This is a genomic window from Cribrihabitans marinus (assembly GCF_900109035.1).
Classification (GTDB): Bacteria; Pseudomonadota; Alphaproteobacteria; order Rhodobacterales; family Rhodobacteraceae; genus Cribrihabitans; species Cribrihabitans marinus.
Map to the genome: position 1 here is coordinate 332,028 of NZ_FNYD01000003.1, position 55,261 is coordinate 387,288.

The 55,261-nt window shown below is 61.7% G+C and carries 61 protein-coding genes (2 of these 61 only partly in view); 29 read left to right on the forward strand and 32 right to left on the reverse strand.

Annotated features, from left to right (window positions below; genetic code table 11):
• The 13 genes from BMX57_RS06560 to BMX57_RS06620 all read right to left on the reverse strand — a co-directional run.
• Positions 1–245: the 5' portion of a branched-chain amino acid ABC transporter permease gene (locus BMX57_RS06560; protein ID WP_092363926.1), read on the reverse strand. Its footprint begins 853 nt before the window's first position; the window shows 245 of its 1,098 coding nt (coding positions 1–245); the start codon lies at positions 243–245; the stop codon falls past the left edge of the window.
• A gap of 4 nt (positions 246–249) precedes the next feature.
• Entirely contained in the window at positions 250–1,125 is an 876-nt protein-coding gene (locus BMX57_RS06565) for a branched-chain amino acid ABC transporter permease (protein WP_092363929.1), read from the reverse strand.
• A 63-nt stretch (positions 1,126–1,188) separates the two neighbouring features.
• On the reverse strand, positions 1,189–2,220 hold the full coding sequence (locus tag BMX57_RS06570; protein WP_092363932.1) for an alcohol dehydrogenase catalytic domain-containing protein: 1,032 nt from the start codon (positions 2,218–2,220) through the stop codon (positions 1,189–1,191).
• A gap of 173 nt (positions 2,221–2,393) precedes the next feature.
• On the reverse strand, positions 2,394–3,215 hold the full coding sequence (locus BMX57_RS06575; RefSeq protein WP_092363935.1) for a hypothetical protein: 822 nt from the start codon (positions 3,213–3,215) through the stop codon (positions 2,394–2,396).
• Positions 3,216–3,440: 225 nt separating this feature from the next.
• Entirely contained in the window at positions 3,441–3,707 is a 267-nt protein-coding gene (locus tag BMX57_RS06580) for a hypothetical protein (RefSeq protein WP_092363938.1), read from the reverse strand.
• 66 nt (positions 3,708–3,773) lie between these two features.
• On the reverse strand, positions 3,774–4,487 hold the full coding sequence (locus tag BMX57_RS06585; protein ID WP_092363941.1) for a NapC/NirT family cytochrome c: 714 nt from the start codon (positions 4,485–4,487) through the stop codon (positions 3,774–3,776).
• 24 nt (positions 4,488–4,511) lie between these two features.
• Complete coding sequence (locus BMX57_RS06590) at positions 4,512–4,955, reverse strand: nitrate reductase cytochrome c-type subunit (RefSeq protein WP_092363944.1); 444 nt, start codon at positions 4,953–4,955, stop codon at positions 4,512–4,514.
• 22 nt (positions 4,956–4,977) lie between these two features.
• Positions 4,978–5,883, reverse strand: coding sequence for a quinol dehydrogenase ferredoxin subunit NapH (napH, locus tag BMX57_RS06595; RefSeq protein WP_092363947.1), 906 nt, complete (start codon positions 5,881–5,883; stop codon positions 4,978–4,980).
• On the reverse strand, positions 5,880–6,698 hold the full coding sequence (gene napG, locus BMX57_RS06600; protein WP_092363950.1) for a ferredoxin-type protein NapG: 819 nt from the start codon (positions 6,696–6,698) through the stop codon (positions 5,880–5,882). The genes napH and napG overlap by 4 nt, the downstream gene beginning before the upstream one ends.
• 23 nt (positions 6,699–6,721) lie before the next feature.
• Positions 6,722–9,214 carry a nitrate reductase catalytic subunit NapA gene (gene napA / locus BMX57_RS06605; protein WP_092363953.1) on the reverse strand — a complete coding sequence of 831 codons (2,493 nt, stop codon included), beginning with the start codon at positions 9,212–9,214 and terminating at the stop codon, positions 6,722–6,724.
• Positions 9,215–9,217: 3 nt separating this feature from the next.
• Complete coding sequence (locus BMX57_RS06610) at positions 9,218–9,490, reverse strand: chaperone NapD (RefSeq protein WP_092363956.1); 273 nt, start codon at positions 9,488–9,490, stop codon at positions 9,218–9,220.
• Positions 9,487–9,993 (reverse strand): ferredoxin-type protein NapF, encoded by a 507-nt coding sequence (gene napF / locus BMX57_RS06615; RefSeq protein ID WP_092363959.1) that lies wholly within the window; start codon positions 9,991–9,993, stop codon positions 9,487–9,489. The genes BMX57_RS06610 and napF overlap by 4 nt, the downstream gene beginning before the upstream one ends.
• Positions 9,994–10,413: 420 nt before the next feature.
• A complete protein-coding gene (locus BMX57_RS06620; RefSeq protein ID WP_092363962.1) occupies positions 10,414–11,055 on the reverse strand; it encodes a TetR/AcrR family transcriptional regulator in 642 nt (213 codons plus the stop codon).
• A gap of 264 nt (positions 11,056–11,319) precedes the next feature.
• On the opposite strand from BMX57_RS06620, the gene BMX57_RS06625 reads away from it, so the two are divergent.
• The 8 genes from BMX57_RS06625 to BMX57_RS06660 all read left to right on the forward strand — a co-directional run bounded on the left by BMX57_RS06625 (position 11,320) and on the right by BMX57_RS06660 (position 20,762).
• Positions 11,320–12,432 carry a sugar ABC transporter substrate-binding protein gene (locus tag BMX57_RS06625; RefSeq protein WP_092363965.1) on the forward strand — a complete coding sequence of 371 codons (1,113 nt, stop codon included), beginning with the start codon at positions 11,320–11,322 and terminating at the stop codon, positions 12,430–12,432.
• 99 nt (positions 12,433–12,531) lie between these two features.
• Positions 12,532–13,530: an ABC transporter permease gene (locus tag BMX57_RS06630; RefSeq protein WP_229724198.1), complete on the forward strand. Its 999-nt coding sequence runs from the start codon at positions 12,532–12,534 to the stop codon at positions 13,528–13,530.
• A gap of 10 nt (positions 13,531–13,540) precedes the next feature.
• Positions 13,541–15,046, forward strand: a complete 1,506-nt coding sequence (locus BMX57_RS06635) for a sugar ABC transporter ATP-binding protein (protein ID WP_092363968.1) — start codon at positions 13,541–13,543, stop codon at positions 15,044–15,046.
• Between the two features lie 12 nt (positions 15,047–15,058).
• Complete coding sequence (locus BMX57_RS06640; protein WP_092363971.1) at positions 15,059–16,000, forward strand: ABC transporter permease; 942 nt, start codon at positions 15,059–15,061, stop codon at positions 15,998–16,000.
• Positions 15,997–17,025 carry a zinc-dependent alcohol dehydrogenase gene (locus BMX57_RS06645; protein ID WP_092363973.1) on the forward strand — a complete coding sequence of 343 codons (1,029 nt, stop codon included), beginning with the start codon at positions 15,997–15,999 and terminating at the stop codon, positions 17,023–17,025. Before BMX57_RS06640 ends, BMX57_RS06645 begins: the two co-directional genes overlap by 4 nt.
• A 13-nt stretch (positions 17,026–17,038) precedes the next feature.
• Entirely contained in the window at positions 17,039–17,602 is a 564-nt protein-coding gene (locus tag BMX57_RS06650; protein ID WP_092363976.1) for a hypothetical protein, read from the forward strand.
• A 36-nt stretch (positions 17,603–17,638) separates the two neighbouring features.
• Complete coding sequence (locus BMX57_RS06655; RefSeq protein WP_092363979.1) at positions 17,639–19,141, forward strand: aldehyde dehydrogenase family protein; 1,503 nt, start codon at positions 17,639–17,641, stop codon at positions 19,139–19,141.
• Positions 19,142–19,151: 10 nt separating this feature from the next.
• Complete coding sequence (locus BMX57_RS06660) at positions 19,152–20,762, forward strand: GMC family oxidoreductase (protein ID WP_092364367.1); 1,611 nt, start codon at positions 19,152–19,154, stop codon at positions 20,760–20,762.
• Between the two features lie 52 nt (positions 20,763–20,814).
• On the opposite strand, the gene BMX57_RS06665 is transcribed toward BMX57_RS06660, so the two are convergent.
• Positions 20,815–21,633 carry an aldo/keto reductase gene (locus BMX57_RS06665; RefSeq protein ID WP_092363982.1) on the reverse strand — a complete coding sequence of 273 codons (819 nt, stop codon included), beginning with the start codon at positions 21,631–21,633 and terminating at the stop codon, positions 20,815–20,817.
• 122 nt (positions 21,634–21,755) lie between these two features.
• Between BMX57_RS06665 and BMX57_RS06670 the strand changes: the two genes are divergently transcribed.
• From BMX57_RS06670 to BMX57_RS06685, 4 genes are read left to right on the forward strand one after another with little or no spacing between them, the layout of a single operon-like run.
• Positions 21,756–23,336, forward strand: a complete 1,581-nt coding sequence (locus BMX57_RS06670; RefSeq protein WP_092363985.1) for an acyl CoA:acetate/3-ketoacid CoA transferase — start codon at positions 21,756–21,758, stop codon at positions 23,334–23,336.
• Positions 23,333–24,118 carry an enoyl-CoA hydratase/isomerase family protein gene (locus BMX57_RS06675; protein WP_092363988.1) on the forward strand — a complete coding sequence of 262 codons (786 nt, stop codon included), beginning with the start codon at positions 23,333–23,335 and terminating at the stop codon, positions 24,116–24,118. Before BMX57_RS06670 ends, BMX57_RS06675 begins: the two co-directional genes overlap by 4 nt.
• A gap of 2 nt (positions 24,119–24,120) precedes the next feature.
• Complete coding sequence (locus BMX57_RS06680) at positions 24,121–24,432, forward strand: Dabb family protein (RefSeq protein ID WP_092363991.1); 312 nt, start codon at positions 24,121–24,123, stop codon at positions 24,430–24,432.
• Positions 24,432–25,706 (forward strand): glycerate kinase type-2 family protein, encoded by a 1,275-nt coding sequence (locus BMX57_RS06685; RefSeq protein WP_092363994.1) that lies wholly within the window; start codon positions 24,432–24,434, stop codon positions 25,704–25,706. Before BMX57_RS06680 ends, BMX57_RS06685 begins: the two co-directional genes overlap by 1 nt.
• Here BMX57_RS06685 and BMX57_RS06690 read toward each other — a convergent pair.
• Together BMX57_RS06690 and BMX57_RS06695 are read right to left on the reverse strand one after the other, a co-directional pair.
• Positions 25,697–26,152 carry a MaoC family dehydratase gene (locus tag BMX57_RS06690; protein ID WP_229724197.1) on the reverse strand — a complete coding sequence of 152 codons (456 nt, stop codon included), beginning with the start codon at positions 26,150–26,152 and terminating at the stop codon, positions 25,697–25,699. The genes BMX57_RS06685 and BMX57_RS06690 overlap by 10 nt on opposite strands.
• Positions 26,149–27,162, reverse strand: a complete 1,014-nt coding sequence (locus BMX57_RS06695) for an aldo/keto reductase (RefSeq protein ID WP_092363997.1) — start codon at positions 27,160–27,162, stop codon at positions 26,149–26,151. Before BMX57_RS06695 ends, BMX57_RS06690 begins: the two co-directional genes overlap by 4 nt.
• 130 nt (positions 27,163–27,292) lie before the next feature.
• Here BMX57_RS06695 and BMX57_RS06700 point away from each other — a divergent pair, with 130 nt between their 5' ends.
• The 4 genes from BMX57_RS06700 to BMX57_RS06715 are packed head-to-tail and all read left to right on the forward strand — an operon-like array spanning position 27,293 to position 31,220.
• Entirely contained in the window at positions 27,293–28,438 is a 1,146-nt protein-coding gene (locus BMX57_RS06700) for an acyl-CoA dehydrogenase family protein (protein WP_092364000.1), read from the forward strand.
• Positions 28,435–29,205, forward strand: a complete 771-nt coding sequence (locus tag BMX57_RS06705) for a 3-ketoacyl-ACP reductase (protein WP_092364003.1) — start codon at positions 28,435–28,437, stop codon at positions 29,203–29,205. The genes BMX57_RS06700 and BMX57_RS06705 overlap by 4 nt, the downstream gene beginning before the upstream one ends.
• Before the next feature lie 21 nt (positions 29,206–29,226).
• Positions 29,227–30,378, forward strand: a complete 1,152-nt coding sequence (locus BMX57_RS06710) for a dihydrodipicolinate synthase family protein (protein WP_092364006.1) — start codon at positions 29,227–29,229, stop codon at positions 30,376–30,378.
• Complete coding sequence (locus tag BMX57_RS06715) at positions 30,378–31,220, forward strand: sugar phosphate isomerase/epimerase family protein (RefSeq protein WP_092364008.1); 843 nt, start codon at positions 30,378–30,380, stop codon at positions 31,218–31,220. The genes BMX57_RS06710 and BMX57_RS06715 overlap by 1 nt, the downstream gene beginning before the upstream one ends.
• A 102-nt stretch (positions 31,221–31,322) precedes the next feature.
• Here BMX57_RS06715 and BMX57_RS06720 read toward each other — a convergent pair whose 3' ends face one another.
• The gene (locus tag BMX57_RS06720; protein ID WP_092364011.1) at positions 31,323–33,368 is read right to left on the reverse strand and encodes an ASKHA domain-containing protein; all 2,046 of its coding nucleotides are present in this window, start codon (positions 33,366–33,368) and stop codon (positions 31,323–31,325) included.
• A 248-nt stretch (positions 33,369–33,616) separates the two neighbouring features.
• On the opposite strand from BMX57_RS06720, the gene guaB reads away from it, so the two are divergent.
• On the forward strand, positions 33,617–35,065 hold the full coding sequence (gene guaB / locus BMX57_RS06725; RefSeq protein WP_092364372.1) for an IMP dehydrogenase: 1,449 nt from the start codon (positions 33,617–33,619) through the stop codon (positions 35,063–35,065).
• A 692-nt stretch (positions 35,066–35,757) separates the two neighbouring features.
• Here guaB and BMX57_RS20310 read toward each other — a convergent pair.
• From BMX57_RS20310 to BMX57_RS20320, 11 genes are all read right to left on the reverse strand, one after another.
• Positions 35,758–36,027 (reverse strand): hypothetical protein, encoded by a 270-nt coding sequence (locus BMX57_RS20310; RefSeq protein WP_143057889.1) that lies wholly within the window; start codon positions 36,025–36,027, stop codon positions 35,758–35,760.
• Between the two features lie 58 nt (positions 36,028–36,085).
• Positions 36,086–36,679 carry a hypothetical protein gene (locus BMX57_RS06735; RefSeq protein WP_092364017.1) on the reverse strand — a complete coding sequence of 198 codons (594 nt, stop codon included), beginning with the start codon at positions 36,677–36,679 and terminating at the stop codon, positions 36,086–36,088.
• Positions 36,680–36,735: 56 nt separating this feature from the next.
• Positions 36,736–36,963 (reverse strand): hypothetical protein, encoded by a 228-nt coding sequence (locus BMX57_RS06740; protein ID WP_143057890.1) that lies wholly within the window; start codon positions 36,961–36,963, stop codon positions 36,736–36,738.
• Between the two features lie 121 nt (positions 36,964–37,084).
• Positions 37,085–37,942, reverse strand: coding sequence for a hypothetical protein (locus tag BMX57_RS06745; protein WP_092364022.1), 858 nt, complete (start codon positions 37,940–37,942; stop codon positions 37,085–37,087).
• The gene (locus BMX57_RS06750; protein WP_218142417.1) at positions 37,939–39,087 is read right to left on the reverse strand and encodes a DNA cytosine methyltransferase; all 1,149 of its coding nucleotides are present in this window, start codon (positions 39,085–39,087) and stop codon (positions 37,939–37,941) included. Before BMX57_RS06750 ends, BMX57_RS06745 begins: the two co-directional genes overlap by 4 nt.
• 219 nt (positions 39,088–39,306) lie before the next feature.
• A complete protein-coding gene (locus BMX57_RS06755; RefSeq protein ID WP_177175405.1) occupies positions 39,307–39,672 on the reverse strand; it encodes a single-stranded DNA-binding protein in 366 nt (121 codons plus the stop codon).
• A 19-nt stretch (positions 39,673–39,691) separates the two neighbouring features.
• On the reverse strand, positions 39,692–39,946 hold the full coding sequence (locus BMX57_RS06760; RefSeq protein WP_092364031.1) for an Acb2/Tad1 domain-containing protein: 255 nt from the start codon (positions 39,944–39,946) through the stop codon (positions 39,692–39,694).
• A 145-nt stretch (positions 39,947–40,091) separates the two neighbouring features.
• On the reverse strand, positions 40,092–40,718 hold the full coding sequence (locus BMX57_RS20315) for a hypothetical protein (protein ID WP_143057891.1): 627 nt from the start codon (positions 40,716–40,718) through the stop codon (positions 40,092–40,094).
• 5 nt (positions 40,719–40,723) lie between these two features.
• Positions 40,724–41,749 carry a PD-(D/E)XK nuclease-like domain-containing protein gene (locus BMX57_RS06770; RefSeq protein ID WP_092364037.1) on the reverse strand — a complete coding sequence of 342 codons (1,026 nt, stop codon included), beginning with the start codon at positions 41,747–41,749 and terminating at the stop codon, positions 40,724–40,726.
• Positions 41,746–41,985: a hypothetical protein gene (locus BMX57_RS06775; RefSeq protein WP_092364040.1), complete on the reverse strand. Its 240-nt coding sequence runs from the start codon at positions 41,983–41,985 to the stop codon at positions 41,746–41,748. Before BMX57_RS06775 ends, BMX57_RS06770 begins: the two co-directional genes overlap by 4 nt.
• A 63-nt stretch (positions 41,986–42,048) precedes the next feature.
• Positions 42,049–42,348, reverse strand: a complete 300-nt coding sequence (locus BMX57_RS20320) for a hypothetical protein (protein WP_143057892.1) — start codon at positions 42,346–42,348, stop codon at positions 42,049–42,051.
• 556 nt (positions 42,349–42,904) lie between these two features.
• On the opposite strand from BMX57_RS20320, the gene BMX57_RS20325 reads away from it, so the two are divergent.
• The 3 genes from BMX57_RS20325 to BMX57_RS20330 are packed head-to-tail and all read left to right on the forward strand — an operon-like array spanning position 42,905 to position 46,026.
• Entirely contained in the window at positions 42,905–44,161 is a 1,257-nt protein-coding gene (locus BMX57_RS20325; RefSeq protein ID WP_143057893.1) for a plasmid recombination protein, read from the forward strand.
• A gap of 15 nt (positions 44,162–44,176) precedes the next feature.
• Positions 44,177–45,646, forward strand: coding sequence for a DEAD/DEAH box helicase (locus tag BMX57_RS06790; protein ID WP_143057894.1), 1,470 nt, complete (start codon positions 44,177–44,179; stop codon positions 45,644–45,646).
• Positions 45,643–46,026, forward strand: a complete 384-nt coding sequence (locus BMX57_RS20330; RefSeq protein WP_143057895.1) for a VRR-NUC domain-containing protein — start codon at positions 45,643–45,645, stop codon at positions 46,024–46,026. The genes BMX57_RS06790 and BMX57_RS20330 overlap by 4 nt, the downstream gene beginning before the upstream one ends.
• Before the next feature lie 213 nt (positions 46,027–46,239).
• On the opposite strand, the gene BMX57_RS06800 is transcribed toward BMX57_RS20330, so the two are convergent.
• The 3 genes from BMX57_RS06800 to BMX57_RS06810 form a co-directional block, all read right to left on the reverse strand.
• Complete coding sequence (locus BMX57_RS06800) at positions 46,240–47,022, reverse strand: sigma-70 family RNA polymerase sigma factor (protein ID WP_092364055.1); 783 nt, start codon at positions 47,020–47,022, stop codon at positions 46,240–46,242.
• Positions 47,023–47,096: 74 nt separating this feature from the next.
• Positions 47,097–47,561: an HNH endonuclease signature motif containing protein gene (locus BMX57_RS06805; protein WP_092364057.1), complete on the reverse strand. Its 465-nt coding sequence runs from the start codon at positions 47,559–47,561 to the stop codon at positions 47,097–47,099.
• Positions 47,562–47,597: 36 nt separating this feature from the next.
• Entirely contained in the window at positions 47,598–47,906 is a 309-nt protein-coding gene (locus BMX57_RS06810) for a hypothetical protein (RefSeq protein WP_092364059.1), read from the reverse strand.
• A 170-nt stretch (positions 47,907–48,076) separates the two neighbouring features.
• Between BMX57_RS06810 and BMX57_RS06815 the strand changes: the two genes are divergently transcribed.
• Both BMX57_RS06815 and BMX57_RS06820 read left to right on the forward strand, forming a co-directional pair.
• Complete coding sequence (locus BMX57_RS06815) at positions 48,077–49,021, forward strand: HNH endonuclease (protein WP_229724207.1); 945 nt, start codon at positions 48,077–48,079, stop codon at positions 49,019–49,021.
• Positions 49,022–49,078: 57 nt separating this feature from the next.
• A complete protein-coding gene (locus tag BMX57_RS06820; protein ID WP_143057896.1) occupies positions 49,079–49,981 on the forward strand; it encodes a hypothetical protein in 903 nt (300 codons plus the stop codon).
• A 66-nt stretch (positions 49,982–50,047) separates the two neighbouring features.
• Here the strand turns inward: BMX57_RS06820 and BMX57_RS06825 are convergent, their stop codons facing one another.
• A complete protein-coding gene (locus BMX57_RS06825; protein WP_143057897.1) occupies positions 50,048–51,706 on the reverse strand; it encodes a primase-helicase family protein in 1,659 nt (552 codons plus the stop codon).
• A 558-nt stretch (positions 51,707–52,264) separates the two neighbouring features.
• Between BMX57_RS06825 and BMX57_RS06830 the strand changes: the two genes are divergently transcribed.
• From BMX57_RS06830 to BMX57_RS06840, 7 genes are all read left to right on the forward strand, one after another.
• The gene (locus BMX57_RS06830) at positions 52,265–52,603 is read left to right on the forward strand and encodes a hypothetical protein (protein WP_092364071.1); all 339 of its coding nucleotides are present in this window, start codon (positions 52,265–52,267) and stop codon (positions 52,601–52,603) included.
• Complete coding sequence (locus BMX57_RS20335; RefSeq protein WP_143057898.1) at positions 52,600–52,821, forward strand: hypothetical protein; 222 nt, start codon at positions 52,600–52,602, stop codon at positions 52,819–52,821. The genes BMX57_RS06830 and BMX57_RS20335 overlap by 4 nt, the downstream gene beginning before the upstream one ends.
• Positions 52,822–52,887: 66 nt before the next feature.
• A complete protein-coding gene (locus BMX57_RS20340) occupies positions 52,888–53,079 on the forward strand; it encodes a hypothetical protein (RefSeq protein ID WP_143057899.1) in 192 nt (63 codons plus the stop codon).
• Positions 53,080–53,184: 105 nt separating this feature from the next.
• Positions 53,185–53,661, forward strand: coding sequence for a hypothetical protein (locus BMX57_RS20345; protein WP_143057900.1), 477 nt, complete (start codon positions 53,185–53,187; stop codon positions 53,659–53,661).
• Entirely contained in the window at positions 53,661–53,837 is a 177-nt protein-coding gene (locus BMX57_RS20635; RefSeq protein WP_177175406.1) for a hypothetical protein, read from the forward strand. The genes BMX57_RS20345 and BMX57_RS20635 overlap by 1 nt, the downstream gene beginning before the upstream one ends.
• Positions 53,838–54,344: 507 nt before the next feature.
• Positions 54,345–54,707 carry an HNH endonuclease gene (locus tag BMX57_RS06835; protein ID WP_218142418.1) on the forward strand — a complete coding sequence of 121 codons (363 nt, stop codon included), beginning with the start codon at positions 54,345–54,347 and terminating at the stop codon, positions 54,705–54,707.
• Between the two features lie 154 nt (positions 54,708–54,861).
• Positions 54,862–55,261 carry the 5' portion of a phage terminase small subunit P27 family gene (locus BMX57_RS06840; RefSeq protein WP_092364077.1) on the forward strand. Its footprint extends 74 nt past the window's final position, so the window shows 400 of its 474 coding nt (coding positions 1–400); it begins with the start codon at positions 54,862–54,864; the stop codon falls past the right edge of the window.

Sequence of the window (55,261 nt, forward strand, 5' to 3'; positions counted from 1 at the left end):
CAGCCGCAGGCCAGGAACGCCGCGTGGCCCAGGCTGGCCTGCCCGGTATGGCCGGTCAGCACCATCAGGCCCAGCCCCGCGACGGCCCAGATCAGCACGTTGGTCAACTCGCCCAGATAGAAGGCGTCCAGCAGCCAGGGCGCCGCCACGGCCAGCGCCAGCAGGGCCAGGTAGAGGCCCAGTTGATACCGGTCCTTCCAGGGGCGGATGTCCTGCACGTAGTCGGTCTTGAAGACGATCCGCATGGGCTCAGACCTTCTTGCTGCGCATCTGGCTGAACAGCCCGTGCGGACGGAACACCAGCACTGCCATCAGAAGTGCATAGGGCACGACCTGGCTGTATCCCGCGGCGATGTAGCGGCTGGCGAAGGGTTCGATCACGCCCACGATCAGCCCGCCCAGCAGCGCGCCGGGCAGGCTGCCGAAGCCGCCGATCACGGCCGCGGCAAAGGCCTTGATCCCCATCAGCCCGGTGCTGGGATCGACCGCGCCCTTGGCCGCGAACAGGATGCCCGCGATGCAGGCCACGGCGCCGGCCAGCGCCCAGACCAGCCCCTGAACCCGGCGCACGGGGATGCCCATGTAGTAGGCGGCCAGCTGGTTCTGCGAGGCCGCCTGCATCGCCAGGCCCAGGCGCGTGCGACTGAAGAAGGCGAACAGGCTGCCGGTCAGCAGCAGCGTGACCACGATCACCGCCACGTCCTCCAGCCCCAGGACCAGCCCGGCAAGCGCCAGATCGCGACCGGCCAGCGGGTTCTGCAGGGTTTGCGGGTCATGGCCCCAGATCAGTCCGACGGCGAACCGGATCACGAAGCCCAGCGCGATGGTCAGGATCACCACGGCGGTCTGGCTCTGCCCGAACATCGGCCGGATCAGCAGCCGTTCCACCAGATAGCCGAACCCGGCCAGCAACGCGATCGAGACGGGCAGGGCGGCCCAGAAGGGCAGGCCCATATGCTCGGCATTGGTCAGCCCGATGGTGACGAAGGCGCCCAGCACCATGATGTCGCCCTGGGCGAAATTGACTGCCTCGGTCGCCTTGTAGATCAGCACGAAGCCCAGCGCGATCAGGCCGTAGACGCAGCCATTCGCCAGCCCGCTGATCAACAGCTGCAGAATCTCCAACACCGTCCTCCCTGTGGCGGCCGCTCTGCCCGCCGCCGCCACCCTCCCCGGTGGCCGCGCGCCCTAGCCCGGGACGATCATCACCTTTCCATCCGGTTTCTTCAACGATTCTGAAAGTTTGGCCACCACGTCCCGCAGCGGCAGCGTGTCGGACACGTCGGTGCGCCAGCGCCCGTCGGCAAAGCGAGCCTGCACCTCGCCCACGACGCGCATCTGCTCCTCCGGGGCTGTGTCCATCATCCAGCGGGTCAGCCAGAACCCCTCGATCCGCTTGCCCATGAAGATCAGCTGGCCGGTCTGGGTCAGTTCGGGATTCTCCGCGCCCAGCTTGCCATAGATGATCCAGCGCGCGCCGGAGGGCATGGCGGCAAAGACCTGCTCGGAAATCGGGTCCGCCACCGCATCGAGGAACACGCGCGGCTTGAGCGATCCGCACAGATCCGCCGCCTTGCGGGAAAACTGCGCATCGCCGGTCACCAGCACTTCATGCGCGCCAAGCGCCCGCAGCGGTTCGACCGCCTCCTCGCGTCGCACCATGGCAATCGGTTTCAGTTCAAGGTCGCGGCCCAGGCTGCACATCAGCTTGCCCAGCTGGCTGGTCGCGGCCGACAGGACGAATGCCTCGCCGGATTGGCGCGCGATGTCGACCATCGCCATCGCGGTCATCGGGTTGACGATCTGCGCGGCGCCGTCGGCATCCGAGATGTCGGGGCGCAGCGGGATGCAGGTTCGGGCGTCGGCCAGCGCATACTCGGCCCAGGCCCCGGCACCGGCGGCGACAAAGGCCACCCGCTGGTTCATCAGCGCCTCGGCGCCGTCACCGGTGGCCACCACGTCGCCGCAGCCCTCGAACCCGGCCGGCTGGTCCTTGACGCGCGGCTGGCCGTATTCGCCCTTGATGAAATGCAGGTCCGAGGGGTTGACCGATGCCATGCGCAGCCGGACCAGCACCTGGCCCGGTCCCGGCTCGGGCCGCGCGATCTCGCGCGCCTCCAGCCACTGGGCGGCATCCTCGATGGCCGGCCCGGTCGCGGTGTCCGAATATCCATCATGGCGCTGGACCAGGGCCAGCATCGTTTCGGGCAGGGCGCTCATGGGCGCACCTGCGATCGGATCTCGACGGTGATGTCTCGGGATATGATCGACATGGGCGCTCCACTGTTTCTCGGTTGGTGACGGCACGAGATCACGGGGCCGCGCGGGATGTCAAACCGTCCTGCGCGTAAATCGGCCAGCCCGTGCGAACGGGCCGGCCGATACAGGTCACGTCAGGCGTTGATCAGTTCCTTCAGCTTGGCCAGCGACTCGGCGAAGCTGTCGGGGTTGTCGCGCATCTCGGCCAGCAGCTCCTTGGCCCGGTCCATCACCTCGGAACTCAGGTCGCGCTCTTCGAGCATCGCCAGCGCCTTGTCATAGTCGAAGCCTTCCTTGGTGAAGGCGCCGATCTCGCCCAGCCCGCCGGTCAACCCGAGGCCGGGCTCGCCAAGGGTTCCGGTCGTCTGATCGGTGAGGCCGGCCAACGCGTCCGAGCCCTGGTCGATGGCGTCGCCGAGCGACTCGGACAATGTGTTCGTATCGGTCCCGGTTGCAGGCTCGGTTGCCTCACCCGCCGTGCTGGCCGTTTCGTCCGCGGCGCCCGCACCGGGCTCCGTCGTGTTTTCGGCCTGCGCGCCGTCTTGATCTGCCGTTTCGGAGACGGCGTCGGCAATGGAACCTGCGGCGTTGTCCGCGCTTTCGGTCACCTGATCCGCCGTCTCGGCCAGGGTGTCGGCGGCGATCTGCGCCGCTTCTTCCGCGCCGGTGGCAAGATCCTCGGCCGCTTCGCTGGCTTCCTGAGCGGCGGTTTCGGTGGCTTCGGCGGCGTCGTCGGCGGTGCCGCTGATCGCGTCCGAGGCGGATTCCGCCGCCTGCGTGGCCTGGTCGACAAGGCCCTGCGGTTCGGTCTCCACCGCGTCTTCGGCGGTTTCGGAAACCGTCTCGGTGGTGGTCTGCACGGCCTCCTCAAGGCTGGTGCCGGTCTCGTTGAGGTAGAAATAGCCGCCAATGCCCAGCACGGCGACCGCGATTACGGCTAGAACTGTCTTGTTCATGTCTGACTCCCGGACTTTCTTGTGTAACGGATATGGTTACGCTCCGGTTCCCGTTACAGCGGAAAATCTGGAAACCCGATTTCACGACCGATGGTTAGGCTGAATCCCGCTAAGGCCGATTGCCAGGCACGCGGGATCTCGCCAGTGTCCGGGCGGGCCGCTCATCGGTTCTGGTGAGGTGTCGGTTTTCGCTTGGCCTGTGTTCGCGGTCCAAGCGCCCGGCCGTCAGACCGTCGCACCCTTGTGCCGGATCGCGCAGCCGACCAGGGCGGCGGCGATGCCGACAGCGATGGCGATGGCATATTCCGGAAATGTCGCGTGGGTCGGGCGCATGCCGCCGAACAGCAGCATTTGAACCACGCCGATGCCGGCCCCGAGGATCACCGCGACGATCCAGTTGCGCGTCGCCATGCCAAGCGCGAGGCCGACAATCCCGGGCAGGCTGAGGATGTTGCCGCCGACGGTGCCGAGGAAGTCGAGAAAGCCGAGCATCTGTGTGAACCTTTCTTTTAGTAGTTCGCGCCGCCCCGACCGGGTCGGGGCGGCGGTGTCGCGTGGTCAGTCCTTGCCGATCGCAAGGTAGTCCCTGATGGCCGCGATATCGATCGTTGTCGGTGCCCCGACCGCGGCGCTCTGCTCGCCTGCGATCTCGTCCACGATCTTCTGGTATTCCTCCATGTAGCCGGGCGCGAGATCATGGGCGATGCCCTGGTGGCAGTCGATACAGGTCATGTTCTCGTCGATCGCCTTCTGGTGGCTTTCGCCGGCCCGCGTCTCCTGAAGGGTGAAGTCCATGTATTCCAAGGCGTGGCAGTTGCGGCATTCGCGGCTGTCGCTCGCCTTCATCTTGCGCCAGACCGCCGAGGCCATCTTGAGGCGGTGTTCCTCGTATTGTTCGGGCGTCGAGATGGTGCCGACCACCTCGTGATAGACGTCCTTGACCGCCATGATCTTGGCCTTGACCTTGTACTGCCATTCATGCGGCACGTGACAGTCCGAACAGATCGCGCGCACACCGGAATGGTTGTTGTAATGGACCGTCTCGCGATACTCGCCGAGGTTGGTCTCCATCGTGTGACACGAGACGCAGAACTCCTCGGTATTGGTCAGATCCATCGACCAGTTGAAGGCGCCCCAGAACAGGATGCCGGCAATGAACCCCGCGATCAGCAGGAAACCCATGCTGATTACCCCGGTCGGGCTCCAGAACCCGTTCCAGAGGCGGCGGATCAGGCCCTTGCGCGGCGGCTTGGGATCCGAAGGATTTGACATGGTGTTACCTCCCGCAATCTTTGGTCAGCGCGACACGTTGGACGGCTGGAATTCGTTTTCGACCAAGGCGGGTGCGTTGGCCTGCGGCACGTGGCACTGGCTGCAGAACCAGCGTGTGCCTGCAACCTTGTCGAGCTGGTTGCCGTCACGGTCGAGATAGTGGGTCATCGACAGGGTCGGGGCGCCGCGCTCGCCGGCATTGGTCCAGTCGTGACAGCTCAGGCACTGGTTGGTGCGCAGGTCGACCTGGTATTGCTCCATCGAATGCGGGATGAGCGGTGGCTGCTGGCGGTAGTTGCGCACTTCGCGCCCCTCCAGATGCTGATAGTTCGAGGCCGCCGGCCGCGTTTCGTCGAGATCGGCGCCGCGCAGGCTTTGAATGGGTCCCGAGGACTGTGCCAGGGCCAGCCCGGCAACGCCCAGTGTTGAGACGAAGGCTAGACCCCCCACTATGACCGGCAGTTTCATCTTGGCTCTCCCTTGATATGGCTCAGGCGGCGGTTTGTTCGGTCCGGCCGGCGGCCGGGGTTTCGGTGACACGGGTATCGAAGCGATGGGTGAAGGCGAAGACATCGACGGAACAGACGTCGATGCAACGCCCGCAATTGGTGCAGTCGGGCGAGAGGATCACCGGGCTTTGCCCGGGCTTGCCGCGCAGCGCCGGGGAAATGACCTGGTTCTCGGGGCAGACGGCGAAACAGTCCATGCAATCGTCGCAGGCCGCCCGGTTGACCGCCGAGACCCGGAGCAGGCTCTTGACGCCGAGCAGGCCGTAGAAGGCGCTGACCGGGCAGAGATGGCCGCACCAGCCGCGGCGCGAGACCACGAGGTCGAACAGAAAGACCGCGGCGACGAGCGCCCAGGCAAAGCCCATCCCGAAGACCAGCCCGCGATGCAGCATGGTGATGGGGTTGAGCAACTCCCAGGCGATGGTTCCGGTCAGGGCCGACACGGCCAGCACGGTGCCCAGGATCCAGTAGCGGGTTGCGCGTTTCGGCTGCCAGCCCTTGGGCAGGCCCAGCTTGTCATGCAGCCAGTGCGCGGCGTCGGTGACCGGGTTGATCGGGCAGACCCACGAGCAATAGACCCGCCCCCCGATCAGCGCATAGGCGGCCACCACGATCGCGGCGCCGATCAGCGCGGTCAGCCCCGGGAGGTGCCCGGCAACAACGCTTTGCAGCAGGATCAGCGGATCGGTGAGCGGCAGCAGGTCGAAGCTGCGCGAGCCGGCGAGATTTCCGGTGACCCACCAGATGCCGAACCACGGGCCGAGCAGGAAGAGCAGCAGAAAGAAGACCTGCGAGGCGCGGCGCAAGATCAGGTAGCGATGTGCGCCGTACCATCCCTTGGCCTCGATGGCCTCCTGACCGACGGCCAGATGCGTCCGGGCGCTCATTGGCTTGCCCCCGGCAGTTTGAAGGCGGGCTCGAAGCCGCCGGGCGTGGCCAGGTTGTCGGTGCCGGGCCCGGGCAGGCGGTCGGGCAGGTCGATGATGCCCTCGACCAGCGGCGCGCCCTTGGCATCCTTCTCCTCCCAGCCCTTGCGGTAATGGTCCGCCGAGCTGCCGCGCGCCAGGCGGGCGGGCAGCACCTTGATTGCGGCCTCGGGCAGCACGCAGCTCTTCTCGCAGACGCCGCAGCCGGTGCAGTGGTCGGCATGGACCGTGGGTGCAAAGAGCGCGTGGTGGCCCGAGCGGGGATTGTGCGACGCCTCCAGGGTGATCGCCTTGTCGATCACCGGGCAGACCCGGTAGCAGACGTCGCAACGCAGGCCGAGGAAGTTCAGGCAGTTCTCCTGGTCGACCAGCACCGCGGTGCCCATCTTCGCGTCGTCGATGTCGTCCAGCGCGGGATCGAGCGCGCCGGTCGGGCAGGCGGCGACACAGGGGATGTCGTCGCACATCTCGCAGGGCACGTCGCGCGCCGTGAAATAGGGGGTTCCGGTGGCCGGACCGTCCTCGCCCAGATCCGCAAGGCTGAGCGTGCCATAGGGGCAGTCGCGGACGCAGAGGCCGCAGCGGATGCAGGCCGAGAGAAATGCCTCCTCGTCAAGCGCACCGGGCGGGCGCAGAGCCTCGGCCGGGAGCGCGCGGGCATCCCGCGCCAGATAGGCGAGGGCGGAGCCCGCCACCGCGCAGCCGCCCGCCATCCGCGCGGTATCGATCAGAAACCGCCGGCGCTGGGGGGACATGGAGTGCGTGGTGACGGACATTCCGGACTTCCTCGGCGGTCAGATCAGGCCCGTTCGACCTTGCAGGCGCATTTCTTGAAATCCGTTTCCTTGGAAAGCGGACAGGTCGCGTCCAGCGTCAGCTTGTTGATCAGCTGGCCCTCGTCGAACCACGGCACGAAAACCAGACCCTTGGGCGGCTTGTTGCGGCCCCGGGTCTCCAGCCGGCTGAGCATCTCGCCCCGGCGCGTCGAGATCATGATCTCCTGGCCCCGGCGCAACCCGCGCGCGCTGGCGTCGTCGGGATGCATGAAGACCAGCGCCGAGGGGAAGGCCCGGTGCAGCTCGGGCACACGGCGGGTCATGGAGCCCGAGTGCCAATGCTCCAGCACGCGGCCGGTGCAGAGCCACAGGTCATAGGTCTCATCCGGTGCCTCGGCGGCCTCTTCGTAGGGCGCGAAGATGATGTTGGCCTTGCCGTCGGGCTTGCCATAGAACTCCACGCCCGCGCCTTCGGAAACGTAAGGGTCATAGCCCTCGCGGAAGCGGTAGAGCGTTTCCTTGCCGTCGACCACGGGCCAGCGCAGGCCGCGGGTCTTGTGATAGGTCTCGAACGGCGCCAGGTCGTGGGCGTAGCCGCGTCCGAACTCGGCATATTCCTCGAACAAGCCCTTCTGCACGTAGTAGCCGAAATGCTCGGCGTCGTCGTTGGCGAACCCTTCGGCCGTCTCCGACAGCGGATACTTGTCGACCACGCCGTTCGCGAACAGCACGTCATAGAGGGTCTTGCCGCGCAGCTCGGGCTTCTTGGCAAGCAGCTCCTCGCCCCACGCTTCCTCGACAGTGAAGCGCTTGGCGAATTCCATCACTTGCCACATATCCGATTTCGCCTCGCCCGGCGCCTTGACCTGCTGGCGCCAGAACTGGGTGCGGCGCTCGGCATTGCCATAGGCGCCTTCCTTCTCGACCCACATGGCGGTGGGCAGGATCAGGTCGGCGGCCATCGCGGTGACGGTCGGATAGGGGTCGGAAACGGTGATGAAGTTCTCGGGATTCCGGTAGCCGGGGAAACCCTCTTCGTTCATGTTGGCCGCGGCCTGCATGTTGTTGTTGCACTGGACCCAATAGGCGTTCAGATCGCCGTCGTTCAGCTTTCGGTTCTGCAGCACGGCGTGAAAGCCCGGCTTGGGCGGAATCGTGCCGGCGGGCACGTTCCAGGCGGTCTCGCAGATCTCGCGGTGCTTGTCGTTCATCACCACCATGTCGGCGGGCAGCCGGTGCGCGAAGGTTCCGACCTCGCGCGCGGTGCCGCAGGCCGAGGGCTGGCCGGTGAGCGAGAAGGGCGAGTTGCCCGGCTCCGAGATCTTGCCGGTCAGCAGGTGCACGTTGTACATCAGCCCGTTCACCCAGGAGCCGCGGGTGTGCTGGTTGAAGCCCATCGTCCACAGCGACATGACCTTGCGGTTCGGGTCGGCATATTGCCGGGCCAGGCTTTCCAGCTGCGCCTCCGGAATGCCCGACAGCTCGGACACGTATTCCGCGGTATACTCGGACACGGCGGCGGCATAGTCCTCGAAGCTCATCGGTTCGAGCTTTCCCGAGTTGGGGTTGGCCGCCTCCATCTGCAGCGGGTTGTTGTCGCGCAGGCCATAGCCGATATCGGTGGCCGTCCTGGTGATGTTGACGTGCTTGTCCATGAACTCCTGGTTCACGGCGTCGTTCTGGATGATGTAGTTGGCGATGTAGTTCAGGATCGCCAGGTCGGTCTGCGGCTTGAAGACCATGCCGTTGTCGGCCAGTTCGAACGAGCGGTGCTCGAAGGTCGAGAGCACATGCACCTCGCATCCCGGCTTGGTCAGGCGGGTGTCGGTCAGACGCGACCACAGGATCGGGTGCATCTCGGCCATGTTCGAACCCCAGAGCACGAACGTGTCGGCGTGCTCCAGGTCGTCATAGCAGCCCATCGGCTCGTCGATGCCGAAGGCGCGGATGAAGCCGACCACGGCCGAGGCCATGCAGTGCCGCGCGTTGGGGTCGATGTTGTTGGTGCGCAGGCCGGCCTTCATGAACTTGGCGGCGGCGTAACCCTCCCAGACGGTCCACTGGCCCGAGCCGAACATGCCGATCGAGGTCGGGCCCTTCTTGGCCAGCGCCTCTTTCCATTTCCGGGCCATGATGTCGAAGGCCTCGTCCCAGCTGACCGGTTCGAACTCGCCGTTCTTGTCATAGACACCGTTCGATTTCCGCAGAAGCGGCGTGGTCAGGCGGTCGGCGCCATACATGACCTTGGACAGGAAGTAGCCCTTGATGCAGTTCAGCCCGCGATTGACCGGCGCGTCGGGGTCGCCCTGGGTGGCGACGACGCGGCCTTCCTTGGTGCCGACCAGAACCGAGCAGCCGGTGCCGCAGAAGCGGCAGGGCGCCTTGTCCCATCGGATGTCGCCGCCCGAGGTCTGCGCCACGGCCTGCCCGGTGGCAAGCGGGATGCCGGCGGCGGCAGCGGTGCTGGCCGCGGCGGTGGCCTTCAGGAACGTCCGGCGGGATTCCGAAATTGTCATGGGTCAGTTCTCCGGCTGAAGCGCCGTGTCCGGCGCCTGTTGAGAAGGGTCTTCGAAATGATGGTAGTTGAGCGTCAACGAGAGGACGCCGGGTATCTGGTGCAGCGACATGATGAGGTTCGACGCGGATTCATTCGGAGTGTCCTCGACAACCACGACCAGGTGGCCGTCCTCGGATGTCGCGTGGACCTCCACGCCTTCGATCGCGTTCATCTGTTCGGCGACCCGCGTCACCGCATCCGGCGTGACATGGACCAGGCATCCGCAAATGTTCATGTCGTCACGGTCCTTTCACACGCTTGGGAAATCTCGAGACCAATTGCCAGTGCTGGGCAGACAAATGCACATTCGCCGCACCCGTTGCATTGATCCTGATCAATGACGGGAACCGCCCGGCCGGCGGTCATCAGTCGGAATCGGATGGCCCGGCGGTCGCAGGCATCCTCGCAGGCGCGGCAGGACACGCCCTGGAACGCGAGGCATTTCGCGCCCACCTCGGCGCGCCAGGGCCAGTCGGGAACCAGCGCCTCCTGCAGCGCGCCGGTGGGGCAGGCGCGGGCGCATTCGCCGCAGAAGGTGCAGCCGCCGCGCGAAAAGTCGACCACCGGGCCTCGGCTGGAGGAAATCAGAATAGCCTCGGGGCAGGCGTTGATGCAGTCGCCGCACTCATCGCAGATGTTCCCGAAGTCCGGTTGGGCGCCGGGCGGGTGGATGGCCGGTGTTTCGGTTTTCCGGAACCGGCCGCGCAACAGGTTTCGCCGGCTGTGTCTGGTGGCCATGTCGCTCCCCGTTGGCTGATTGGCTTCGGGCGCGGATGGAACGGCTTCGGATAACCGGACGCGCATCCATCCGCTTTGGTTGCGATGCGCTCAACCATTGACTGTTTTGCGGGCCTGGTTCTGGGGTCCAAAACGGCCCGTCATCTTGTGGAAGGATCACCGGACGCGGCGCGTTTTTCAAGTGTTTCCTTGGTTGTAGCCATGCTGCGGCGACGCGGGAAATCACCTTGGCTCAGTGAAACGCCGCTATGGGTGGGGTTTCGCGCGCGCCGCGGAATTCGATTTTTTGTGTGCCATTCCCCAGGGGGAATCCGGTCGGCCGTCGTGTTCCACATCCGAATCGAACGCCTGGTTCGGTCGGCCGACCTCCCGCAAAACGGGTGCGGCGGATCGGGACGACGGCCCCGCCGGACGTGTCGGTCAGGGAGAGACGCAGACCAGGCGCATGATCGTCTCGATGTTGAACTCCAGCCGTTCCTGCAGCGCCTCGGGCGCCATCAGGTCGCGTTGAAAGACGATGGAGCCGGTGAAGCGGTTGGTGATGTAGTAATACCCGATGGCCGCAATGGTGATGTTCAGCTGGACCGGATCGATGCCGGGGCGGAACACGCCTTCCTCGACGCCGCGGTCCAGCAGATCTCCAACCATGTCGACAAAGCGCCGGAACAGCTGTTCGATCTTTTCCGATTTCTTCAGGTGCCGCGCCTTGTGCAGGTTCTCGCTGTTCACCAGCGTGATGAATTCCGGGTTCTTGAGGTAATAGTCCCAGGTGAAGCGCACCAGTTTCTCCAACGCCTCGCGGGCGGGCAGATGCTCAAGCTCCAGGGTCTGTTCGGCGGTCCGGATATCGACATAGGCCTCTTCGACGACGATGCGGAACAGATCCTCCTTGTTGCCGAAATAGTGGTAGATCATCCGCTTGTTGGCCTTGGCGCGGTCGGCGATTTCATCGACCCGCGCGCCGCCCAGACCCCTTTTGGCGAACTCCTTTTTCGCCGCGGCCAGGATGCGGGCCCGCGTGGCGTCCGCATCGCGCATCTTCTTCGCTGATCCCGTCGCCATCGACCTCACCCATTCCCGTTCCTGCGGCGCGGTGCCGGTCACACATCCGGTCGCTTCACGCCAAAGAGTTGCTCTGGGCGCCGGCCGTGACAGGCGTGGCCCAAACCCACCATAGGGCTTGACGACTCCGCAGTAAAGAAAGTAACTAGTTAGTGCGTTGTTTGCTTCTATCCGGTGGAATCGAATCCAGGGCCGGACGTGTTCGAGAGGTGGACGGCACGTGGATCGATGACGACGGCTTCGCGCCGATTAGGGAGGAAAACCATGTCCACATTCATCAAGGATTTCATCGAAAGAGAGAAAATCAACCGCCGGAACTTTCTGTTCGCCTCGGCCTATGGGCTGGGTGGTGCGGCGGCCCTGGGCGCGCTGGGGCCAAGCATGGCGCGGGCCGCGCTGACCGATCCGACCATCGCCTGGTCCTATCGCAACCGCACCAATCCCTACTGGAACGAGATCGTGTCCGGCGGCGAGGCCTTCGTGGAAAGCCTGGGCATGTCCAGGGACGCATTGACCCACCTGATCAACGAGGGGTCCTCGGAAAAGTCGCTGGCCGATGTGAAGGCGATCCTGGCCAAGACCGACGGCAACCTGGCGCTGGCCATCGACACCAACGACGCACCCAACGCGCGTCCCGTGGTCGAGGCTGTGGCCGCATCCGGGGCCTATGTCTCGACCCTGTGGAACAAGACCGACGACCTGCACCCGTGGGATTTCGGCGACAACTACGTGAGCCATATGAGCTGGTCCGACGAAGGTCCCGCCGAGCAGACCGCGCGCATCCTGCTGGAGGCGATGGGCGGCAAGGGCGGCGTGGTGCATCTGGGCGGCATCGCGTCGAACAACCCGGCGATCGAACGCCTGCAGGGTCTCAAGAACGCGCTCAAGGACTATCCCGATGTCGAGCTGCTGGCCGCCGAGCCGGCGGATTGGGACACGCAGAAGGCCAACCAGGTCATGTCGGCCTTCCTGACCCGCTATGGCGACGAGATCACCGGCGTGCATTGCGCCAACGACACCATCGCCTACGGCGTGCTCGAGGCGCTGCGGGCCGAAGGCATCGAGGACATGCCCATCGTGTCCTATGACGGCAACCCGCAGGCGGTGCAGCTGGTGGCCGACAAGAAGATCCTGGCAACCGTGTTCACCAACCCGCATTGGGGCGGCGGCATCACCGCTTCGCTCGCCTATCACGCGGCCATTGGCCATTTCAAACCGTCCGAAGAGCCCAAAGAACACCGCGAGTTCTATGGCCCGACGATCCTGGTGCAGCCCGACGACGCGCTGGAGTTCAAGGCCAACTATCTCGACAGCGTGCCGACCTATGACTGGACCGACTTCTGGGGGCCGTCGAACGGCCCGATCGTCTACAAGTAGGATCCCGACAAGGCCGGCCGGGTCCCGTGCCCGGTCGGCCCGGTCCCACGCCCCGGGCAAGGGATCATTCATGCGCCGCCGCTTTGGGGAGACAGCAGCTTGGCCATCACCGAAACATCCGGAAAGACGCGCGTTTCCGCGGCACTGGGACGCGAAGCGCTGGTCAAGTGGGCGCCGCTGCTGGTTCTGCTGGTCCTCTGCGCCTTCTTCGCGCTGATGGAGCCGCGCTTCCTGTCGACCCGGAACTTCGCGCGCATCCTGATCGCCGCGTCGCCCGCGCTGATGGTGGCGATCGGCGTGACCTTCATCATCCTCATGGGCTCCATCGACCTGTCGATGGAGGGCACCGTGTCGGTCTGTGCCGTCACCTTCGCCTTCTGCTTCCTGTGGCTGGGCGGCACCTTGGCCAGCTGGGCCTGGCTGGCGATCCCGCTGGCCATGCTCGTGGGGGCGGCGCTGGGGTTCATCAACGGGCTTGTGCATGTCAAGCTGAAGATCCCCTCCTTCATGGCCTCGCTGGCGATGGGTTTTGTCGGAACCGGCCTGGCCATGGTGATGACCGGGGGCGACCGGATCCGCATCGAGGACGAGCTCTATCGCGGGCTTCTGACCGAGCGTGCGCTTGGCTTTCCGCTGATGGTCTATGTCGCCGGGCTGTTCCTGCTGGTGGCCTGGTTCATCCAGACGCGCACCACGCTGGGCCGCAACTTCTATGCCGTCGGCGGCGGCGAGGATCTGGCGACCGCCTCGGGCCTGAACGTCAATCGCGTCCGGATCATGGGCTTCACCCTCGCCGGCGTGTTCTTTTCCGTCGGGGCATTGCTGGCCGTGGGGCGCATCGGGATCGCCGAGACCGCGACCGGCAACAACTTCATGTTCCTGTCGATCACCGCGGTCGTCGTCGGCGGCACCGCGCTCTGGGGCGGGATCGGGGGCGTCTGGAACACGCTGGTCGGTGTGCTGATCGTCTTTGTCATCGGCAACGGCATGGTTGTGATCGGCCTGCCCGGATACGTGCAGGACGCGGTGCTGGGCATCCTGGTGATCCTCGCGGTGATCCTCTCGACCGACCGCCGGTCGATCAGCTTCGTGAAATAGGGGCGGGCGGATGTATCAACTCAACCAGGTCGACAAGCGGTTTCCCGGGGTCCATGCGCTCAAGGCTGTGGATTTCACCATCGGGCGCGGCGAGATTGTGGGGCTGGTCGGCGAGAACGGCGCCGGCAAGTCCACCCTGATGAAGGTGATCTATGGCGCCTATCAGCCGGATGGCGGCACCGTCACCATCGACGGCAAGACCGTGCGGTTCCAGAACCCCCGGCAGGCGATGGAGCATGGCATCGGCATGGTGTTCCAGGAACAGTCGCTGATCACCAACCTGACGGTGATGGAAAACATCTTTCTGGGCTTCGAACAGCAATTCGTGCGCTGGGGCGTGATCGACTGGAAGGCGATGGCCGAGGCCGCGCGCCACCAGCTGCGCAAGGTCAAGATGGATATCGACCCGTCCATGACGACCTCCAAGCTGTCCTTCGCGCAGCGCCAGCTTGTCGAACTGGCGAAGGTGCTGACGCTGGAAGAGCGGATCGACGGCGATCTGGTCATCCTGCTCGACGAGCCGACCTCGGTCCTGGCCAAGGAAGAGGTCGAGCTGCTGTTCGGACTGGTGCGCGAACTGACCAGCCGGGCCTCGTTCATCTTTGTGTCGCACCGGCTGGACGAGGTGCTTGAGCTCTCGGACCGGATCTATGTGATGAAGGATGGCGCGGTGGTCGACGTGGTGGCGCAGGGCACCGCCGAGGTCGACAGGATCCAGCACAAGATGGTCGGCCGCGATGTCGACAAGGAATACTATCGCGAGCAGAAGCAGAAGCCCTACGACCCCTCGCAAACCCTGGTCAGTTTCGACGGCGTCGGCGTAGCCGGAAAGTTCAGCGAGATCTCCTTCGATCTGCACCCGGGCGAGGTTCTGTGCCTGGTCGGCACGGAAGGGTCCGGGCGCGAGGCGATCCTGCGCACGATCTTCGGGCTGGAGCAGCCGAGCACCGGCACGGTTCTGGTCAAGGGCGCGCCCTATGCTCGGGCCAACGCCCAGCAGGCGGTCGCGCGCGGCGTCGGCTATGTCCCGCGCGAGCGCAAGGTCGAGGGCATCGTGAACGGCATGAACGTCTACGAGAACATGACGCTGAGCCAAATGCGCAGATACGCCTCGGGCGGCGTTTTGCGGATCGGCGAGGAAAAGGCGCTTGCGCAGCACTGGATCGACCGGCTGGGGATCAAGACGCCGGATGTCTACAAGGATTGCGGCGGCCTGTCGGGCGGCAACCAGCAGAAGGTCGTTTTGGCCAAGTGGCGCTCGGGCGGGTCCGACATCATCCTGCTGGATCACCCGACGCGCGGCCTCGATATCGGCGCAAAGGAGGATGTCTATGACATGGTGCGCGAGATGAGCGATGCCGGCGCCGGCATCGTCCTAGTGGCGGACACGCTGGAAGAGGCGATCGGCCTGAGCCACACCATCCTCGTGCTCAAGGACGGCATCTTCCAGAAGCGCTTTGACGGGTCTCCGGGCGACAAGCCCACGCTTTATGACCTCGTGCATCACATGATCTGAGGACCACGCGCCATGTCACTCGAAACCCTCAAGCCGTATTTCCCCTGGATCACGCTGGGCGCGCTGGTTCTGCTGGTCGGTGCGCTCAACCCGTCCTTTCTGAACCCGGCCAGCCTGGTGTCGGTGGTGGCGGACATCGTGCCGCTGTTCATCATGGCGCTTGGCATGACCTTCGCGATCTATATCGGCGGGATCGACCTGTCGGTGCAGCAGGTCGCCAACCTGGTGACGGTCGTGGCGACGGTCTACCTGGCGCAGTTCGGCGTGTTCGTCGCGGTCATCTGCGTCCTGGCCGGTTTCGCCATCGGCGCGGTTTCGGGCTGGGTCACGACGCGGCAGTTCGTGCCGTCCTTCGTGGCGACGCTGGCCATGGGCTTCATCGCCCTGTCCGGTGCGCGGTTCCTGTCGGGCGAGCGCGCCCTGTCGATGAATGCCGAGGCCCGCGATGCCAGCTTTGGCTGGATGTTCGGAACCACGGCCGGCGTGCCGCATGAGCTGGTGATCGCGGGGATCCTGCTGGCGCTGGCCTGGTTCCTGCAGACAAGGACCACCTTCGGCCGCGCGCTCAAGGCCGTGGGCGCCGGCGAGCTGGCCGCGGTATCCTCGGGCCTGAATGTGGATCGGATCAAGATCCTCGCCTTTGCGCTGTCGGGCACATTCGCGGCCATCGCCGGGCTGATGTTCTCGGTCAAGCTGTCGGGCGGGGATGCCAATCTGGCCAACGGCTTCCTGATCCTCGCCATCGTCGCCGTCCTGGTGGGCGGCACGCCGCTCACCGGCGGCGTCGGCGGCGTCATCAACACGCTTGTCGGCACGCTGATCGTGGTCGTGATCCGCACCGCGATGGTCTATCTCGAGGTCGATGCGACGATGCAGCAGATGATCTTCGGCATCATCCTGATCGTCGCCATCGCCATGACCATCGACCGCTCGAAGATGCGGATCGTGAAATGATGCAGGCGGCCGTTCTTGTCGAGCCGGGGCGTTTCGAGATCGAGGAGCGCCCGATCCCGAAGCCCGGGCCGGGCGAGGCGCTGATCAGGATTTCGCGGGTCGGCATCTGCGGAACCGACCTGCACATCTTCCACGGCCACTACGCGGCCGAGCAGTTGCCGATGGTCCCGGGCCATGAGTTCACCGGGACCATCGCGGCGCTCGGGCCGGATGTGACCGGGCTGACGCCGGGCGGCAAGGTGGTGGTCGACATGAATATCGGCTGCACCCGCTGCTTCTGGTGCCGGCGGAACGAGATCCTCAACTGTCCCGAGATGCGGCAGATGGGCATCACGATGGACGGCGCCTTTGCCGAACACATGGTGGTTCCCGCGCGGCTGGTCATTCCCGCGCCGGATCGGGTGTCCGATGCGGTTCTGGCCCTGACCGAACCGCTGGCCTGCGTCGTGCGCGCGGCGCGCAAGGCGCGAGTGAGCTTCGGGCAATCGGCCCTGGTCATCGGCGCGGGACCAATCGGAAACCTGCATGTGCAGCTTTTGCGCACGATCGGCGCGGCACCGATCATCGTCACCGACATCGCGGCGGATCGCGTGGCCCTGGCGCTGGACTGCGGCGCCGATATCGGCGTCAGCGATCCGGCCACGCTGCGGCAGACGGTTCTGGAGGCCACGCAGGGGCGCGGGGCCGACCTGGTGATCGAAAGCGTGGGGCAGGCGGATCTCTACCGGACCGGGCTGCGGCTGATGCGCAAGGGCGGGCACCTTGCGGCCTTCGGCCTGACCGGACCCGACGCCGAACTGGCGCTGCCGATCCTCGACACGATCCTGCAGGAAAACTCGGTCAAGGGCTCGGTCGCGGGCATGGGGCAGGACATGCATGACGCGCTGACGCTGCTGGTGTATGGCCGCATCGCAACCGATGCCTTCACCCGGGCCGCCTATCCGCTGGCGGAGATTCAGGCGGCCTTCGACTCCATCGCCGACAGGCCGGGCGATCTGAAGACGCAGATCGTGATGCCATCGTAAGGGAGGACACAGGATGCAGACCGAGGCCTATACATCACAGCCGCAGGGCAGGATCCCCAACAGCCGCTTTCCGCTGCTCGTGCATCGCGGAGCGGTGCCCGGCGGTGGCGCCGACGCGATCAAGGAGCGCTTTCGCTCGAACGGCTGGTCCAACAACTGGGATTATCCGGGCATCTACGAATACGCCCATTTCCATTCGACCACCCATGAATGCCTGGGCTGTGCCCAGGGCTGGATGGAGTTCAACCTGTCGGTGGGCGAGGGCGGCTGGACGCGGGTGCGCATCGAGGCGGGCGACGTGATCGTCATGCCCGCCGGCGTCAGCCACGAGATGGTGGCGCAGGCCGAGGACATCCACATGTGCGGCGGCTATCCGGACGGGCGCGACTGGGACGACATCCAGGAGGAATTCCTGTCGGAAGAGGACTACAAGCGCGCCTGCAAACGCATCATGATGCTGCCCATTCCGGCCAAGGATCCCGCCACCGGCCGGCCGATGCCGGAATGGCACGCCGCGCCGTCCTCGGTCGATGGCGGCTGGAACGACTGGCGGCATGCGCTGGACCGGCGGGCCTGAGCGAGGCGGCCATACCGGGCGCAAAAGGAGAGACTGATGGATCAGAACAGCACGCGGCTATCGCCGCCGGCCGAACCCCGCGATTTCGGCTTTTACGTCGATGGGAAGAGCGTTCCGGCGGGCGAGCGGGATGTGTTCCTGCGCAACTCGCCGGGACATGGCTGCCCGGTGACCCGGATTCCCAAATGCACGGCCGCCGACCTGGACAGGGCGGTGGATGCGGCCCGCGCGGCCTTCGAGGACCGGCGCTGGTCGGGGCTGAACGGGCAGGCCCGCGCCGCCGTCCTGCTCAGGGCCGGTGCGCTGATCCGGGAACGCGCCGACGAGATTGCGTACTGGGAAACGTTGGAGAACGGCAAGCCGATCAGCCAGGCGCGGGCCGAGGTGGGCGGCTGCGCGGACATGTTCGAATATGCCTCGGGCCTTGCGCGCAGCCTGCATGGCGACAGCTTCAACAATCTCGGTGACGGGATGTTCGGGTTGGTCACGCGAGAGCCGGTGGGCGTCGTGGGCCTCATCACGCCCTGGAACTTCCCCTTCCTGATCCTGTGCGAGCGGGTGCCCTATATCCTCGCCTCGGGCTGCACCATCGTCGCCAAACCCTCCGAGGTGACCAGCGCGACGACGCTGATCCTGGCCGGGATCCTGACCGAGGCAGGGCTGCCGGACGGGTGCATGAACGTGGTGACCGGATCCGGCGCGACCATCGGGCAGGCGCTGCTGGACCATCCGCGCGTCGATATGCTGTCGTTCACCGGCTCCACCGCGGTGGGGCGGCGCGTGGTCGAGGCCTCGGGCCGGTCGAACTTCAAGAAGCTCGGGCTGGAACTGGGGGGAAAGAACCCGCAGATCGTCTTTGCCGACGCCGATCTGGAGGATGCCGCCGACGGCGTGGCCTTCGGCATGGCCTTCAACACCGGCCAGTGCTGCGTCTCCGGCTCGCGCCTGATCGTGGAACGCGCGGTCGCGGATGATGTCACGCAGATGGTGCGCGACAAGCTGGCCCGTGCGGTGGTCGGCGATCCGCTGGACGAGGCGACGCAGATCGGCGCGATCACCACGGATGCGCAGAACAGCACGATCCTGGGCTATATCGAAAAGGGCAAGGCCGAGGGCGCGCGCCTGGTCTGCGGCGGGGAACCGGTCGATCTGGGGCAGGGGCAATTCATCGCGCCCACGGTCTTTGCCGATGTGACCCCGGAGATGGCCATCGCCCGCGAGGAGATCTTTGGACCGGTCCTGACGGTCCTGCCCTTCGACACGGTGGACGAGGCGATCACAATCGCCAACGACACCGAATACGGGCTTGCCGCCAGCGTCTGGACCAAGAATATCGACAAGGCGCTGACCGTGACCCGCCGGGTGCAGGCCGGGCGGTTCTGGGTCAACACCACGCTGGCGGGCGGGCCGGAACTGCCGCTGGGCGGGTTCAAGCAATCGGGCTGGGGCCGCGAGGCCGGGATCTATGGCGTCGAGGAGTATACCCAGGTCAAGTCTGTGCATATCGAGATCGGCAAACGCAGCCCGTGGATCGCGTGAGGTGATCGGCATGGCGGAGGGGTATGATTTCATCATCATCGGCGGCGGCTCGTCGGGATGCGTCCTGGCCAACCGGCTGACGCAGGATCCTGCCTGCCGGGTGTTGCTGCTGGAAGCGGGTGGCAAGGATTGGCACCCGCTGATCCACATGCCGGTCGGCTTCGCCAAGATGACCACCGGCCCCCTGACCTGGGGTCTGACCACCACGCCGCAGAAACACGCCAACAACCGCGAGATCCCCTATGCCCAGGCCCGCGTGATCGGGGGCGGATCCTCGATCAATGCCGAGGTGTTCACCCGCGGGCACCCGACGGATTTTGACCGCTGGGCGCGGGACGAGGGCGCCGATGGCTGGGCCTTCGAGGACATCCGGAAATTCTTCATCCGATCCGAGGGCAACACGGTCCTGGCCGGCGACTGGCACGGCACCGAGGGCGAGTTGAGCGTCTCGAACATTCCCGATCCGCAGCCGATGACCCGCGCCTTCGTGCAGGCCTGCCAGCAGCGCGGCATTCCCTACAATCCCGATTTCAACGGATCGGTGCAGGAAGGGGCGGGCGTCTACCAGACCACGACGAAGAACGGCAAACGCTGCTCGGCCGCCGTGGGCTACCTGCGCCCGGCGCTCAAGCGCGGCAACCTGAGCGTCCGGACCGGCTGTCTTGTGAACCGCATCGTGGTGGAGAACGGGCGGGCTGTGGGGGTGGAGTTTGCCGACAAGTCCGGCCGGCACACCGCGCGGGCGGAGTCCGAGGTGCTGCTGACCTCGGGGGCCATCGGGACGCCCAAGCTGATGATGCTGTCGGGACTGGGCCCCGCGGCGCATCTGCGCGCGCAGGGGATCGACGTGGTGGCGGACCTGCCGGGTGTGGGCGAGAACCTCAACGACCATTTCGGCATCGACATCGTGGCCGAGCTGAAGGGCCATGACAGCCTGGACAAATACAACAAGTGGCACTGGATGGCCTGGGCCGGCGCGCAATACTACCTGTTCGGCTCCGGCCCGGTCACCTCCAATGTGGTCGAGGGCGGGGCCTTCTGGCATTCCGATCCGTCGCAGGGGCAACAGGTTCCCGATCTGCAATTTCATTTCCTGGCCGGCGCCGGGGCCGAGGCCGGCGTGCCCAGCGTGCCGCCGGGGTCGTCGGGGATCACGCTCAACAGCTATACGGTGCGGCCCAAGGCGCGCGGGACGGTCCGGTTGCGCTCGTCCAGGCCAGAGGATGCGCCCGTTATCGACCCGAATTTCCTGGGCCATCCCGACGATCTGAAAACCTCGGTCGAGGGGGTCAAGACCAGCCGCGAGATCTTCGAACAGGCGGCGCTCGGGAAATACATCCGCAAGATCCGCTTTCCCGACGACGAGGTGCGGACGCAGGCCGACTATGAGGCCTATGCCCGGCAATACGGGCGGACCTCGTACCATCCGACCTGCACCTGCAAGATGGGCGCGGACGGCGATCCGATGGCCGTGGTCGACCCGCAGCTGCGCGTGCGCGGCGTCGATGGCCTGCGCATCTGCGACAGTTCGGTAATGCCCAGCCTGATCGGGTCGAACACCAACGCGCCGACGATCATGATCGGTGAAAAGGCCGCCGACCTCATTCGCGGCAACCGCTGACATCTTGCGATTTGCGTGCGGGGCGGCCTGCAAGCTGCCGCCTCGCGCTTGCTCAGTCGAAATCCGGGGCGAAGGGTACGAGATCCTTGCCGACGATCCGGTAGCCGGTCCGGGTCATCTCGTCGATCCGGTCCATGTCGATGGAGGAGAGGGTGAAATCCATGACGTCGAAATTCGCCCTTATGTTCTGCGGCTTGGTCGACATCGTGTTGATGCTCACGCCCTTCTGCAGGATCCAGCGCAGGACGACCTGGGCGGCGCTCTTGTCATAGGTTTCGCCGATCTCGGCAAAGATCGGGTGCTTGAAGACCGCGCCGCGCGCGACCGAGCAATAGGACGACAGCGGAATGCCGGTCTCGGTGGCGGCGGCCAGCAGCTTGTCCTGGTTCAGAAGCGGGTGAAACTCGACCTGGTTGGTGACCAGCGGCGCGTCCACGATGGCTCGGGCATCGCGCATCATCCGGACAGTATAGTTCGACACGCCGATATGTTTCGTAAGCCCGCGATCATGGGCCTGCTGGAGCAGTTGCAGGGATCGCTTGATGTCGCCGCCGGGCGTCGGCCAGTGCAGAAGGAGAACGTCGACCTGGCTGACCTGAAGTTTCCGCAGGCTGTCCTCGACCGAGGGGAGGAAGGCGTCGTCCGAGAAATTGGAGATGTTCACCTTGGTCGTGATCAGCACCTCGTCGCGCGGTAGGCCGGTTGCCTTCAGCGCCTCGCCCGTGTCGGATTCGTTTTCATACATCTGCGCGGTGTCGAAGGCGCGATAGCCGGTCTCGGCCGCGGCCTGGACCGCGTCGAACAAGTCCTGCCCCTTCAGCGGGAAGGTCCCGAAAGAGCGTTGGTAAGTCTTCTCGAAATATGGTTTCACCGGTCTGTCTCCCTGCGGTTCGTCCCGCCCGACCTGCCGAGGCGGGCGGGAATATTGGCCTTGATTGATGCGCGGCTTGCCGGCATATTAATAACCATTTAGTTACTAGGGAGCAACCGGATATGTCCAAGGTCGCAACCGCCGAACAGGCCGTAGCCCGGATCGGGGACGGCGCCATCGTGGCGGTGAACTCTTCCAGCGGCCTGTGCTGCCCCGATGCGGTGCTGGCGGCCCTGGGCGCACGCTTTGACGCCGAGGGCGCGCCGCGCAACCTGACCACGGTTCATCCCATCGCGGCCGGCGACATGTTCGGAACCAAGGGCGTCGATCACATCGCCAAGCCGGGCCTGCTGGCTCGGATCATCGGCGGGTCCTACCCGTCGGGTCCGACCAAGGCCGAGCCGCCGAAGATCTGGCAGATGATCACCGCCAACCAGGTCAGGGCCTATAACGTGCCGTCGGGCATCGTCTTCGACATCCTGCGCGAGGCGGCGGCGAAACGGCCCGGCGTGCTGACCAAGGTCGGGCTGGGAACCTTTGTCGATCCCGAGCTCGAGGGCTGCGCGATGAACGAGGCCGCGCGCGCCGAGCCGATCGTGTCGCATCGCGAGTTCGACGGCGAGGACTGGCTGTATTTCCGCTCCATCGCGCCCGATGTCGCGATCATCCGCGCCACGACATCAGACGAGCGGGGCAACCTGAGCTTTGAGCAGGAGGGCGCCTATCTGGGCGCGATGGAGATGGCGCTGGCCGCGCGGAACTCCGGCGGGCTGGTGATCGCCCAGGTCAAGCGCATCGCGCAGAACGGGTCGATCCGGCCCCATGACGTGCGCGTGCCGGGCATCCTGGTCGATGTTGTGGTCGAGGCCCCCGATCAGCTTCAGACGACCGCCACGCAATACGATCCGGCCATTTCGGGCGAGCTGATCCGGCCGCTGGAGAGCTTCCGCAATGCCGAGTTCAACGTGGGCAAGGTCATCGCCCGCCGTGTCGCGCAGGAGCTGCGCGATGGCTGGGCCGTCAATATCGGCTTCGGCATCTCGGCCAATGTCCCGCGGATCCTGGTCGAGGAAGGCCTGCACGGGGCGGTGACATGGATGATCGAGCAGGGCGCTGTCGGGGGTATTCCGCTGCTGGATTTCAAGTTCGGCTGTTCGGCCAACGCCGAGGCCTTTGTCGCGTCGCCGCATCAGTTCAGCTATTTCCAGGCCGGCGGCTTCGACGCCTCGCTTTTGTCCTTTCTCGAAGTCGGGCGTGACGGGTCGGTGAACGTCTCGCGCCTGTCGGCGGTGCCGCATCGCACCGCCGGGGCAGGCGGGTTCGTCGACATCACTGCGCGGTCGCGCAAGATCGTGTTTTCGGGGAATTTCAACGCAGGCGCCAAGCTGCGGATCGAGGATGGGTGCCTGAAGATCGATGCCGAGGGCAAGGTGGCGAAATTCGTGGACGCGGTCGATCAGGTCTCGTTCTCGGGCGCGCGCGCGCTGGCGCAGAGGCAGGACGTGACCTATGTGACCGAGCGTTGCGTCATCCGGCTTGTGGATGGCGCTCTGATGGTGACGGAGATCGCGCCCGGTCTGGACCTGCAGCGCGACATCCTGGACCAGGCCGCAACCGAACTGCGCGTGGCCGACGATCTGGCAACGATGGACGCGCGCCTCTTCCGGGAGGCGCCCATGCAACTGGCGCTGGCCAAGGCATGACGGGCAGGGATCCCTTCCTGCTGGAGGTCTCGGGCCGGGTCGGCATCCTGCGCATCGCCCGCGAGGACAAGCGCAACGCGCTCGATGCCGCGATGATGGATATGCTGGCGGACCTGTGCCGCGAGATCGAGCGGCGCGACGATATCGGCGTGTTGATCCTGACCGGATCCGGGCGGAGCTTTTGCGCGGGCGGCGACATCACCGCGTGGAGCGGCCAGAGCCCGGCCGAGTTCGCCCGCCACTGGGTGCGCGACGGGCACGAGGCCTTTGACCGGCTGGCCCGCTTGCGACAGCCGGTGATCGCGGTGCTGAACGGTCCTGCACTCGGGGGCGGGCTGGAGCTGGCCGCCTGCGCCGATTACCGCATCGCCGAGGATCACGTGACCTTCGGCCAGCCGGAATCCGGGCTGGGCATCATCGCCGGATGGTCGGGAACCCAGCGCGCCACCCGCCGCTTCGGCGCGCGACTGGTGCGGCGCATGGCGCTGTTCGGCGAGGTTCTGGACGCGCGCGCCGCGCTGGCCGAGGGCCTGGCGGACAAGGTGGTCGAGACGGGCGCGGGGCTGGAGGCGGGGCTGGACCTGGCACGCCAGGTGCTGAAGCGTGGGCCGCTGGCGACGGAATTGACCAAGATGCTGATCAACGCGGCCGAAGGCGAGGAGCGCGAGCGTGTCTTCGAGGCGCTGGCCGGGCGTATCGCCGCGGCCAGTGACGAGCTGCGCGAGGGCGTCGAGGCCTTCCGCGAGAAACGAAAGCCGGATTTCGGCGGCAAGGGAGAGTGAGCATGATCCGACACCTGGTGCATCTGCGGTTCAAGTCCGACACGGACGCCGCGACCAAGCAGTCGCTCTATGACCGCCTGTCGGATCTGCGATCGCGCATCGACGGGATCGAGGATTTCCAGACCCGCGCCAACCTGTCGGTGGAAACGCCGCTTGTCCGGGGCTTTCTGGACATGTTCTGGTTCGATTTCCGCGATGTCGCCGTGCGCGACGCCTATCTCGGCGACGAGGTGCATCAGGCCATCGGCGCCGACATCGTTTCCTGCCTCGACGGGGGTGCCGACGGGGTGTTTGTCTGTGATATCGAACTCTGATGACGCCTGAAGACCGATCCTTTCTGACCGGGCTGTTCGATGCCGCGGTGGCCGCCGCCGATCCGGCCGAGGCGTTGCGCCCGCATCTGCCGGAGCGGCCCGCCGGCCGCACGGTCGTCATCGGTGCGGGCAAGGGCGCCGCGCAACTGACCGCCGCCTTCGAAGACCTGTGGGACGATCCCGTCGAAGGGGTCGTGGTGACGCGCTACGGCTATGCCGTGCCCTGCCGCCATGTCCGGGTGCTCGAAGCCGCCCACCCGGTGCCGGACGCGGCGGGGCTGGCGGCAAGCGACGCCTTGCTGCGCGCGGTGTCCGGCCTGACCGAGGATGATCTGGTGGTGGCCCTGATATGCGGCGGTGGCTCGGCGCTCTTGCCCGCGCCGCCGGACGGGCTGACGCTGGAGGACGAACAGGCGCTGAACGCGGCGCTGCTGCGCTCGGGCGCGCCCATCGGCGTGATGAACGCCATCCGCAAACATGCCAGCCGGATCAAGGGCGGCAGGCTGGCCGCCGCCGCCTGGCCGGCGCGGGTGGTTTCGCTGGTCGTGTCCGATGTGCCGGGGGATGACCCGGCCGAGGTCGCCTCCGGCCCGACCGTGCCGTCCGCTATCGGCCTGGACGAAGTGCGGGCGTTGATCGCGAACCATGCAATCGACCTTCCCGACCGCATCCTGCGGCACCTGAACAGCGAGGCCGCCCGCGCGCCCGATCCGGGTGACGCCGTGTTTGGCCGGTCATCGACACGGGTGATCGCCTCGGCCCGCCTGTCGCTCGAGGCTGCGGCCGCACGGGCGGAGAAAGCCGGTATCACGCCGGTGATCCTGTCGGATGCCATCGAGGGCGAGGCGCGCGAGGTCGGCCGGGTCCTGGCTGCGCTGACGCGCGAGGTGCGGATGCGGAACAGGCCCTTCGTGCCGCCGGTTGTCCTGTTGTCGGGCGGCGAGACCACGGTGACGATCAGAAATACGGGCGGTCGCGGTGGCCGCAACAGCGAGTTGCTCCTGTCCTTTGCCAACGCGGTGGACGGGCTGGACGGCATCGCCGCGCTGGCCGCCGACACTGACGGGATCGACGGGTCCGAGGACAATGCCGGTGCCTTTGCCGATGGCCGGAGTGCCGGGCGGATGCGCGCCGCCGGGGTCGATCCCGTTGCGGCGCTGGCGGCCCATGATGCCTGGGGCGCGTTCGACGCTGTGGATGACCTGTTCGATCCGGGGCCGACAGGCACGAATGTCAACGATTTCAGGGCAATACTGGTCCGACCTCAGGCATAGATCATCAGCCGGTTGGTGCCGGTCTGCACCGTCGCGCCGGCCTGGTTCGTCACGGTGAAACCCAGCGTGGCGATGCCCCGCGCGCCATCGGAAGTGGGCCGCAAGTGGGTTACGGTGATCGTGGCCCGGATCTCGTCACCCGCCAGCACCGGTGCCTTGAATTGCCAGTCCCAGCCGAGCGATGCGATGGCCGCGAACTGCGCCGGCGTCCGGTTCTTGAGCCCGTCGACGACCGAGAGCACCAGCAGCCCATGCGCCACCCGGTCGGGGAAACCGTGGCGGCGGGCGGCGCCGGCGTCCATGTGGATCTCGAAACGGTCTCCGCTCAACTCGGCGAAGGCGTCGATCATCTGCGCGGTGATGCGGCGCGACGCGGTGCGGATGGTGTCTCCGACGGCCAGGTCGGCCAGGCCGTGCCGGCCCGGCGGCAGCACGCGCCCGGTCACGGTGTCGGCGCGTCCTCGCGCAGCAACCCCTTGGCCTTGAGATCGGCCCAGAACGGCTCCGGGATGGGATGGCTGAACCAGGCGAGGTTCTGTTGCAGCTGCTCGACCGTGCGCGTGCCCGCCATGAAGGTCGGAACCGCCGGGTGCGCCACGACGAATTGCAGCGCCGCCGCCGGCAGGGGAACGTCATGATCGGCACAAACGGCCTCGATCCTGCGAACCTTGTCCATGATGTCGTCGGGGGCGGGGGCATAGTTGTACTTGGCGCCTTCGCGGGCACCGGTGGCGAGGATGCCCGAGTTGAACCCGCCGCCCACGACCACCGCCGCGCCGCGCTCCTCGCAAAGCGGCAGGAACTCGTTCAGCGCATCCTGTTCCAGCAGCGTGTAGCGGCCGGCCAGCAGGAAACAGTCGAAGTCGCGCCGTTGCAGGGCGGCGTGGCAGACCTCCCATTCGTTCACGCCGACACCGATGGCCTTGACCACGCCCTGGTCGCGCAACTCGGACAGCGCCTTCCAGGCGCCGTTCATCGCCTGCTCGAATACCTCGGGCTGTTCTGTCCCGCGGGTGAAGACGTCGATGTCATGGATGAAGCAGATATCCATGCGCTCGAGGTTGAGCCGCTGAAGGCTGTCTTCGAAACTGCGCATCGTGCCGTCATAGCTGTAGTCGAAATGTATCGTGAACCGGCCCGCATTGGTCCAGGGCGCATAGTCGATATCCTGCTTGCGCGCGGGTTTCAGGATGCGGCCAACCTTGGAGGACAGCACGAGATCGTCGCGGTCCTTCCACCGCAGCGCGTGCCCGGTGCGCAGCTCGGACAGGCCGTGGCCATACATGGGCGCGGTGTCGAAATACCGCACGCCCCGGCCCCAGGCCTCCTGGATCATCGCCTCCGAGGTGTCCTCGTCGATCTCGCGAAATATGTTCCCGATCGGGGCCGTGCCGAAACCGAAGGGCGTCACCTCCAGATCGACGCGCCCGAATTTCACCTTGCTGTCCGGCTTCATCTTGCTCTCCCAAAAGTAACCATTCAGTTAATAAAGCCACAGTTGGTGGTTTGGATCAAGGGGCATCCGAGACTTGACCGGCCCCGGAAACCGGCCTATAAGTAACTAAACGGTTACTCACGGGGTGAAAATGTTCCTGACCGAAACCCATGAGCAGGTGCGCGACATGACGCGCCAGTTCGCGCAAGACGTCATCCGCCCCCTCGCCGAAGAGCTGGACCGGGAGGAACGCTTTCCTACCGAGCTCTACGACCAGATGGCCGAGCTGGGTCTGTTCGGCATCTGTGTGCCGGAAGAGATGGGCGGGCCGGGCTTCGACACCGTGACCTATGCCCTGGTCATGGAGGAGCTGTCGCGCGGCTACGCCTCGGTCGCGGATCAATGCGGGCTGGTCGAACTGATCTCGACCCTTCTGGTCCAGCACGGCACGCCGGCGCAGCGCGAAGCATGGCTGGGCGATGTGCTGGCCGCACGGAAACGGGCGGCCTATTGCATCACCGAAGCCGAGGCAGGTACGGATGTCTCGGGCATTCGCACCACCGCGCTGCGCGACGGGGATGGCTGGCGCCTGAATGGCGGCAAGATCTGGATTCACAACGCCCCGGTGGCCGATTTCGGTTTTGTTCTGGCCCGCACCGACCCCGAGGCCGGGCATCGCGGCATGTCGATCTTCATCGTCGACCTGCACGCCCAGGGCGTCTCGCGCGGGCCCAAGGAGTACAAGATGGGACAGCGCGCCAGCCAGGTCGGTGCGCTTGATTTCGACGACGTGCGGCTGCCCGCCGAGGCCCTGCTGGGTCAGGAGGGGCGCGGGTTCCACATGATGATGAGCGTTCTGGACAAGGGGCGCGTCGGCATCGCCGCCCTGGCCGTTGGCATCGGGCAGGCCGGGCTGGAAGCAGCCGTCGACTATGCCCGGCAGCGCAAGCAGTTCAAGAAGCCCATTGCCGAGTTCCAGGGCGTGCAATGGCTGCTGGCCGACATCGCCAAGGATGTCGAGGCCGCGCGCCTGCTGGTGCACAGCGCCGCGCACAAGCTCGATATCGGGGCAGATGCCACGCGCCATTGCTCGATGGCCAAGTGCTTTGCCGGTGACATGGCGGTGACACGTTCGGCGGATGCGGTTCAGGTCTTTGGCGGCTCGGGCTATATTCGGGGTTTCGAGGTGGAGCGGCTCTATCGCGACGCCAAGATCACGCAGATCTACGAGGGCACCAACCAGATCCAGCGCATGATCATCGCGCGCGAGCTTTTGGCAAAGGGGGCAACACCATGAGCGGGCAGGTCGCCCTGATCACCGGATCCAGCCGCGGGATCGGCCTGGCCGCCGCGGTCGCGCTGGCGCGCGAGGGGTTTGCCGTTGCCGTGAACGGGCCGGGTGACGACGACGAGCTGCGCGCCGCGGCGGATCGCGTCGCCGAGGAAGGCGGGGCCGTGCATGTGGCGCCTTTCGACGTGACGGACCTGTCGGCGCATGAGCGCGCCCTGAACGGTATCGAAGCGGCACTGGGACCATTGACCACGCTGGTCAACAACGCCGGCGTCGGTGTCATGGCCCGCGGCGATCCCCTGGACGTGAGCCAGGACAGCTATGACCGTTGCCAATCGGTCAATGCCCGGGCCCTGTTCTTTCTGACCCAGGCCTTCGCGCGCCGCCTGCTGGCCCGCAAAAGGGCGGCGAGCCTGTTTCACAGCGTGGTCAACGTCACCTCGTCGAATGCCGTCGCCGTCGCCGAGCCCCGGTCGGAATATTGCGTGTCCAAGGCCGCCGCGTCCATGGCCTCCAAGGCCTGGGCGGTGCGCTTGGGGCGCGAGGAGATTGCCGTCTACGATGTCCAGCCGGGCCTGATCGCCACCGACATGACCGCGCCGGTCATCGCGGATTACGAAGCGCGCGCAAGGGCGGGCCTGACGCTGATCCCGCGCGTCGGACAGCCGGAAGAGGTCGGCGACATCATCGCCGCTCTGGCCGCCGGCAAGCTGCCCTACACGACCGGACAGGCGATCTCGGCCGATGCCGGGATGCTGATTCCCCGTTTCTGAACCCGTTGCCGAGGACCGTTGATGAAGATTGCCCTGCCAGATGCACACGGCGCCTTGTCCGACTACACGCTGACCGGAACCCCGCTGCCCGAGGCGCGGCTTGCGCGCGATGCCGCCCGCGTGGTCTATTCCGCGGCGCATGTGGTGGCCGATCCCTTCGCCGCCAACGATCCAACCGGCCCGGCCAGGGTCGACTGGGATGCAACCATGCGCTTCCGGCACCACCTGCACGGGCTCGGCCTGGGCATTGCCGAGGCGATGGACACCGCGCAACGCGGCATGGGGCTGGACTGGGACGGTGCGCTGGAACTGATCCGGCGCACCCGCACCGAGTTGCCCGACGCCCTTGTGGCCAATGGCTGCGGCACCGATCACCTGGACCCGGCCGAGGCGCGCGGTCTCGACGATGTCCGGCGCGCCTATTGGCAACAGCTGGATGCCATCCAGGCGCTGGATGCGCGGGTGATCCTGATGGCCAGCCGTGCGATGGCCCGGGTCGCGACCGGGCCCGACGACTACATCAGGCTCTATGGCGAATTGCTGCAAGGCTGCGATCACTCCGCCATCCTGCATTGGCTGGGCGACATGTTCGACCCCGCCCTGGCCGGATACTGGGGCAGCGCAAGCTTCGACGAGGCGCTGGAAACCGTCCTGGCGATCATCGAGGGCAATGCCGACAAGGTCGACGGCATCAAGATCTCGCTGCTCGACAAGGACAAGGAGGTGATCCTGCGCCGCCGCCTGCCCGAGGGCGTGCGCATGTATACCGGTGACGACTTCAACTATCCCGAACTGATCGAGGGTGATGCGCAGGGCCATTCCGACGCGCTCCTTGGCATCTTCGACCCGCTGGCGCCCGCCGCCGCCCGGGCGGTGAGCCTGCTGGGGCAGGGGGATGCGGCCGGGTTTCGCGCAACGCTCGATCCCACGGTGCCGCTGGCCCGGCTGATCTTCCGGGCGCCCACGCAATACTACAAAACGGGCGTGGTCTTTCTGGCCTGGCTCAACGGGTTCCAGGATCATTTCATCATGCTGGGCGGCGCGCAGGCCGCGCGGCCGCTGCCCTATTTCACCGAGGTGTTCCGACTGGCCGATGGCTGTGGCCTCCTGCGCGATCCCGAATTGGCGACAGAGCGGATGAAACGGCTGCTGTCGCTCTATGGCGTGGCGTGATGCGGGACTTCACCTCGGACCATTCCGCCCTGGCGCTGAACACCGCGACGCTGGGCCACAATCTGGACGGGCCGGGCGCCGGCTGGTCCCCGGAACGCGTGATCGATGCCTGCGCCGCGCGCGGCTATGGCGGGCTGGTGTTCTGGCGGCGCGAGATCGGCGGCCGGGCGATCGAGATCGGCGAGCGTGTGCGGGCGGCGGGAATGCAGGTGGTGGGCCTGTGCCGGACACCTTACCTGACCGGGTCCGAAGCCGGCTCGGCTGACCAGGTGACCGCCAGCATCGACATGGCCGCCGCCCTGGGCGCCGGCGTTCTTACGATCGTGACCGGAGGCACGGATCCGGGAACCAAGGGAACGGGCGACAGCCGCAAGCGCCTGGCCGAGCGGGTGGCGGCCCATGCCGATCACGCGGCCCGGAATGGCGTTGCGCTGGCGCTGGAGCCGCTCAACCCGATGTTCGGCGGCAACCGAACCTGCCTCTTCACCGTGCGCGAGGCGCTGGAGCTGTGCCGGGCGATCGACAGGCCGAATGTCGGCATCGCGGTCGATGTTTATCATGTCTGGTGGGACTCGTGCCTGTCGGACAGCCTCGCCGCCGCCTCGGGGCGGATTCTTGGCTATCACCTCTGCGATTGGCTGGAGCATACATCCGACATGCTGCTCGACCGGGGCATGATGGGCGATGGGGTCGCCGACCTCCGCGCGATCCGCCGCGACGTCGAGGGAGCGGGCTATGCCGGCCTGTGCGAAGTCGAGATCTTCTCGGCCCAAAACTGGTGGAAACGCCCGCCCGAGCAGGTGCTCGACACGATTGTCGATCGGTTCCGCAGGTTTTGCTGACGGCCGGAAAAGCCCGGACAGCAATCCCGGGCGCGGCAGGGCTTTCCTCTCGCGGAAAATACCTCGGGGGAGTCGCCGCAGGCGACGGGGGCAGCGACCCCTCTATCCGCGCCGCCGGCGCCGGCGCCCGCCGGACGCCCCGCCTTCGCCGCCGGTGTTGAACGAGACCTGGGGCAGGGTCACCACCTTGGCCAGTTCCGGAAACCCGTCGGTCTTGTGCGGGATCGCGTTGGCGGCCACGAAATGCTCCTGGAATTTCGGCTCGATCGCGGTTTCGACCTTGGTGATCTTGCGCACGGTCTGTTCGATCTCGGCCCGGGCGCCGATATTGCTCAGCGCGATGCGCGCGCCGGTGCCGGCGGCGTTGCCCGCGCTCATCACCTTGTCGAGCGGCGCGTCGGGGATCATGCCCAGCACCATCGCGTGCTTGGTCGAGATATGCGCCCCGAACGCGCCCGCCAGCACCACGCGGTCCACTCGGTCGACCCCCATCTCGTCCATCAGCAGCCGGGCGCCGGCATAGAGCGCCGATTTCGCCAGCTGGATCGCGCGGATGTCGCCCTGGGTCACGCTGATGCGCGGCCCGCCCTCGGCGCTCGCATCGTGGATCAGATAGGAATGGGTGCGCCCCTCGGGGACGCAGCGCGTGGTTCCGGTCTGCTCGGCCGATCCGATCAGGCCGCTGTCGTCCAGCAGCCCGGCCATGCGCATCTCGGCCACGGCCTCGATGATGCCCGAGCCGCAGATGCCGGTGATCCCGGTGGCGGCGATCTCGGCGTCGAACCCGTCCTCGTCGGACCACAGATCGCAGCCGATCACGCGGAACCGAGGCTCGCGCGTCTCGGTGTCGATTTCCACGCGCTCGATAGCGCCGGGTGCGGCGCGCTGCCCGGAACTGATCTGCGCACCCTCGAAGGCCGGTCCGGTGGGCGAGGAACAGGCCAGCACGCGGCTGGTATTGCCCAGCAGGATCTCGGCATTGGTGCCGACATCCACGATCAGCACCAGGTCCTCTGACTTGCCGGGCTGCTCGCTCAGGGCTACCGCGGCGCAGTCGGCGCCGACATGGCCGGCGATGCAGGGCAGGATATAGACCTGCGCGCGCGGGTTCATCTCGGTCAGGTCCATCTCGCGCGCCGGTAGGGACAGGCTTTCGGACGTGGCCAGGGCAAAGGGCGCCTGGCCCAGCTCGACCGGGTCCAGGCCCAGCAGCAGGTGGTGCATGACCGGGTTGCAGACGAACACTGTCTCGAAGATCTGGTCGGTGGAGATCCCGGCCTCGTCGGCGATGGACCGGCACAGCCCGTTGATCGCCTCGCGCACCGCGGCGGTCATCTCGCGGTCGCCGCCGGGGTTCATCATGGCATAGCTGACCCGGCTCATCAGATCCTCGCCGAACCGGATCTGCGGGTTCATCACGCCGGACGAGACCGTCACGTCGCCATTGCGCAGGTCGCACAGATGCGCCGCGATGGTGGTCGAACCGAGGTCGATGGCCAGCCCATAGATCCTGTCCTCGTGAAACCCGGGCCAGATGTCGAGGATCCGGTGCGCGCCGCGCTCATGGGTGCGGTGCAGCGCGACGGTGACCTTCCAGCCGCCCTTGCGCAGCACCGGTTGCAGCTTGGACAAGAGCGACAGGTCGGCCGTGACCGCGTCGATCTCCCATTGCTCGCGCAGCGCCCGGCTCAGCCGTTCCAGATCGCCGGTGGGCTCGTGCATGTCGGGCTCGGCGACCTCGACATAGAAAAGATGCGTGGCCGGATCCATCGTGAGCGTGCGCACCGTCGCCGCCTTGCGCACCACCTGCCGGTGCACCTGGCTTTCGGGCGGCACGTCGATCACCACGTCGCCCTGCACCGTGGCCTGGCAACCCAACCGCCGCCCCGGTTTTAGCCCGCGCTTGTCGTCATAGCGCTGCTCGACTTTGTTCCATTCGCTCAGCGCGCCGTCGCGCACCGTGACGCCATGTTTCGAGAACTCGCCATAGGCCGGCGTGATTTGGCATTTCGAGCAGATCCCCCGCCCGCCGCAGACCGAGTCGAGATCGACCCCCAGTTGCCGCGCCGCGGTCAGGACCGGCGTGCCCACGGGAAACCGGCCGCGTTTGCCCGACGGGGTGAAGACGACAAGGGGGTCGCTGCTCATGGGATCATCCATCCTGCGCTGGTATTCGCATCTGGCGCCGACTATAGGGCCGCCGGCCGCGCCGACCGCACGTTCTGCGGCAATTTGCGGTGCATGGGCGTCATTACCGCCGGCGCGGGGCAGGGAACAGGGCCATTCGGCACATGATCTGGATGAGGCGGCTTCATCTTGCCCCGCGCTCTCTTTCCACTGCCGCGGATCCATGCCATAGGGTGACCGCCAAACGGGACGTTGCATGGGGAATGACGATGCAGATTCGTGAGGCGCTCACTTTCGACGATGTTCTTCTGGTTCCGGGGGCCTCTTCGGTGCTGCCGTCCACTGCCGACACCCGCACCCGAGTCACCCGCGAGATCGCGCTCAACATTCCGCTGCTCAGCTCGGCGATGGACACCGTGACCGAGTCGCGCATGGCGATCACCATGGCGCAGGCCGGCGGGATCGGCGTGATCCACAAGAACCTCGATGCCGAGACCCAGGCGCGCGAGGTGCGCAGGGTGAAGCGCTTTGAATCCGGCATCGTCTACAACCCGGTCACGCTGCGGCCGGATCAGACCCTGGCGGATGCCAAGGCTTTGGTGCAGCGCTACAACTTCACCGGCTTTCCCGTTGTCGACGAAGGCGGCCGGGTGGTCGGCATCGTCACCAACCGCGACATGCGCTTTGCCCGCGACGACGACACGCCGGTGCGGGTGATGATGACATCGGAAAGCCTGGCGATCCTGCGCGAACCGGCGGACCGGGACGAGGCCATCAGCCTGATGAAGTCGCGCCGGATCGAGAAGCTTCTGGTGGTCGATGGCGGCGGCAAGTTGACCGGGTTGCTGACGCTCAAGGACACCGAGCAATCGGTGCTCAACCCGACCGCCTGCAAGGATGCCCTGGGCCGATTGCGGGTGGCTGCGGCCTCCTCGGTCGGCGACAGCGGATTCGCCCGGACCGAGGCGCTGGTGGACGCGGGCGCCGACATCGTGGTGATCGACACCGCCCACGGCCATTCCGACGGCGTCATCGATGCCGTCAGGCGCGCCAAGCGGCTGTCCAACGAGGTGCAGATCATCGCCGGCAACGTGGCCACCGCCGATGCCACCCGTGCGCTGATCGACGCGGGTGCCGATGCGGTCAAGGTGGGCATCGGCCCGGGCTCGATCTGCACCACGCGGATGGTGGCGGGCGTCGGCGTGCCGCAGCTGACCGCGATCATGGATTGCTCGATCGCGGCGGGCGACGTGCCGGTGATCGCCGATGGCGGCATCAAGTTCTCGGGCGACTTCGCCAAGGCCATCGCCGCCGGGGCCTCCTGTGCCATGGTCGGCAGCATGATCGCCGGAACCGACGAGTCCCCCGGAGAAGTCATTCTGTATCAAGGCCGTAGCTTCAAGAGTTACCGCGGTATGGGCTCGCTGGGTGCGATGGCGCGCGGCTCGGCGGATCGCTATTTCCAGAAGGATGCGGCCAGCGACAAGCTGGTCCCCGAGGGGATCGAGGGGCAGGTGCCCTACAAGGGGTCGGCCTCGGCCGTGGTGCACCAGCTGGTGGGCGGGCTGCGCGCGGCAATGGGCTATACCGGTTGTGCCACGGTCGAGGAGATGCGGCGAAACTGCCACTTCGTGAAGATCACCGGCGCGGGCCTGAAGGAAAGCCATGTGCATGACGTGCAGATCACCCGCGAAAGTCCGAACTACCGGATTGGATAGGCTATAAAAATAAGGCGCTTCTGGGTTTTCCCTGGAGCGCCATTTTTTCCAAATGTCAGGGATTATCAGGAAGTATCGTCTGGTTTAGATGCAATGTAGATGCATGGACTTATGTGTTAGATGCAGTCTTCAGCGCCGGATTCCTCGGATCAATCCGACGTAATCGCCAGACTGCGAGGCGCAGAAAAATTCCTGGTCGGCGAGTGCGATTGTATTTGTGAGCGGCTGCCACCAGGCTGCCGTATGTGTTGCGTGTCATGTCAGCCTCCTTTTGCTGAATGGAATTAGTCCCGGTCCAGGTTGCAGAAAAATCCTGATCAGATGAGCGAGATCGGTGCCAGGGACACATCTCCTTCCTGAGAGCGGCTCTGCTTGCATCCGCCACTGAGACCCCATCAGGGGCCTGGCCTGGCAGTCTCCAGGACACGACCCGCGGACAGCCAGGGCCCGGAAGGGAACCGCGGAGTGCCACCCACGGGGTCAGCGAGAGCGATGAGGGCAACTGGATTCAACTGCGGCACGCTTCAGCGATGACCGCTTGCTCACAGTGCGCTGGGGTCGTTCCGATCGTCTAAGATCAAGTCGGTTCATTTGACTGCAAAGTGGGGCCTTTATAGACGAGAAGGCAGATCGGGTCCGATCCGATCTCATACAAGAGGGCGGGTCTCCGGATCCGCCCTCGGCAATTCAATTCAATGCTTCCGTTCACTCAGCATTCCCAGCAAATCAGCCTCATCTGCGGCCTCCGCGTCTGCATCCCCATGCGCTTCATCCCAAGCCGCCGCCTTGGCTTCCAGCAGCTTGAACACCTCACTACTCAGCAACACATAGTCAGCCCCATTCTCGCGCTCTACATGCACTGCACTCAGCGCCAGGGGGCTCTTCTCAAGCGGACCTGCAAAGACATCAACAGCCGCGCTCAATTGCTTGAACGCGGCCTCAAATTCATCATCATCTGACATGGAATATCCTCACAATTTTGACGGCTCTCATATCGAAGAGCCGTCAAATTTGCGAGGGTCATCTCACCCGCTGTTTTTGACGCGCCGTTTTAACCGGCGCCATCGCTCGCCCCATCTGCACGTCTTCTCGGTCGCGCTCGGCGTGAGACAGCATAATACCGCGCTGTATCTGCTTATCTACAAAAGCGGTCACGCCTTCATCTCTCAGCTCTCTCGCTGCTGACCTGAAATTCTCCGGAACACCTTTCGCGATTTCAATTCGATCATGCGCAGACAGCAGGCCACCTTTCATGTCGTTGCCCGTCATGAGCTTCCAGCCGTCCAGAAATTGTTTGGAGCGCAACTGAGCGGTCTTAATCTGCTCCGGCGTCGGCGTGTCATCGAAGCGCGCTGCGAGTTCTTGTCGAGCATACGCGTTATAGCCCCTCGTCAGCGCAGTCGGCCAATATGCATCTCGATCTCGGTCTGAGTAGCTATAGAAGCCACCACGATTGTAGAGATCATCGCGCGCATATGCGTAGACTGCTTCGCCGAATGTGCTTTTGAAAGTAGCGCCCGGAAGCTCCGCGAGCCGCTCAATTTCAACTTCACGCCATCCTTTTTCCGGATATTTTGCGTCAATTATTTCATCGGATTCGTATTGTATTGTCATGTGTAGTCTCCGTTACCGCCCGGCGGGGAGGCGGAGATTTGTGTGAATGATGTTGATTACCAGATGTCGCCGTTCAGCTTGGCTGTCTTTAACCGTTTCTTCTCAAGCAAGTTTTCGACATGAGACTGAAATCTACTCAAGAGCAATTCTGTTTCTGAAAGCTCAGTTTCATCCATCTGTGATAATTCGAAGTAGTTTGCTTCTTTACGAACAAAGTCGCAGCCCTCACGGGTGTAGTCCTGGTCATCGCAAAGATGTAGCTTGAAGATTGTTTTTTGCGTCATTTTCTTCTCCATTTCTGTGTGCATCGGGCACTGTGTGCCGCTCCGATACAGAGGAAATAGAGAGGGGATTCCCATTTCAAAAAGAAATCAGGAAATTTTTGATATTCGACTGAATAATTCTCTACGATCGTCGAATAGGTGTTGGGTCAGTTGTTTTTTGCACGACACCATTCCTGCGAATTGTTGTTGTTCTGACTGTTTCGATACCGCGATGTGCGACCTCAATGCCGACGCTATTAATTTCAGCATCTTCACCCCCAAAGCAACGATGCATAGCATCCAGGATACCCACGTCGCCGAGTGTGTTGACGCGGGGATTGGGGTTATTGCGAACGCTGGGCACGGTGCCAGGGAAAAGATAGATGCAGGGTGGGGGCAGTCGATAAGGACCGATATCCGTTAAGCGATCCTCAGCACCGCGCAGCTTGGGGCAGGGTCTTGCGGTTGTTCCGCAAATCCAATCCCAGACAACCAGGCCGTCGATGCGCTGGTTCCGGTCGATCATCTCCGCGCTGAGCCGAGTATGGATACCCGACCAGACGTTGTGCCTGGGGTCGGCGCCTGGATTGCTACACACACTCCATACAATGAACTCATCCGCGTGCGGAGGCCGTTCGAAGATGTTTGTGTTGTTGCCATCGAGACACCCCTTCAACTCGATGATAGCAGTCCGACCGTTATTCAGTTCGACAAAGTAGTCATGGCGATTGGCTTCACCCGCAGAACCCCAGTCAGCAATGTATCCGCCGTCTTGCATATGCGCCAAAACCAAAGCTACAAAATCGCGCTTCTCTCGCATTGATGCCGAAAACTGACCGCGAATGCGCTCAATCGTCCCGCGAAATAAACCGGACTGGTAAAAGTCCTGTTCATCAAGCCCGTGCTCACCAAGTTTATGAGCCTCAGTTTTCAGAACCTCAGCAAACTCAAGTATTTTCTGTCTTAATTCGGCGTTCTTTTCGCAGGGTATTTCGCTCACACTACTTCTCGACTTACAGTTGTTTCATGAGCAAGTAGTAGGGGTTGCAATACATGTTTGGCAATATGTCGAACAACCGGAACCGCAACTCCGTCTCCGGTAAGATGATATGCTTCATTGTAGCGATCTGGCAGCTCATATGAATCGGGCAGGCCCATCAGCCTTGCGGTTTCCCTCGTCGATATCAGCCTGGAGCGGATTTTCTCCCCTTCAATCACCATGATCAATTGTCGAGAGGATCCACCTGCAGGCGTCCGGAGACACCCGGCGATATCGTCGAACCGGATCTCGGCGCGCTGAACCTTGATACCGTGTTCGTGCCTTGTCCGCTTGTAGATCGTGCCAACCATGCGCTTCCTTGCAGCCTTCGCGGTCTCGACCTTGGCCAGGTTAACTTCCGACATCATACTCAAGAGTGTCGTGGTCTCTGCCTTCGTATGCCACTTGCATGATGCCGGATTCTCTTCGATGAGATCTCCAAAGCTTTGTTCACGCTTAGGGGGTTTCGGCATGCGCCACCAGATCCAACCCTCTTGAAGAACGTCAGGCAGGCGCTTGTAGGCATTCTTGAGACCTGTTGTGTGCCATGGTGCTAACGGTTCCTCAGAAGTCTGCACAGGAGGTGTCGAAATATCAGATCTGACGCCAATCACGAAGAGTCGCGGGCGGGATTGTGGGACGAATAGGGATGCATCAACAACCATAGCACCGTAGTTGTAGCCCAAATTCTTCAAGGCCTCGCAGATAGCAGCGAAATCCTTTCCGCTGTGCGATGTCAGTGTTCCCAGGACGTTCTCAAGGGCAATAATAGCAGGTGCTCGACCTTCATCTCTGAGCGACTGGATGTGGGAAATAAAGGGCCAGAAAGTTCCTGAGCGATCGCCGCGGAGGCCTGCGCCACCACCTGCCAAGGAAAGATCTTGGCAAGGAAAGGAGCCCCATACCAGATCAGGCTTACCCGGCATGTCTTCAGGTCCGATGTTGCGAATATCATCTACCACGAGATGATCATCACCCCAGTTTTTACCGTATGTCAGACCCTTTTTGCGGTCGAAATCGTTAGCAAGAAGACACTTCCAGCCGGATCCAAGCCCGGCACGAGCCATCCCGCCGCCTGCAAAGAATTCGTAGAATGTTCTTGACACGTTCCGCCTCCAGTTTTCTTCGATGTAGACCAGAAGAGGTGCCAAGTATCAAGTTTTCATTGACAGGATATTGAGAAAAGTGCAGCGCAGCACCCCAGAATTGGTAAGACCCAGGCTTTCACCTGGGTCTCATGCTCGTTCCAGTTCCGCATCGAAGAACCCGCGGTCAGAACTGGATTTTACGCGTCGAGCAAGCGCCACACCGCGGGTATTCTTGTATTAAAAAGGCACCTCGTCATCGACTTGTCCGCCGGAACTGGTGGGTTGCTGACTGCCGCCCTGGACCTTTGGTCCAAGGTCGACTTCCCCAACCCGGACCTCAAGAGCGGTGCGGGTCTGACCATCCTTTTCATACTCGCGCTGGCTCAGCTCGCCTGAGATGGCAACAAACTGGCCCTTGCTCAGCATTGGTGCCAGGGCCTCGGCGCGCTTGTTCCAGAGCGCGCAGGATAGCCAAAGCGTGCTCTTATGATTGCTGAACCCGACGTCGGATGCGACGCGGAAATTGAGGACCTTGTTGTCGCCGACCTGACGAACGCCGTCGTGATCTGCTACTACGCGACCGGTGAATGTAAATGTGTTCATGCCTGTTTTCCTGTTGTTATTATTGCGTGATGCCGCGAACAGCGCGCATGACAGCATCTTCGAGGTGCGTGCGCGCGAGAGCGAACTCGCGGGCCTTACCGCCATCGCCTTCGCAGTAGTGCTCCTGATAGAACGCGATCGCTTTCAGGAACTCGTCACCGAGATCCTTGATTTCGTCGATCGAGAACTTCTCCTGGTCGGAGAGCTTGCGATACGTTTTGCGGACACCGCTATTCTCGGTGCGCGCATCATCAGTGCTCTTGAAATCGTTCATGCCCGTTTTCCTTTTTGGATGGTTTGTTCTGCTGGATTGGAATTAGTCACGTGACGTCGACACAAAAACGAATTCGAAATTTTTCTGAAAAATCTTTCAGGGCTCTGAAAAAGGGGCGGAAATGTCCGCCCCTGGGATGCCGTGGTCAACCAGAAATTTGCGCATTCAGAGCATCGGCAGCGGCACCTGGATCATTTTTGACGTGATCCTCCGCAGCCTGCTCAACAGCCAGAATCTGATCGAGCAGGCCATTTCCAAGTTCGACCTTCATCTCATCGTCGATCTTTGCCCACGCATCTTCGACGCGCAGTTTCGGATCCTCTGCAACCTCAAGCAGTCGAGCGCGATACGCTTCCGCTTTGCTTCCGACCTTCGCTTGAACTTTAAGGGGTTGAACCGTGAAGTTCCCGCGGGCGTTGCGTGCCGTCGCAAGGTTCAGCTTCCTGGGTTGAGTCAAACCCTCCATGTGACTGACCCGGATGCCGCCGACATCCGCTCCTCCAAATCTGACTTTCTCGTCGCACCAGATCGTGCAATGAAGACCAACCCACTTTTCCGCATCGAGCCCCCAGACCATGCCGAGAATGCGGCGAACGGTCAGGGCTGGCTTCCAAGGTTTTCCTTCATCGCCGTCAAAGTATAGCGCAAGGGGCTGGTCCCCCTTGACAAGCTCTGCACTGCGGATCCGGATCGTGCGCGGACCAGACAGCAAGTCATATGCATTGAGTTGGTCGGTCTTGCCAACCATGGTTTTTGTGATGTCGATTGCCATTTTTATTATCCTTCTTCGGCTTCGTAAGATTCCCGACGCAGCACCCATTCTGGTAGTGAGATCGGCTCAATTTGGGGGGAATATGCGGGCCAGTCATCAGCGGTCAGACACTCTGCATATCGAGCCAGGTCTTCACGGTAATCGCGACGGCCGATGTCGACGCTCTCTGCGTCGAGCATGTAGACACCCACCGCGTAAGGCGCAGTCTTCTCAACTGCGACGAACACAAAGTGCGTAGGGGCCGGCATATTGAGCGGGTTTGGGCCTTGCTCCAAAGCAGCTTTAATGCCGTCAACATAGAAGGCGTGTTGGACATGGTAGCGCCAGTTGTAGATCGACTTCGAGAAACCCTCTGGGCTCGCATCCAGGCAGGTTTTGAGATCTACAATCAGCCCATCGCGTCGCCAAAAGTCAGGACGGCAACGGCATTGAACGCCAGTTTCCGGATCTTTCCAGTAGCAGCTCAACTCAGCAATACCCGCCTCGGGGTCGAGCAGTTTGCCAGCAACGGGGTGAGCCATGACTGATGCACGCACGGCCTCAGCCTGTGCAAGCTCCTCTTCAGTGAGTATCTCGCGGCCACCAACCTCATCGGCATAAGCAGCTTTGGCATCGTCAAGGAAAATGGCATCCGGGTCAGCTTCACGCAGTCTGTCAGTGATGGCAGCCTTTGCGCCGCTCACAGGCAGGCCAAGCTCTTTCAGGCGGGCTTTGATGTCATCGGCGGTTGCCAATGCACCCACAGGCGCCACAAACGGCCGGGCGTATTCTTTCCAAAAGTTTTCCGGTTCAAGTAGTATTGTGTGGTCAATCGTGCCAGTGCGTTGCGCCGCTGTCGGTGCCTTGCGCTCTACTGTCCGAGAGTGCAGGAAATGCGCCGGTGACTTGCGGATGACATCGAGGCTTGACTTGGAAACCTCTTCCTTGCCGCCGTGATATTTGGCATTACTCAAGCCTGGGTGCACTCCAATTTTCTTGGTGTCCGGATCGACAGCTTCGCACTGCTCAACGTCGAAATTTTCATGTTTCATCTGTTTAGTCCTGCCTCAACTTCTGTTTTTCTCTGAGCCGCTTTAGCGGCTTTCAGTTTGTTCATTTGTTCGACTATTTCCATTAGAGCGTCGCCAAGTTTCAGCACCTTGTATTCCAGCTCAGACTGCTCATTTGCGAGGTCGACGGCGGTCAAGAACAGCGCCGCATAATCCGGATTCTTCGGATCATGCTGCACGAGTTCTGCCGCTTCTTTGAATGTTGTGAGTTTTGTCATTTCTCCGTTTCCTTCCGTCCTGGAATGGACTTAGGGAAGCGGAATGGGCTGATCCAAATGCATTCATGCGAATTCGCGCTGTTTCAGTGCAATTTCAGATAGCATTTCGAATACACAGTCCTCGCAAGCCCCTTCCGGAGGGCAAGCGCAAAACACATCTGAAAGAAATTGGAGGCAGTTCCAGATGTCGTGTTCACACTCCCGTTGGTAGCCAGACACACGCTCTTTGTTTTGATAAACGTCCGAATAAATTCCACCGTCAAACGGCTTAACTTCGACGAGGTATTCACTGCCGTCTGTTGCTGTTACGTGAAAATCCAGGCCGTCTTTTTGGTATATTTCAATGCGAGTTTTTGTTGTCATTTAGTAGTTCCGTTTTCACTACCGCCCGGCGATCAGTGCGGTTTCTACGCATTACTTCGCTCTGACTTTCTGAGCGCGGAAATCGAACCTGCGAACTTTTTTTTAAGCCGCTGTTTTCAATTGATTTGTTTTTTGAGGATGCACGGGAAAGCCCCCGGCAGGGCGTCTGGGAGAGGTCCAGGAGAGGGGCAGCACGCGCGCCCCATCTCTTGGCGGAGAGGGGTCCAGGGGGTGTCGGCAGAGCCTCACTCCCGGCCGACAGGAAGTCCCGTCGGAGATGAGTGGAAGGGGTCCAGGGGAAGGGCGCGATAGCCCGGCCATTGGGAGCGGAGAAGTCCAGAAGAGGCGGCGCGACAGCCCCTCTTTTGCGTCCCCCGGAAAGGTCCCGCGGAAGGCGGCCCCCGGCAGGGCGAACGGTAACTCTGAAAAAGCGCAGCGGTCTGGACCCAGTCCAGATTTGCAGAGTTATTTAGTGAGATTTAGCCCACGTAGCATTTTCTCGGAGCGGCATGCGCAGCAGGGCCCCATCTCCCTCCCGAACAGGAGGATAATATATATGTCACACGCAGTCGTTTATCACATGGAAGGCTACTCTCCAGAGCAGTTGATCTATTTCCAAAAGCATCACAATCGAACGCACGGAGACCTTGAGCATTGCGCTCCCGACCGGTTCAAGCAGAACCGTGTCATTCACGGAAATCGAGAAACTTGGGCTACAGATTTTGTCGCAGAAGTTGAGGCATACAAAGAACTGAACATGCGGAACGAGGTTGCTGCGCTTTATGCTCGCGGTCGGCCCACGGAAGCAAAGCGACGGCACACTCGCGGCGGCATAGATCCCTGGAAAAAGAGCAGTGAACTGGGCGTCGCTCGCAGCATCCTTCTGTCTGCCCACGACGATTTCTTCAAACAGAAAGGCTTCGAAGATTTCGAAGGTGCGGACTTCCGAGATCCTGAAATCTGCGCCGCGTTTGAAGAGCTTGCCGAGACATTCGTTGAAGAGAAGATACCGAAGAAATACTGGCTATTTGCGGTGTGGGAGTATGATGAAAAATCACCCCATCTGCATCTCTACGCTCGCGCGTGGAACACGAAAGAGACGAAGACCAAAGGCGTCCAACGCATGCTGCAGCCAACGGATATGATCCACTTTCGCAATGCCGAGAAGGCGCAAGACGAGATCGGAGAATGGTTCGAAGGCATCGGGCTGACGCGCGGCAAGAAGACTGCAAAGGCTCGGCGTGAAGCTCGCGCGAAGGGCGAGATGCCACCGGACAAAGCGCGCCGACTTGAGCCTTGGCAATGGCGCCAGCAGCAGCGGATGGGTCTGATTGAAGCAGAGAAGAAATCCGTTGCGGCGGCCGATCTTGAAGAGAATAAGCGCCAGGAAGCCGAGGCCGAACGCGAGGCCGCACGAAAAGAGCGTGAAGCCCTTTCCCTTGCAATAATAGCAGAGGATCGGCGGCGCGAACGCGAGGAGCGCGAGCATTTGGCACGACTGAAGAAAGCCGATGAAGAGGCCGCAGAGCGCCGTCGTCTGACCGACACCGAGCGCACTGCACGCATAGCGGAGGAAGACAGACAGAGAGCTGAGCGCGACAAAAATCTTGATGCGAAAGCAGCAGAGGTCGAGCGCAAAACCGGCCTCCTGGTCAGTGCTTTGCGCGAGTTTGAAAATCTCGGGGAGGCGGTCAAAACCGCTGCGCGCAAGGTCGGGCTGGTCGATCATCCGCTCGTTCAAACGAGCGTCCGGGCGATTACAAGAATGCGGGAAATGATCGGCAACCTCGGCGGCGATCAGCGGCAGCGGTGACCGCCGGAACATACCTTGGGGCCACATCTCCAGGGTATGCAGCATGTTTCACTCAGGGATTATCAGGCGAAGATTGTCAGCGAAGTCTACTCCCACATTAGGGCCGGCCGTCGCCGCATTCTCGTGCAGTCCCCAGTCGGGTCCGGCAAGACCAGGACGGCCGCGCGCTTTGTCCATGACGGTCTGTCCCGTGCACTGAATATCCTGTTCGCCGCTCACAGAAAAGAGCTGGTCACGCAGCCTCGCGACACGTTCGCGGCGTTCGATATGCGCGCTGGGATCGTCAAAGCCGGGTTCGATTTCGAGCCCGACCTACCGCTCCAGATCGCTTCGGTGCAGACTCTCGTCGGCAAGCTCGACGCGATCACCACTCCAAACCTGATCATTCTTGATGAAGCGCACCACGCGACTGCAGGGATGTGGGCGGCGATCCTTGCCGAGTATCCGGACGCCATCGTCATTGGTCTCTCTGGCACGCCCGAGCGTGCTGATGGAACTGGCCTATCTGATATCTTTGAGGTGATGGTCGAAGGTCCATCTATACCCTGGCTCATTGAGCGCGGCTATCTTGTGGATTGCGATGTATTCGGTGCGCCAGATCGGCTCATTCTATCTAAACCAAGGGGTTCAGATTACGATCCGTCAAAGATCATAAAGGCTCTCGAAAGAAAGGGTAGGGACGGCGATCCTCTTGTCCGCTTCCAGGCGCAGCACAAGCCAGGCAAACGCGGCGTGGGATTTGGTCCTTCTGTCGAATTCTGTGAACATCAAGCAGAGCGATTTCAATCTGCTGGCTTCAAAGCTTTCTGTCTTTCGGCGGCGACCCCGGATGATGATAGAGATGCGATCCTTGCTGGATACGAGACCGGCGACACCGATTTTGTCTGGAATGTAGACGTTATAGGAGAGGGGACAGATATCCCCGACCTGGAGATTCTTATCGACTGCGCAAAGACCATGTCGATTGTCAGATACATCCAGCGAGCAGGCCGGATACTTCGCCCGGCTGATGGCAAGATATGCGGCATCTATGAAGACTTGGTCGGGAATGTCGCCGAGCACGGACACCCGTGCATTGCGCGAAAATTCTCACTGCAGGGTTCAGCGGGCCGGGTCAAAGCATCTGAAGTCACGGAAGACGGTGAGCATCTATCGACGCGTCAGTGCAACACATGCTTCCAGCATTATCCTACGGCACCGGTTTGCAAATACTGCGGCGCGGACAACGGGCCTGATAAGCGCATCTCGAAAGAGCGTGCGGCAGAGATCCGTAAGCTCGAAAAGGAAGAACTCGCAGCTGCCAAGAAAGAGGCCGCCAAGGTGCGCCTCGACGAGGAGCGAGCCTGTGGAAGCCTGCAGGAGCTCCAGGCACTTGGCACGCGCCGTGGCTACGCCCCTGGATGGGCATTCAAGAGATGGAAGACCATGGGAGGCCGGCCAAAGCCTGCCGGGCCAAAGTTCGGCCTGGACGGCTGGCCGACATGACCCGAAAGACAGACAGATCCAAGCGCCGGGACCGGCCGGAATCGGTAATCCTGAAAGAATGCTTGGTCATGATCTCCGCGGCCGGACTGGGCATATGCTGGCGACAGAATGCAGGGAAGATCCAGTCCGCATCCGGACACTGGATTGAACTCGGACCTGAAGGCATCGCAGATATCGTCGGATTTCTTCCAGACGGCCAGATCTACTTTGTCGAGTGCAAGAAACGCACCGGGAAGCAACGTGAGGCTCAAAAGCGATGGCAGACGGCCGTCGAGAAGATGGGTGCGATCTATGTCCTCGCCAGATCAGGTCAGGAGGCCGTGGATGGCATTATAGCGGTGGCAGGTGACCCAGCCGCCGATTGCTGTCGCAGTCATTGAGATGCTGGATCATGGCCATTCGACCGACAATTCGCATGTTTCGCTGCATCGTAGGCAGCGTGACTGATCTAAATATGACCTGCACCATCACGTCCAAACCCAAAAACCGTATCCGCTGCTCATCCGTCATCCCGTTCATCTGCAGGATCCGATGGTTCGAAACCCCGGCGGCGACGTAATCTGCGTCGGTCAAATCCTTCATTACCAGGCACTTCACAGCAAATCCTCCAGGCTTAGTCCGCGCTTTTGCAATGCAACCTTCAGGTCGGACATCGCCGCGACTTCGACTTGTCGGATACGCTCACGCGAAATGCTGAACTCTGCTGCCAAAACGTCGAGTGACACAAATCCTTCTTCAAAAAAACGGGCTTCAACGATGCGACGGGCCCGAGGCTCAAGTGCATCGACGATCTCACGCAATATCTGCGTCACTCGCGGCGCGTCGATCACTTCAGCCATGTCGATCCCATCGGCTGCCAACTGGACTCCATGCTCGCCGGCCTCTATGTCCTCAATAATCGCTTTTCCCTTGCGGACGCTAATGGCGTCAGCAGCGTGCTCTTCGGTGATGTTCAGCTCCAACGCTGCGTATTGAAGTGCTTCGCGATCCGTAAAGCCGACTGCCTCGGCTTCTGACATTAGACCAAAGATCTTGCGCTGCACGCGCTCTTCTTTACGAGAGTTTGAAAATGATACCGGCATTCCTTGCCGCTGGGCGCAGCGTAGAACGTTGTCGCGGATATAGACTGCAGCACATCCGGAGAAAGGCTTGCCACGTAGCGCATTAAATGCCTTTGCTGCACGCATAATGCCGAGAACACCCTCCGAAACCAGGTCATCTCGCTCTACAGGTGACCATTTTTTCGCGCGGCCGACTTCGCGATACACCAAACCCATGCATGAGTCGATCAGGTGCGACATGGCTTGTTCATCGCCTGCGGTTTGCCATGCGGCGATCCACGCAGCTTGAAACTCTTTTCTCTGTCTGTCTTTCATTGCCTGAGCCCTGCATTTTTATCGTTATGCAGGGGACATAGGTTCGCAATCTGCGGCTCTGAAATTAGGCCCAATTATTTTCTCGGCCCATAATGCTTGCCGAACATAGAGCTGACGCCGCCATTGCGCTCGCCGATATACCCCTTCTTCGCACGCTGCCGCTCACGCTCGCACTCACGACAGTTGCCGCGTGTCATACGAACGCCGTCGACATACTTCTTTGTTGGAAATTCGCTGTCAGGCTGTTCTACGCCGCACTGAGTGCACTTCTTGAACCACACCCCTTCAACCCATCTGTGCCCCATATGCAGACGCTTGTGCGTGACGGTATCGACGCATTCCAGGTTTTCCAGGCGGTTGTCTGTGCGGTCATGGTTGCGATGATGAATTTGGAAGCCATCAGGGATTGGGCCATGGGCTTCTTCCCAGACAATTCTGTGCTCGCCGATCAGACCACCATCATCCTGAATGACGAAGACGTAGCCGGTCGATCCGATGAACTTGAAGCCAGGGGGCTGAGTGTTCTTTGTTTGTGTCATGCAGGGGAATTAGTCCCCTGCAGCTATTCCAAAAAATCAGTCGAAATAGTGCCTGATGTCTTCATACAGAGCGGTCTCCAGGTTCTCCCGAATCTTCTCTTCGCTATTCCATTCCATGACAATCTGGAATCTACTCTCACCAGTTTTTTCGATGAATGCGCAGGGCTTTGTGTCTGTCGGTGATGAGATGTAAAGTCGGTTGCCCACCGCTCCACGGCCAGCCATGTCCTCGTCAAACATGCTGTATGCAAGGCTTTCAAAGCTGTCGATTTCACCGTCAATTCGTGACTGCATCTGCTCAACGACTGTCTCAAATGCCCAGTCTTCTGCTTCTGTTACTGCCAAAGCTGTTCCTTTCCGGTAGTTGTCATGCTCGGAGTAGGGGTTAAATGTGAAGGAAAGGTAGCATTCAGGATCTTCGGTGGTGATCGCTTCCCAAACCGTGAACGATAACTATACAGTTTACATCAGACTGCGCTGGTTACAGTCTTCAAACAAAGAAATTCAACGACTTGGTGGTTTTGATGTGCTCGACGCGCGCGGAATATTTGCTGGAAATCTCTCAAGAGCTTGCGAGATTTAACATTGAGTGGCGGCGACAATTCCGCTGTCCGACATGTCTTAGAGACTACCCACTGGATAGCAAGGAAATCACGGAGGAGCACATCATTCCGGTTTCTCAGGGCGGTAAGGTTACGACCTTCTTGTGCAAATCCTGCAACAGCATGTTCGGAGCAAAGCAAACGAGATGGCTGTCTGATTGGATTGATCTGAATGAAGGTGGCACCCCATTCCATGGTGACCCCAGGAAACAGAAGGTCAAGGTGTCATCAAATGGAAACACTCTTACTGCCAGCTTGTCGATGGGCGAAGACGGAGGAATTGATATCTTTCCAGACAAGTCGAGATCGGATCCGAAGCAATACGAAGCATATTGGAAAGATAAGACTGCGACGAACATCAAGATAGATATTCAAACACCAGTCTTTGCGAACGAAGATGCGCTCGGTGTTGGCTTTCTCACGGCAGCGTATGGTTTGTTTTTCAAGCACTTTGGCTATTCATTCATTTTTCAGACAATCTTGGACCCAGTGCGTGAGCAAATTCTCAATCCAGATAAGCTCATCATAAAATGGAACTACTTGCTTGAAATACCAAAGCCATGGATTCTGGAGCCGGGCGTTGGTCTAATGAGATTCGGAGACGATATTTTTCCAGTCGCAATAATCTACGATCATATCGTCATCCTGCCGAATTCAAAAAAACTTCATCCAGACACAACTTCGTCAGAAAATACTTCTACAAAGATCATATCTCTGGATCCGTCGGCCGCTTCACGGTTTCAAGGACGCTGCCTCGGCCCCGCGATTGTGCTGTGCGACTTCCAGCCCCTCATTGAACCTGACTTCGTGCGTAAAGCTACCGTCCCTCCACAACACATTTGGATTGACGGCTGGTAAGAAGAAGTATGTTCAACATGTTGAGCATGTCTGCTCGATCCGCCTGGGAGGCAATATATGCAACTATTCACTGATCGCGAACAAGCGCCCAAAGCTCGAACAAAAACGGTCATGGATCGCCGAGAGGAGCGGGCGATCGCGGCGGCAATTCGCGGGCTCTATGCACAAGACGCATTCGGTATCGACTTTCCGTCCACCTGTCCGGACGGTGCTGGTTTCGATGGCACTGACGCGCACACATTTGAAGGCGCTCTTTTGGGTGCTGTGCCTGAGATGGATGGTTGGCTGGAGCGAGCAGTCATCCCGTATGATGGCGACGAGCCTATTGCTCCCACAGGAGCTATCTTGGACGCTATCGAATGGTTGGCGATGCATGTCGGTAAGCCACTGAAAGGAAACTGGCACAAATATTATGATCATCACCACCTGTCTTGGAGCCGCGATGAAGGTCAAAAGGAGTTCCGCGAGGCGATCAATGCGGTTCTCGGCCGAAATGGCCTTGCCTACGAAATGGATCCAAGTTGTCGGATCCTCCGTGTGGTAGAAGGTCCGGATGCAAAGCTACTTGCTCAGGCTCGGTTCAAAACAGGGGACCAAGCTCTTGATGGCCTACTGGAGACGGCGCGTCGGCGCTTTTTCGATAGAGATCAAGACGCCGGGCAGCGAGCCATAGAAGCATTATGGGATGGCTTCGAACGGCTCAAGACACAGGACGATCCAAGCAATAAGAAGAAATCTGTCGAAGCGATGATCGCGATAGTTGCTCAAAGCGATGAAGCGAAGCAGATGATCAACATGGAAATGAGGGCGCTGACAGATATCGGAAATACTTGGCGCATCAGGCATCATGAGGTTGGAAAAACAGAACTCGGCGAAGGCACACACATGCGAGATTATCTGTTCCTTAGAATGTTTAGTGTCATCCGGTTTTTGCTCGGACCGCGCGGAATGCTACTATAAAGAAAAGACCCCTCCGGAGAGGGGCCAGTTGATACGGGTCGAGACCATTGCCCGACTGACAGGTATTCATTCGGCGGCGACAGCCTTATCCGCCTCAATCAGTCGATGGGCGGCAATGTCGCGATCCTGCCGGGGCTTCTGAATTTCCAAAGCTGCCTTCCGCCATGTCATGCCGCCATACGCAAGTGACAGGATTTCCTTTTGGGCATTCTGGAGTTCATCCAAGTCTCTAACGGCCCAAACTCGGACCTGCTTGCCGCCAGTGACGCGCGGCTTGCCCAGGTCGCCGCCGCCCACCTTCTTGAGGAACTGCCCGATTTGCTGCACAGAAATCCGGGGTGCCCCCTTGATCTCGCCGAAAACGGCAACGGCTTCGCGAAGGTTTATCACATCGCGGTCGAATGGCGCCGCATTGCTGTCCCACGCATCCTGAAGGAAAGCTTCCCAACCTGCCTTGGTCGCCGCTCTCACAGTGTCCTTGTATTCGGTATGAGGAGCATTGGCTTTCGGGTTGAAATTCGACAGGTCACGATGCTTGAGAAACCATGCAAACCCTGCGATCCCATCGCCTTCGATATACTCATACAGCGCGTCATAGTATTCCGGCACATGCGGCTTCGATTTGCAGATGATGACAAGGTGCCTGCGATCGCCATCCTCGATATAAGCGGCGTTCTCGTGGTTTGAAAACATAGCCACATTGGCGCGGTTTGGCGTGAAATAGGGCTTCTGGTTCTTCTCGTTGATGCGGACCACGGGCTGCGTAATGATCGGCTTCATTTTGTTCGAGACATCTCGGCGATCGCCGCACATGACCTCGGGAACGACAACAAGCTGAGCGCGCTTCATGTATTCGTTGCGGCCTTCAGCGATGGCGTCATCGTCAATGAACGGGACGTTCTCTTCGCCAAGCAGGCGGGCCATGGCCAGCGCAAGCGTGTCTTTTCCGACGCCTTGGTAGCCGGAGATGATCAGCAAGGCATAGTTAATCTTTTTGCCGGGGTTCTGGTAAGCGTAGGCGAGCCAGTCGACGATCATTCCTGCATGCTCTTTGTTGCCATTGCAAAGATATAGGATGTGGTCGAGCATGATCTTGGCTGAACCCTTCACGGCCTTCACCTTTGGTGGCACCCATGTGTTCAGCCACTCAACGCCAGGTTTATCTGCTACCTCGACAATTTCGCGCTCATCGCCGGGCACAAACTGCTCATTGTGCACACGGGCCGCATACTCGTCGCCTCGAAGAAGCTTGAATGCGTCACGGCGCTCTCCGAAATCATCAAACGGCATGCGGTGTGCTTCAGCATTTGTCAGGGATTGCGTTGAAATCCAATCTTTAGCGCGGCGGTCCCAGAGCTCATTTCGAAAGGATGCATAGACATACCGGCTGCGCAGATACTTCAGAGCCTTAATCAGGTCGCCGTCCTCTTGCTCCGTGTCATCAACAAGCCCCAATTCAGCAGCCTGAGCGGCTTCCAAGTCTCGATTTGCCAAAATCCACCACACATGAGTTGGCTCGACTGAAGAGACTGATGCGAGGAACTCTCGCGCGTCTGTATAATCTGCGTCTTCCTCGGCATCTTCATCTGCGTCATCGTCACCGACCGCGAGCACGCGCTCTACAGCTTCACTGGTGACGCCAGTCGCTTTCTTTCGAACGGCCTCAATAACGGGCTTTTTCAATCCAGAAGGCGTGCGTGCGAGAGATGGGAGTTTCTTTTTCATTTCCTGTATCCACTTTTTTTATTGTCCTATCTTCCTCCTGGGCCGCCCCCGGGGATCAATCCGGGGGCTATTAGGACCAGTGGAAGCGCGGTTTTCTCAACCGCAAAGAGGAAATAGGTCCCGGCATTCGCGTTCGTGAAATGAAATTCGAAAAAAGATTGACTTTATATGAGATTTCTGGGGTGTGAGACAGATGGGACGGATTAAGTGCGCCTGGGACAGATGCTCTGTCCCGCTTTAAGCTTCTGTATTTTATGGAGAATTATGTCGTGGGACAGATGGGACACTTCTGTCACCACTCACTCTTATACATGCACATACATAGTTGTTAATTCACAGGCACAACTATGTATGTCTTTCGTGTGTTATTAATATTAATTATCTGTCCCATCTGTCCCAAAGGGATATTAAGTATATAAAATAGGGGCTTAGGGTGGGACAGATACCTTTTTTCGATCTGTCCCAAAGTGTACCATCTGTCCCATAGCCACTGACCAGGAAATTTCCCCTTCGCCGCAGCACACTCCGGCCAATGTTCTCCCGCAAAAGGAGACTGAAGTGCTAAACGAAGACAAACTGGAAGATGATCTCACCCATGTTGCAGCGTGGTGCGAGTATCAATTCCCGCACATTGAAAATCTGAACTTGTTTGCTGCTGCTCAGAAAACGCCTGTTCCTGACCAGCTGGCTGTGGCGGTTGCAGATACGCTCAGAACTACGAAATTGGATGGTCCTGTTGTTGCAGAAGCCAGGAGAGCGCTCATAGCCCTCGGCTATTCGTTCGACTGGATAAAGAGCGGCGACATTTACTTCATGGTGCAAGTCAGCGCTCAAGAGCTGTCAGCACATGAACGCATGCAGGCCATCGCGATCTTCAAAGGATTGGGTCTGACATGAGCCGTTTTTTGATAAATCCCGACCATCTGTCTGTCTTTCGTGCTGACAACGAAAAGCGCACGCACGTCTCATACTGCGGTGTTCCGGTGCCGGGGCTTGATGTCTCCGACGATGACGCCGCGTGGGCTCTCGAATGCTACCTGAATGAGCTGTCGGGGCATGAGCGTTTAGCTCTGATCGGCAAGTTTCTCGATGCGCGACATCGAAAAATTGGGTGATCGTTTTGGATCAGCGATCAGGGGCGTAATTCCGAAGGAGAAAGACAAACAGACAGGAGAAGATGAATGAAGAATGATATCGCAATAGGACAAATGCAGGGGTTGAGATGGGCTTCGAACGAAGCCAGGCGCATCGCATCGTTGTATCCGCCGTCGAGTGACGGACAGAATACGTTCGCTCTTCATGCAGATGCCTGCGACCGCGAGGCCGAACGTGTGACCGCAGATTTGATCGAGTGGGAAGGCGGTGAGGTATGACCCACGAACTCTACGTAGCAATGTTTGTGCTTTGCGTGATCGGTGGGTTTGTCACTGGATATGAACTCGTCAAAGAAACGATGCGGATTTTGAGGGAGAAGCGCAATGACTGATCAACCAGCACCGGAGAAGATTAAGGCATACCTGGATGAGATAGTTGGCGCATCATATCGTCACGGCATTTCGATCGATGGAAGTAGTCCTGGCTTTCCAAACCTCATCGCCACGAAGGATGATTTTGCTGGATACATAGCTGGCTGTGATGAAAACGGGTGGGCATTCTTTCCGGCTACTGATCTGACTATCTCTGCGCCAGGACGTGCTTTTGGTTTTGATGAAGGCTGTCATACTAAAAGCATCGATCTCACCAAACTCTCCAATCACGAGCGCATCAAGATCCATGGCACCAAGTCCCCGGATATCGCGCAGATGATGCGGGATGCGTTTATGGCTGGCGCCAGGGCGGTCGTTGAGCATCGTAAGGATGTATATACCGAAGAGTGGTGGTGGGATGGTTACGAGGGTAACGTCGAAGACGAGGCTCCGGAATACGCGGCAAAGATCATAGGAGGGCAGGGGTGATGCGTTGGATTGGACACGCCCTGATCGCCGCGGCGCTAATCTGGATGGCAGGTTCGCTCTACTGGAATATGGATGTTGAAGGCTTTGGACGCGGCTTCTGCGCGGCACTGGCTTTCGCTTATCTTGCCCGAGAGGGAAGGGCGTTCTTGGACGATGATGAGGGAGGGCAGGGCTGATGCTACCTGAGTGCCGAATATTCGAGAAAGTAGAGCGCGACAAACTGCTCGCCCACAGCACCTCTGAAGTCTTTCAGGGATGCGTCAATTGTTCTCGGGCCCTATTTCAACACGGCCTTGTCGAGCAGAGGGAGTATTATGCGATCCGCAATATTGCGTTCCGAGATCTGCGTCGTCGGAAGAAGGGAGAACAAGACCAATGAAGCTCTACCGTCTCGACCCGCCTCCTGAATTCGATGAAGATGGCTATGCTATCATGTGGTCTCGTCCGGTCCGATTAGAATGCACCGCGCCGACACACGAGGCGATGCGTATGCTGCTGGATGGCTGGTGGATTTGTGGACCAGGTCGGGATGTCGCCGTCGAACGATAGACAGAGGCCACATCTACCGACTGTCAGGGATCGAAGCCATGCAATCTTCCTTTCTCAAGAGATCAGGCGTTTGCGCGCCTGATCTCTTCTCGTTCCGGCACGCGATTTGATGCATGAGACCACATCTCCTGTGCATGGCAAAAAAAGCATCAGGACAATGGAAAGGGCAAGACCGCCGAGGCAGTGCCTCTCAGCGCGGCTATGGTGCGCCCTGGCGCCGTTTGCGTAAGCGGATACTCCAGCGCGACCTGCACCTCTGTCAGCCCTGTCTCAGCCGCTCTCGCACCACTGCTGCCGATGCTGTCGACCACATCATCAACAAAGCCAGCGCCACCGCAGATGAGATGATCACTCTCGACGGTGTGCGCATGCACTTCGACGATGAGCGCAACCTCCAGGCGATCTGCAATGAGTGCCACAAGGCCAAGACAGCACGCGAGGGCAATGGCGGAAAACCAAAGCCAGAAATCGGCATTGACGGCTGGCCGCTGACTTAACGCGCGAAGCCGCTCACGAGGCCACATCTCCCTAATAACCACAGATTTTCCGCTTTTCGGGGAGGGGGTGGGTCAATCTCTGGAGCCCTATTCTTAGGGACCGGCAGGGGGACCTTTTTTCTCGCAATGTCAAAATAGAAAGGTTTTTGTTCCAATGTCTAAAGGGCGCAAGCGCACACCTGAGCATCTTAAGGTAGTTCGGGGCACGGATCGGGCGGATCGTCGAAATGACGATGCACCGGTGTGCGATGTCGCGCGTCCCGCGATGCCTGAAACCCTCTCAACAACTGCTCAGGAAAACTGGGACCGGTTCTGCGGCGTGCTTGAAGGCATGGGCGTATTGTCTCTCGCCGACGACATGGCACTGGAGATCTTGGTCGAAACCTACGCCCAGGTGCGCGAGGCCCAGGAGATCATCGACGCCGAGGGCACGCACTACGAAACAACCAGCTCTACTGGCGGCACGATGATCCGTCAGCATCCGGCTGTGGCAATGAGATCTGATGCCTCTCGTCGCTTTCAGTCACTCATGTCGGAGTTTGGTCTGACACCAG

What these genes read in the sequence shown, in the direction of transcription:
- BMX57_RS06685 (WP_092363994.1), top strand. Translation starts at nt 24,432, where the DNA reads ATGACGCCTGAAGACCGATCCTTTCTGACCGGGCTGTTCGATGCCGCG.
- BMX57_RS06820 (WP_143057896.1), top strand. Translation starts at nt 49,079, where the DNA reads ATGCAACTATTCACTGATCGCGAACAAGCGCCCAAAGCTCGAACAAAA.
- BMX57_RS06700 (WP_092364000.1), top strand. Translation starts at nt 27,293, where the DNA reads ATGTTCCTGACCGAAACCCATGAGCAGGTGCGCGACATGACGCGCCAG.
- BMX57_RS06645 (WP_092363973.1), top strand. Translation starts at nt 15,997, where the DNA reads ATGATGCAGGCGGCCGTTCTTGTCGAGCCGGGGCGTTTCGAGATCGAG.
- BMX57_RS06620 (WP_092363962.1), bottom strand. Translation starts at nt 11,055, where the DNA reads ATGGCGACGGGATCAGCGAAGAAGATGCGCGATGCGGACGCCACGCGG.
- BMX57_RS06705 (WP_092364003.1), top strand. Translation starts at nt 28,435, where the DNA reads ATGAGCGGGCAGGTCGCCCTGATCACCGGATCCAGCCGCGGGATCGGC.
- BMX57_RS20325 (WP_143057893.1), top strand. Translation starts at nt 42,905, where the DNA reads ATGTCACACGCAGTCGTTTATCACATGGAAGGCTACTCTCCAGAGCAG.
- BMX57_RS06660 (WP_092364367.1), top strand. Translation starts at nt 19,152, where the DNA reads ATGGCGGAGGGGTATGATTTCATCATCATCGGCGGCGGCTCGTCGGGA.
- BMX57_RS20635 (WP_177175406.1), top strand. Translation starts at nt 53,661, where the DNA reads ATGCGTTGGATTGGACACGCCCTGATCGCCGCGGCGCTAATCTGGATG.
- BMX57_RS06720 (WP_092364011.1), bottom strand. Translation starts at nt 33,368, where the DNA reads ATGAGCAGCGACCCCCTTGTCGTCTTCACCCCGTCGGGCAAACGCGGC.
- BMX57_RS06640 (WP_092363971.1), top strand. Translation starts at nt 15,059, where the DNA reads ATGTCACTCGAAACCCTCAAGCCGTATTTCCCCTGGATCACGCTGGGC.
- BMX57_RS20345 (WP_143057900.1), top strand. Translation starts at nt 53,185, where the DNA reads ATGACTGATCAACCAGCACCGGAGAAGATTAAGGCATACCTGGATGAG.
- BMX57_RS20310 (WP_143057889.1), bottom strand. Translation starts at nt 36,027, where the DNA reads ATGTCAGATGATGATGAATTTGAGGCCGCGTTCAAGCAATTGAGCGCG.
- BMX57_RS06575 (WP_092363935.1), bottom strand. Translation starts at nt 3,215, where the DNA reads ATGAACAAGACAGTTCTAGCCGTAATCGCGGTCGCCGTGCTGGGCATT.
- BMX57_RS20320 (WP_143057892.1), bottom strand. Translation starts at nt 42,348, where the DNA reads ATGACAACAAAAACTCGCATTGAAATATACCAAAAAGACGGCCTGGAT.
- BMX57_RS06570 (WP_092363932.1), bottom strand. Translation starts at nt 2,220, where the DNA reads ATGAGCGCCCTGCCCGAAACGATGCTGGCCCTGGTCCAGCGCCATGAT.
- BMX57_RS06675 (WP_092363988.1), top strand. Translation starts at nt 23,333, where the DNA reads ATGACGGGCAGGGATCCCTTCCTGCTGGAGGTCTCGGGCCGGGTCGGC.
- BMX57_RS06715 (WP_092364008.1), top strand. Translation starts at nt 30,378, where the DNA reads ATGCGGGACTTCACCTCGGACCATTCCGCCCTGGCGCTGAACACCGCG.
- BMX57_RS06680 (WP_092363991.1), top strand. Translation starts at nt 24,121, where the DNA reads ATGATCCGACACCTGGTGCATCTGCGGTTCAAGTCCGACACGGACGCC.
- BMX57_RS06770 (WP_092364037.1), bottom strand. Translation starts at nt 41,749, where the DNA reads ATGAAACATGAAAATTTCGACGTTGAGCAGTGCGAAGCTGTCGATCCG.
- BMX57_RS06775 (WP_092364040.1), bottom strand. Translation starts at nt 41,985, where the DNA reads ATGACAAAACTCACAACATTCAAAGAAGCGGCAGAACTCGTGCAGCAT.
- BMX57_RS06650 (WP_092363976.1), top strand. Translation starts at nt 17,039, where the DNA reads ATGCAGACCGAGGCCTATACATCACAGCCGCAGGGCAGGATCCCCAAC.
- BMX57_RS06825 (WP_143057897.1), bottom strand. Translation starts at nt 51,706, where the DNA reads ATGAAAAAGAAACTCCCATCTCTCGCACGCACGCCTTCTGGATTGAAA.
- BMX57_RS06580 (WP_092363938.1), bottom strand. Translation starts at nt 3,707, where the DNA reads ATGCTCGGCTTTCTCGACTTCCTCGGCACCGTCGGCGGCAACATCCTC.
- BMX57_RS06625 (WP_092363965.1), top strand. Translation starts at nt 11,320, where the DNA reads ATGTCCACATTCATCAAGGATTTCATCGAAAGAGAGAAAATCAACCGC.
- BMX57_RS06800 (WP_092364055.1), bottom strand. Translation starts at nt 47,022, where the DNA reads ATGAAAGACAGACAGAGAAAAGAGTTTCAAGCTGCGTGGATCGCCGCA.
- napA (WP_092363953.1), bottom strand. Translation starts at nt 9,214, where the DNA reads ATGACAATTTCGGAATCCCGCCGGACGTTCCTGAAGGCCACCGCCGCG.
- BMX57_RS06695 (WP_092363997.1), bottom strand. Translation starts at nt 27,162, where the DNA reads ATGAAGCCGGACAGCAAGGTGAAATTCGGGCGCGTCGATCTGGAGGTG.
- napG (WP_092363950.1), bottom strand. Translation starts at nt 6,698, where the DNA reads ATGTCCGTCACCACGCACTCCATGTCCCCCCAGCGCCGGCGGTTTCTG.
- napF (WP_092363959.1), bottom strand. Translation starts at nt 9,993, where the DNA reads ATGGCCACCAGACACAGCCGGCGAAACCTGTTGCGCGGCCGGTTCCGG.
- BMX57_RS06755 (WP_177175405.1), bottom strand. Translation starts at nt 39,672, where the DNA reads ATGAACACATTTACATTCACCGGTCGCGTAGTAGCAGATCACGACGGC.
- BMX57_RS20335 (WP_143057898.1), top strand. Translation starts at nt 52,600, where the DNA reads ATGAGCCGTTTTTTGATAAATCCCGACCATCTGTCTGTCTTTCGTGCT.
- BMX57_RS20330 (WP_143057895.1), top strand. Translation starts at nt 45,643, where the DNA reads ATGACCCGAAAGACAGACAGATCCAAGCGCCGGGACCGGCCGGAATCG.
- guaB (WP_092364372.1), top strand. Translation starts at nt 33,617, where the DNA reads ATGCAGATTCGTGAGGCGCTCACTTTCGACGATGTTCTTCTGGTTCCG.
- BMX57_RS06760 (WP_092364031.1), bottom strand. Translation starts at nt 39,946, where the DNA reads ATGAACGATTTCAAGAGCACTGATGATGCGCGCACCGAGAATAGCGGT.
- BMX57_RS06710 (WP_092364006.1), top strand. Translation starts at nt 29,227, where the DNA reads ATGAAGATTGCCCTGCCAGATGCACACGGCGCCTTGTCCGACTACACG.
- BMX57_RS06610 (WP_092363956.1), bottom strand. Translation starts at nt 9,490, where the DNA reads ATGAACATTTGCGGATGCCTGGTCCATGTCACGCCGGATGCGGTGACG.
- BMX57_RS06590 (WP_092363944.1), bottom strand. Translation starts at nt 4,955, where the DNA reads ATGAAACTGCCGGTCATAGTGGGGGGTCTAGCCTTCGTCTCAACACTG.
- BMX57_RS20315 (WP_143057891.1), bottom strand. Translation starts at nt 40,718, where the DNA reads ATGGCAATCGACATCACAAAAACCATGGTTGGCAAGACCGACCAACTC.
- BMX57_RS06635 (WP_092363968.1), top strand. Translation starts at nt 13,541, where the DNA reads ATGTATCAACTCAACCAGGTCGACAAGCGGTTTCCCGGGGTCCATGCG.
- BMX57_RS06670 (WP_092363985.1), top strand. Translation starts at nt 21,756, where the DNA reads ATGTCCAAGGTCGCAACCGCCGAACAGGCCGTAGCCCGGATCGGGGAC.
- BMX57_RS06740 (WP_143057890.1), bottom strand. Translation starts at nt 36,963, where the DNA reads ATGACGCAAAAAACAATCTTCAAGCTACATCTTTGCGATGACCAGGAC.
- BMX57_RS06655 (WP_092363979.1), top strand. Translation starts at nt 17,639, where the DNA reads ATGGATCAGAACAGCACGCGGCTATCGCCGCCGGCCGAACCCCGCGAT.
- BMX57_RS06735 (WP_092364017.1), bottom strand. Translation starts at nt 36,679, where the DNA reads ATGACAATACAATACGAATCCGATGAAATAATTGACGCAAAATATCCG.
- napH (WP_092363947.1), bottom strand. Translation starts at nt 5,883, where the DNA reads ATGAGCGCCCGGACGCATCTGGCCGTCGGTCAGGAGGCCATCGAGGCC.
- BMX57_RS06835 (WP_218142418.1), top strand. Translation starts at nt 54,345, where the DNA reads ATGGCAAAAAAAGCATCAGGACAATGGAAAGGGCAAGACCGCCGAGGC.
- BMX57_RS06805 (WP_092364057.1), bottom strand. Translation starts at nt 47,561, where the DNA reads ATGACACAAACAAAGAACACTCAGCCCCCTGGCTTCAAGTTCATCGGA.
- BMX57_RS06585 (WP_092363941.1), bottom strand. Translation starts at nt 4,487, where the DNA reads ATGTCAAATCCTTCGGATCCCAAGCCGCCGCGCAAGGGCCTGATCCGC.
- BMX57_RS20340 (WP_143057899.1), top strand. Translation starts at nt 52,888, where the DNA reads ATGAAGAATGATATCGCAATAGGACAAATGCAGGGGTTGAGATGGGCT.